At 70.6% G+C, this 55,740-nt stretch carries 52 protein-coding genes, 1 other RNA gene and 1 riboswitch (2 of these 54 cut by a window edge); of the genes, 20 read left to right on the top strand and 33 right to left on the bottom strand.

Annotation, left to right across the window (positions count from 1 at the left end; translation table 11 throughout):
* Positions 1 to 309: the 5' portion of a recombination mediator RecR gene (gene recR / locus CIW48_RS17590; protein ID WP_091778736.1), read on the bottom strand. 297 nt of this gene lie to the left of the window's left edge; the window shows 309 of its 606 coding nt (coding positions 1–309); the start codon lies at positions 307 to 309; the stop codon falls past the left edge of the window.
* A 416-nt stretch (positions 310 to 725) separates the two neighbouring features.
* Here recR and CIW48_RS17585 point away from each other — a divergent pair, with 416 nt between their 5' ends.
* Positions 726 to 2,345, top strand: a complete 1,620-nt coding sequence (locus tag CIW48_RS17585) for a phosphoenolpyruvate carboxykinase (RefSeq protein ID WP_149311925.1) — start codon at positions 726 to 728, stop codon at positions 2,343 to 2,345.
* Between the two features lie 213 nt (positions 2,346 to 2,558).
* Here CIW48_RS17585 and CIW48_RS17580 read toward each other — a convergent pair whose 3' ends face one another.
* The 4 genes from CIW48_RS17580 to CIW48_RS17565 all read right to left on the bottom strand — a co-directional run bounded on the left by CIW48_RS17580 (position 2,559) and on the right by CIW48_RS17565 (position 5,268).
* Positions 2,559 to 2,882, bottom strand: coding sequence for a YbaB/EbfC family nucleoid-associated protein (locus tag CIW48_RS17580; RefSeq protein ID WP_012320090.1), 324 nt, complete (start codon positions 2,880 to 2,882; stop codon positions 2,559 to 2,561).
* A 73-nt stretch (positions 2,883 to 2,955) separates the two neighbouring features.
* Complete coding sequence (locus CIW48_RS17575) at positions 2,956 to 4,830, bottom strand: DNA polymerase III subunit gamma/tau (RefSeq protein WP_149311924.1); 1,875 nt, start codon at positions 4,828 to 4,830, stop codon at positions 2,956 to 2,958.
* A gap of 37 nt (positions 4,831 to 4,867) precedes the next feature.
* An RNA gene (gene ffs, locus CIW48_RS17570) (signal recognition particle sRNA small type) lies at positions 4,868 to 4,966 on the bottom strand.
* 41 nt (positions 4,967 to 5,007) lie between these two features.
* On the bottom strand, positions 5,008 to 5,268 hold the full coding sequence (locus CIW48_RS17565) for a PepSY domain-containing protein (RefSeq protein ID WP_149311923.1): 261 nt from the start codon (positions 5,266 to 5,268) through the stop codon (positions 5,008 to 5,010).
* Between the two features lie 143 nt (positions 5,269 to 5,411).
* On the opposite strand from CIW48_RS17565, the gene CIW48_RS17560 reads away from it, so the two are divergent.
* Positions 5,412 to 6,950 (top strand): YifB family Mg chelatase-like AAA ATPase, encoded by a 1,539-nt coding sequence (locus CIW48_RS17560; protein ID WP_149311922.1) that lies wholly within the window; start codon positions 5,412 to 5,414, stop codon positions 6,948 to 6,950.
* On the top strand, positions 6,947 to 8,704 hold the full coding sequence (locus tag CIW48_RS17555) for a bifunctional protein-serine/threonine kinase/phosphatase (protein WP_149311921.1): 1,758 nt from the start codon (positions 6,947 to 6,949) through the stop codon (positions 8,702 to 8,704). The genes CIW48_RS17560 and CIW48_RS17555 overlap by 4 nt, the downstream gene beginning before the upstream one ends.
* 15 nt (positions 8,705 to 8,719) lie before the next feature.
* On the opposite strand, the gene CIW48_RS17550 is transcribed toward CIW48_RS17555, so the two are convergent.
* The 5 genes from CIW48_RS17550 to CIW48_RS17530 form a co-directional block, all read right to left on the bottom strand.
* Positions 8,720 to 9,439 (bottom strand): glutathione S-transferase, encoded by a 720-nt coding sequence (locus CIW48_RS17550; protein WP_149311920.1) that lies wholly within the window; start codon positions 9,437 to 9,439, stop codon positions 8,720 to 8,722.
* Positions 9,440 to 9,487: 48 nt separating this feature from the next.
* A complete protein-coding gene (locus CIW48_RS17545) occupies positions 9,488 to 9,937 on the bottom strand; it encodes a hypothetical protein (protein ID WP_149311919.1) in 450 nt (149 codons plus the stop codon).
* A 135-nt stretch (positions 9,938 to 10,072) separates the two neighbouring features.
* The gene (locus CIW48_RS17540) at positions 10,073 to 10,447 is read right to left on the bottom strand and encodes a hypothetical protein (RefSeq protein ID WP_149311918.1); all 375 of its coding nucleotides are present in this window, start codon (positions 10,445 to 10,447) and stop codon (positions 10,073 to 10,075) included.
* 40 nt (positions 10,448 to 10,487) lie between these two features.
* The gene (locus CIW48_RS17535; protein WP_149311917.1) at positions 10,488 to 12,368 is read right to left on the bottom strand and encodes a methylmalonyl-CoA mutase subunit beta; all 1,881 of its coding nucleotides are present in this window, start codon (positions 12,366 to 12,368) and stop codon (positions 10,488 to 10,490) included.
* Positions 12,369 to 12,633: 265 nt separating this feature from the next.
* Entirely contained in the window at positions 12,634 to 13,437 is an 804-nt protein-coding gene (locus tag CIW48_RS17530) for an undecaprenyl-diphosphate phosphatase (protein WP_149311916.1), read from the bottom strand.
* Between the two features lie 253 nt (positions 13,438 to 13,690).
* Here CIW48_RS17530 and CIW48_RS17525 point away from each other — a divergent pair, with 253 nt between their 5' ends.
* From CIW48_RS17525 to CIW48_RS17515, 3 genes are read left to right on the top strand one after another with little or no spacing between them, the layout of a single operon-like run.
* Positions 13,691 to 14,383, top strand: a complete 693-nt coding sequence (locus CIW48_RS17525) for a glutathione S-transferase family protein (RefSeq protein ID WP_091778758.1) — start codon at positions 13,691 to 13,693, stop codon at positions 14,381 to 14,383.
* Positions 14,384 to 14,412: 29 nt separating this feature from the next.
* A complete protein-coding gene (queG, locus tag CIW48_RS17520; RefSeq protein WP_149311915.1) occupies positions 14,413 to 15,558 on the top strand; it encodes a tRNA epoxyqueuosine(34) reductase QueG in 1,146 nt (381 codons plus the stop codon).
* Positions 15,555 to 16,418, top strand: a complete 864-nt coding sequence (locus CIW48_RS17515) for an SDR family oxidoreductase (protein ID WP_149311914.1) — start codon at positions 15,555 to 15,557, stop codon at positions 16,416 to 16,418. Before queG ends, CIW48_RS17515 begins: the two co-directional genes overlap by 4 nt.
* Here CIW48_RS17515 and CIW48_RS17510 read toward each other — a convergent pair whose 3' ends face one another.
* Complete coding sequence (locus CIW48_RS17510) at positions 16,419 to 17,243, bottom strand: metal ABC transporter permease (RefSeq protein WP_091778937.1); 825 nt, start codon at positions 17,241 to 17,243, stop codon at positions 16,419 to 16,421. It abuts the gene before it with no gap.
* 47 nt (positions 17,244 to 17,290) lie between these two features.
* A complete protein-coding gene (locus CIW48_RS17505) occupies positions 17,291 to 18,091 on the bottom strand; it encodes an ABC transporter ATP-binding protein (RefSeq protein WP_149311913.1) in 801 nt (266 codons plus the stop codon).
* 253 nt (positions 18,092 to 18,344) lie between these two features.
* On the opposite strand from CIW48_RS17505, the gene CIW48_RS17500 reads away from it, so the two are divergent.
* Positions 18,345 to 18,830, top strand: a complete 486-nt coding sequence (locus CIW48_RS17500) for a transcriptional repressor (RefSeq protein ID WP_149311912.1) — start codon at positions 18,345 to 18,347, stop codon at positions 18,828 to 18,830.
* Positions 18,831 to 18,882: 52 nt separating this feature from the next.
* Here the strand turns inward: CIW48_RS17500 and CIW48_RS17495 are convergent, their stop codons facing one another.
* Positions 18,883 to 20,388, bottom strand: coding sequence for an undecaprenyl-phosphate glucose phosphotransferase (locus CIW48_RS17495; protein WP_149311911.1), 1,506 nt, complete (start codon positions 20,386 to 20,388; stop codon positions 18,883 to 18,885).
* 334 nt (positions 20,389 to 20,722) lie between these two features.
* Positions 20,723 to 21,070, bottom strand: coding sequence for an antibiotic biosynthesis monooxygenase (locus CIW48_RS17490; protein ID WP_149311910.1), 348 nt, complete (start codon positions 21,068 to 21,070; stop codon positions 20,723 to 20,725).
* A gap of 354 nt (positions 21,071 to 21,424) precedes the next feature.
* On the opposite strand from CIW48_RS17490, the gene CIW48_RS17485 reads away from it, so the two are divergent.
* On the top strand, positions 21,425 to 21,859 hold the full coding sequence (locus tag CIW48_RS17485) for a helix-turn-helix transcriptional regulator (RefSeq protein WP_149311967.1): 435 nt from the start codon (positions 21,425 to 21,427) through the stop codon (positions 21,857 to 21,859).
* A 55-nt stretch (positions 21,860 to 21,914) separates the two neighbouring features.
* Here CIW48_RS17485 and CIW48_RS17480 read toward each other — a convergent pair whose 3' ends face one another.
* The 4 genes from CIW48_RS17480 to cbiE are packed head-to-tail and all read right to left on the bottom strand — an operon-like array spanning position 21,915 to position 25,625.
* Positions 21,915 to 23,237, bottom strand: a complete 1,323-nt coding sequence (locus CIW48_RS17480; RefSeq protein WP_149311909.1) for a cobyrinate a,c-diamide synthase — start codon at positions 23,235 to 23,237, stop codon at positions 21,915 to 21,917.
* On the bottom strand, positions 23,231 to 24,007 hold the full coding sequence (gene cobM, locus CIW48_RS17475) for a precorrin-4 C(11)-methyltransferase (protein WP_149311908.1): 777 nt from the start codon (positions 24,005 to 24,007) through the stop codon (positions 23,231 to 23,233). The genes CIW48_RS17480 and cobM overlap by 7 nt, the downstream gene beginning before the upstream one ends.
* The gene (locus CIW48_RS17470; protein WP_149311907.1) at positions 24,004 to 24,426 is read right to left on the bottom strand and encodes a cobalamin biosynthesis protein; all 423 of its coding nucleotides are present in this window, start codon (positions 24,424 to 24,426) and stop codon (positions 24,004 to 24,006) included. Before CIW48_RS17470 ends, cobM begins: the two co-directional genes overlap by 4 nt.
* Positions 24,405 to 25,625 carry a precorrin-6y C5,15-methyltransferase (decarboxylating) subunit CbiE gene (gene cbiE, locus CIW48_RS17465; RefSeq protein WP_149311906.1) on the bottom strand — a complete coding sequence of 407 codons (1,221 nt, stop codon included), beginning with the start codon at positions 25,623 to 25,625 and terminating at the stop codon, positions 24,405 to 24,407. The genes CIW48_RS17470 and cbiE overlap by 22 nt, the downstream gene beginning before the upstream one ends.
* 13 nt (positions 25,626 to 25,638) lie before the next feature.
* Between cbiE and CIW48_RS17460 the strand changes: the two genes are divergently transcribed.
* Positions 25,639 to 26,436, top strand: coding sequence for a cobalt-precorrin-6A reductase (locus tag CIW48_RS17460; protein ID WP_246695291.1), 798 nt, complete (start codon positions 25,639 to 25,641; stop codon positions 26,434 to 26,436).
* On the opposite strand, the gene cobJ is transcribed toward CIW48_RS17460, so the two are convergent.
* The 9 genes from cobJ to CIW48_RS17415 are packed head-to-tail and all read right to left on the bottom strand — an operon-like array spanning position 26,403 to position 35,722.
* Entirely contained in the window at positions 26,403 to 27,164 is a 762-nt protein-coding gene (cobJ, locus tag CIW48_RS17455; protein ID WP_149311904.1) for a precorrin-3B C(17)-methyltransferase, read from the bottom strand. The genes CIW48_RS17460 and cobJ overlap by 34 nt on opposite strands.
* Complete coding sequence (locus tag CIW48_RS17450) at positions 27,161 to 27,940, bottom strand: precorrin-2 C(20)-methyltransferase (RefSeq protein ID WP_149311903.1); 780 nt, start codon at positions 27,938 to 27,940, stop codon at positions 27,161 to 27,163. The genes cobJ and CIW48_RS17450 overlap by 4 nt, the downstream gene beginning before the upstream one ends.
* Positions 27,940 to 28,632 carry a precorrin-8X methylmutase gene (locus CIW48_RS17445; protein WP_281407357.1) on the bottom strand — a complete coding sequence of 231 codons (693 nt, stop codon included), beginning with the start codon at positions 28,630 to 28,632 and terminating at the stop codon, positions 27,940 to 27,942. Before CIW48_RS17445 ends, CIW48_RS17450 begins: the two co-directional genes overlap by 1 nt.
* Positions 28,629 to 29,957 carry a precorrin-3B synthase gene (gene cobG, locus CIW48_RS17440; RefSeq protein WP_149311902.1) on the bottom strand — a complete coding sequence of 443 codons (1,329 nt, stop codon included), beginning with the start codon at positions 29,955 to 29,957 and terminating at the stop codon, positions 28,629 to 28,631. The genes CIW48_RS17445 and cobG overlap by 4 nt, the downstream gene beginning before the upstream one ends.
* On the bottom strand, positions 29,954 to 33,313 hold the full coding sequence (cobN, locus tag CIW48_RS17435) for a cobaltochelatase subunit CobN (protein ID WP_149311901.1): 3,360 nt from the start codon (positions 33,311 to 33,313) through the stop codon (positions 29,954 to 29,956). Before cobN ends, cobG begins: the two co-directional genes overlap by 4 nt.
* Before the next feature lie 47 nt (positions 33,314 to 33,360).
* Positions 33,361 to 34,395, bottom strand: a complete 1,035-nt coding sequence (cobW, locus tag CIW48_RS17430; protein ID WP_149311900.1) for a cobalamin biosynthesis protein CobW — start codon at positions 34,393 to 34,395, stop codon at positions 33,361 to 33,363.
* On the bottom strand, positions 34,392 to 34,793 hold the full coding sequence (locus tag CIW48_RS17425; protein ID WP_149311899.1) for a DUF1636 domain-containing protein: 402 nt from the start codon (positions 34,791 to 34,793) through the stop codon (positions 34,392 to 34,394). The genes cobW and CIW48_RS17425 overlap by 4 nt, the downstream gene beginning before the upstream one ends.
* Positions 34,786 to 35,523 (bottom strand): CbtA family protein, encoded by a 738-nt coding sequence (locus CIW48_RS17420; protein ID WP_149311898.1) that lies wholly within the window; start codon positions 35,521 to 35,523, stop codon positions 34,786 to 34,788. Before CIW48_RS17420 ends, CIW48_RS17425 begins: the two co-directional genes overlap by 8 nt.
* A 16-nt stretch (positions 35,524 to 35,539) precedes the next feature.
* Positions 35,540 to 35,722 (bottom strand): CbtB domain-containing protein, encoded by a 183-nt coding sequence (locus CIW48_RS17415; RefSeq protein ID WP_173009296.1) that lies wholly within the window; start codon positions 35,720 to 35,722, stop codon positions 35,540 to 35,542.
* A gap of 34 nt (positions 35,723 to 35,756) precedes the next feature.
* Positions 35,757 to 35,951, bottom strand: a riboswitch (cobalamin riboswitch).
* Between the two features lie 164 nt (positions 35,952 to 36,115).
* Here CIW48_RS17415 and CIW48_RS17410 point away from each other — a divergent pair.
* Positions 36,116 to 37,480, top strand: a complete 1,365-nt coding sequence (locus tag CIW48_RS17410; protein WP_149311896.1) for a discoidin domain-containing protein — start codon at positions 36,116 to 36,118, stop codon at positions 37,478 to 37,480.
* Between the two features lie 66 nt (positions 37,481 to 37,546).
* On the opposite strand, the gene CIW48_RS17405 is transcribed toward CIW48_RS17410, so the two are convergent.
* From CIW48_RS17405 to secG, 4 genes are all read right to left on the bottom strand, one after another.
* Entirely contained in the window at positions 37,547 to 39,142 is a 1,596-nt protein-coding gene (locus CIW48_RS17405) for a peptidase S10 (protein WP_149311965.1), read from the bottom strand.
* Complete coding sequence (locus CIW48_RS17400; protein ID WP_091778806.1) at positions 39,142 to 39,594, bottom strand: DNA polymerase III subunit chi; 453 nt, start codon at positions 39,592 to 39,594, stop codon at positions 39,142 to 39,144. Before CIW48_RS17400 ends, CIW48_RS17405 begins: the two co-directional genes overlap by 1 nt.
* A 57-nt stretch (positions 39,595 to 39,651) precedes the next feature.
* On the bottom strand, positions 39,652 to 41,280 hold the full coding sequence (locus tag CIW48_RS17395) for a CTP synthase (RefSeq protein WP_149311895.1): 1,629 nt from the start codon (positions 41,278 to 41,280) through the stop codon (positions 39,652 to 39,654).
* A 156-nt stretch (positions 41,281 to 41,436) separates the two neighbouring features.
* The gene (secG, locus tag CIW48_RS17390) at positions 41,437 to 41,853 is read right to left on the bottom strand and encodes a preprotein translocase subunit SecG (protein WP_149311894.1); all 417 of its coding nucleotides are present in this window, start codon (positions 41,851 to 41,853) and stop codon (positions 41,437 to 41,439) included.
* Positions 41,854 to 42,161: 308 nt separating this feature from the next.
* Here secG and CIW48_RS17385 point away from each other — a divergent pair, with 308 nt between their 5' ends.
* Positions 42,162 to 42,617, top strand: a complete 456-nt coding sequence (locus CIW48_RS17385; RefSeq protein ID WP_149311893.1) for a nuclear transport factor 2 family protein — start codon at positions 42,162 to 42,164, stop codon at positions 42,615 to 42,617.
* Positions 42,618 to 42,701: 84 nt separating this feature from the next.
* Here CIW48_RS17385 and tpiA read toward each other — a convergent pair whose 3' ends face one another.
* A complete protein-coding gene (gene tpiA, locus CIW48_RS17380) occupies positions 42,702 to 43,463 on the bottom strand; it encodes a triose-phosphate isomerase (RefSeq protein ID WP_149311892.1) in 762 nt (253 codons plus the stop codon).
* 187 nt (positions 43,464 to 43,650) lie between these two features.
* On the opposite strand from tpiA, the gene CIW48_RS17375 reads away from it, so the two are divergent.
* The 7 genes from CIW48_RS17375 (at position 43,651) to glp (ending at position 51,473) form a co-directional block, all read left to right on the top strand.
* Positions 43,651 to 45,552, top strand: coding sequence for a peptidylprolyl isomerase (locus CIW48_RS17375; RefSeq protein WP_149311891.1), 1,902 nt, complete (start codon positions 43,651 to 43,653; stop codon positions 45,550 to 45,552).
* 3 nt (positions 45,553 to 45,555) lie between these two features.
* Positions 45,556 to 47,076 carry an anthranilate synthase component I gene (gene trpE, locus CIW48_RS17370; RefSeq protein WP_149311890.1) on the top strand — a complete coding sequence of 507 codons (1,521 nt, stop codon included), beginning with the start codon at positions 45,556 to 45,558 and terminating at the stop codon, positions 47,074 to 47,076.
* 104 nt (positions 47,077 to 47,180) lie between these two features.
* The gene (locus tag CIW48_RS17365; RefSeq protein WP_149311964.1) at positions 47,181 to 47,795 is read left to right on the top strand and encodes an aminodeoxychorismate/anthranilate synthase component II; all 615 of its coding nucleotides are present in this window, start codon (positions 47,181 to 47,183) and stop codon (positions 47,793 to 47,795) included.
* Between the two features lie 35 nt (positions 47,796 to 47,830).
* Entirely contained in the window at positions 47,831 to 48,868 is a 1,038-nt protein-coding gene (gene trpD / locus CIW48_RS17360; RefSeq protein ID WP_149311889.1) for an anthranilate phosphoribosyltransferase, read from the top strand.
* A complete protein-coding gene (gene trpC, locus CIW48_RS17355) occupies positions 48,865 to 49,752 on the top strand; it encodes an indole-3-glycerol phosphate synthase TrpC (RefSeq protein WP_149311888.1) in 888 nt (295 codons plus the stop codon). The genes trpD and trpC overlap by 4 nt, the downstream gene beginning before the upstream one ends.
* Positions 49,753 to 49,755: 3 nt before the next feature.
* The gene (moaC, locus tag CIW48_RS17350) at positions 49,756 to 50,247 is read left to right on the top strand and encodes a cyclic pyranopterin monophosphate synthase MoaC (RefSeq protein WP_149311887.1); all 492 of its coding nucleotides are present in this window, start codon (positions 49,756 to 49,758) and stop codon (positions 50,245 to 50,247) included.
* On the top strand, positions 50,244 to 51,473 hold the full coding sequence (gene glp, locus CIW48_RS17345) for a gephyrin-like molybdotransferase Glp (protein WP_149311886.1): 1,230 nt from the start codon (positions 50,244 to 50,246) through the stop codon (positions 51,471 to 51,473). Before moaC ends, glp begins: the two co-directional genes overlap by 4 nt.
* 3 nt (positions 51,474 to 51,476) lie before the next feature.
* On the opposite strand, the gene CIW48_RS17340 is transcribed toward glp, so the two are convergent.
* Entirely contained in the window at positions 51,477 to 53,264 is a 1,788-nt protein-coding gene (locus CIW48_RS17340) for a hypothetical protein (RefSeq protein ID WP_149311885.1), read from the bottom strand.
* 230 nt (positions 53,265 to 53,494) lie between these two features.
* On the opposite strand from CIW48_RS17340, the gene CIW48_RS17335 reads away from it, so the two are divergent.
* Together CIW48_RS17335 and CIW48_RS17330 are read left to right on the top strand one after the other, a co-directional pair.
* Entirely contained in the window at positions 53,495 to 54,997 is a 1,503-nt protein-coding gene (locus CIW48_RS17335) for an NAD(P)/FAD-dependent oxidoreductase (protein WP_149311884.1), read from the top strand.
* A 113-nt stretch (positions 54,998 to 55,110) separates the two neighbouring features.
* Positions 55,111 to 55,740, top strand: the start of a protein-coding gene (locus tag CIW48_RS17330) for a PQQ-dependent sugar dehydrogenase (protein ID WP_149311883.1). It continues 654 nt past the right edge of the window; 630 of the gene's 1,284 nt are visible here — the first part of the coding sequence; its start codon is at positions 55,111 to 55,113; the stop codon falls past the right edge of the window.

Here is a 55,740-nt window from a genome sequence, read left to right as displayed (position 1 = left end):
CACGGCCCCTGAGCGTTCCAGCGCCCAGAGATCGGACACGTCCTCCACCACCACGAGCGTCGTCGGGTCGCGCTCGGCGTCCCGGCAGATCGTGCAGGGGTCGGAGGTGTCGACGTTGCCACAGCGCGTGCACACGATGATGCGGTCGGCCGCCACCCGCATCGCGTCGGCGAGCGGCCCGAGCAGCGTGTCGCGCTTCTTGATGAGCTGAAGGGCGGCCCGCCGCGCCGAGCGCGGTCCAAGGCCCGGCATGCGGGCGAGGAGCTGGATCAAACGCTCGATCTCGGGGCCGGCGACGGCTTGGGGCATCGTGCCTCTTGGGCGAGGAAAGGGCTGAGGGTCCGGCAAGGGCATAGACGCCGCCGGGCGGCGCGCAAGGGTGCATTCGCCAGTGCCTGCGCGCGTGCGTGGTATATGGGTATTCCAGAACTGCTTCGCCCGTACCGTTCTGCTGTGCGGCGAACGAAACTGCTTACAGACTTGGGTTCCTGAGTCCACGACTGTGGTCTAACCTGTTTGTCCACGTTGCGGGCTCATGGCGGAGCCCATTATGACAGCGAAGCTTCGCCGCCTACTCGAAAGTGGGACGGGAAGCGGCCGGGAACGGAGATCCTGCGCGCGGCGGACCTGTACGACCGCGCGGACGTCTCCCGAGCAAACCCGGACGGCGGTGCCGTCCGGCTCAGTCGCGTCGACGGTCGAACAGGGGCCCGGGAGATACGATCTTGACCAACATCGGTGATCACAACGCGGCCCACGGCGCCGAGGCGGCCGGTTTCCGCGACCTCAAGGCCGTCCACTGGAATTTCGAGGCCCCGCGCCTCTACGAGGAGGCTTTGTCCCGCAAGGAGGCTCAGCTCGCCCGCGGCGGTGCGCTGGTCGCCACCACCGGCAGCCACACCGGCCGCTCGCCCAAGGACAAGTTCGTGGTCCGCGACGCCGGCACCGAGAACGAGGTCTGGTGGGACAACAACGGCGCGATCACGCCCGACCAGTTCGAGACGCTCCGCCAGGACTTCCTGAAGCACGCCGAGGGGAAGGAGCTGTTCGCCCAGGACCTCTACGGAGGCGCCGATCCGGCTTACCGGGTCAAGGCGCGGGTCTTCACCGAGTTCGCGTGGCACTCGCTGTTCATCCGCAACCTTCTGATCCGGCCGGATCGCTCGGAGCTCGCGGCCTACGTGCCCGATATGACGATCATCGACCTGCCGAGCTTCCAGGCGGATCCGGCCCGGCACGGTTGCCGGTCCAAGACCGTGATCGCCATCGACTTCGCGAAGAAGCTCGTGCTGATCGGCGGCTCGGCCTATGCGGGCGAGATGAAGAAGTCGGTCTTCACATACCTCAACTACATCCTGCCCGGTCAGGGCGTGATGCCGATGCATTGTTCGGCCAACGCAGCTCTCGACGCCGAGGGCGGATCGGCGATCTTCTTCGGCCTCTCGGGCACCGGCAAGACGACGCTGTCGAACGATTCCTCCCGTCAGCTTCTGGGCGATGACGAGCACGGCTGGTCCAACGAGGGCATCTTCAACTTCGAGGGCGGCTGCTACGCCAAGACGATCCGCCTCTCGCGCAATGCCGAGCCGGAGATCTACGCCACCACCGAGCGCTTCGGCACGGTGATGGAGAACGTGGTGATCGATCCCGTCACCCGGGTGCCGGATTTCGACGATTCGTCGCTCACCGAGAACACCCGCTGCGCCTACCCGCTGGACTTCATCGCCAACGCCAGCGCCACCGGCCGCGCCGGGCACCCGAAGAACATCGTCATGCTGACCTGCGACGCCTTCGGCGTGATGCCGCCGATCGCCAAGCTCACGGGCGCCGAGGCGATGTACCACTTCCTCTCGGGCTACACCGCCAAGGTGGCCGGCACGGAGCGCGGTCTGACCGGGCCCGAGGCGACCTTCTCGACCTGCTTCGGCGCGCCGTTCATGCCGCGGCACCCGAGCACCTACGGCAACCTGCTGCGCGACCTGATCGCCAAGCACAGCGTCGATTGCTGGCTGGTCAATACCGGCTGGACCGGCGGCGGCGTCGGCACCGGCCGGCGCATGCCGATCCGCGTCACCCGCCGCCTGCTGAGCGCGGCGCTGGACGGTTCCCTGGCACAGGCCGAGTTCCGCCGCGACCCGTATTTCGGCTTCGCGGTTCCGGTCTCGGTCCCGGGCGTCGAGCCGCACATCCTGACCCCGGTGAAGACCTGGGCCAACAAGGGTGCCTTCGTGGAGACGGCGGCACGGCTGGTGAAGATGTTCGACGACAACTTCAAGCGGTTCGAGGCCCATGTCGACGCCGACGTGCGCGCCGCCGGGCCGACCGCGCAGGCGATCGCCGCCTGAGAACGAGAGCGGGCGGCCCGATGGGCCGCCCGTTTCGCTTCGTCGTCGGGACCGCTTCTCCAAACCGCGTCCTCATCCTGAGGTGCCGGAGCGAAGCGCAGGCCTCGAAGGAGAGGTCCAGCCGGCCGCGCGATCCCTGGAGCCATCCTTCGAGGCGGCTCCTTCAGCCCTCAGGATGAGGATCGTGGACCGGATGAACGGCGACGCGCCAACCTAGAACGGCAGCTTCATCCCGGGCGGCAGGGGCAGGCCCTTGGTCAACTCGGCCATGCGCTCCTGCATGGTCGCCTCGGCCTTGCCGCGGGCGTCGTTGCAAGCCGCCACGATCAGATCCTCAAGGATCTCGCGCTCGTCCGCCACCATCAGGGACGGGTCGATGCTGACGCCCTTCATCTGGCCCTTGGCGGTCATCGTCACCCGCACCGAGCCGCCGCCCGAGGCACCCGACACCTCGATCTCGTCCATCTCGGATTGCAGGTTGGCCATCTTCTCCTGCATGGCCTGAGCCTGCTTCATGATGCCCATCAGGTCGCGCATGCCGCTCTCTTTCCGTTTCCTCGTCTGATCTGGGTATGGCGTCGCCCCGGCGCCACCATGCTTCGGGCGCGCGTCAGGCGTCGTCCTCGATCTCGTCGATATGCGCCGCATCGCCGTCCCCGAGGATCTCCTGCTCGGCGGAGGGCACGGCCTCGGGGGCGGTCTCGCGCACGTCGACGATCTCGGCGCCGGGGAAGCGCGTCAGCACCTCGCGGACGAACGGATCCGCGGCGGCGTTCTCCCGCCGGGTCTCGGTGGCGGCCCGGGCGGCCGCGTCGAGGGTCGGAGCCCCCTCGTCCTTCGACAGGGCCACCACCCAGCGCCGCCCGATCCAGCGTTCGATGGCGGCGGCGATGTCGTTGGCGAGGCTCGGCCGTCCGCCCGGGGCGAGGCGGAACTCGATCCGGCCCTCCTCGAAGCGCACCAGATGGACGTCGCGCTCCAGCGCGGTGCGCAGCAGGATGTCCCGATTGGCGTCGGCCAGCGCGATCAGGTCCTCGAACCGGCCGAGGCGCGGCATCGGGGGAGCGGCGGGCGCCGGTCTCGGAGCCGGGGCGGTCGCGGGCGCACTCATGGCGGTGGGCGCCGCCACGGCAGCGGGCTCCGCCGGGGCCGTGCGGGGTGCGGCGGCCAAAGCCGCGGAGCCGCCGCCGCGCAGATCGGGGATCGGCGGCAGCGGCGGCCGGGCCGGAACGGCCGGGTTTTCGTCGGCAGGCGCGGCGGCCGCCTCGGCCTTGAGCTGGCGCAGCGCCTCATCGGGTGTCGGCAGGTCGGCCGCGTAGGCGAGGCGCACGATCGCCATTTCGGCCGCTGCGAGAGGCCGGGGCGCGGCCTGAACCTCGGGAATCGCCTTCAGCAGGATCTGCCATGCCCTCGACAGCGCGCGGATCGAGAGCTTGTCGGCGAATTCAGCCCCCCGGACTCGCTCGGTCTCGCTGAGCGTCGGGTCTGCGGCGGTCTCCGGCACCACCTTGAGCCGGGTGACGAGATGCGTGAAGGCCGCGAGGTCCGAGAGCACAACCGACGGATCCGCGCCGGAATCGTACTGCGCCCGCAATTCCGCGAAAGCGGCCGGCACCGAACCGCGCATCACCGCCTCGAACAAGTCGAGGATCCGGGCCCGGTCGGCCAGACCCAGCATGTCGCGCACGCTCTGGCCGGTGATCGTGCCGGCGCCGTGGGCGATCGCCTGGTCGAGCAGCGAGAGGGCGTCGCGAACGGATCCTTCCGCGGCGCGGACGATGGCGCCCAGCGCCTCGTCCTCGACGGTGACGCCCTCGGCCGCGCAGACCTTCGCGAGATGCGCGTGCAGGGTCGGCGCCTCGACCCGGCGCAGGTCGAATCGCTGGCAGCGGGACAGGATCGTCACCGGGACCTTGCGGATCTCCGTGGTGGCGAACACGAACTTGGCGTGCGGCGGCGGCTCCTCCAGCGTCTTCAGGAAGGCGTTGAACGCCTTCTCGGAGAGCATGTGGACCTCGTCGACGATGTAGACCTTGTAGCGTGCAGAAACCGGCCCGTAGCGGATGCCGTCGATGATCGCGCGCACGTCGTCGATGCCGGTATGCGAGGCGGCATCCATCTCCAGCACGTCCATGTGCCGGGATTCCATGATCGCCGCGCAATGGAGGCCGAGTTCCGGCATCGACACGGTCGGCCCTGTATCGGGCTGACCGGCGCGGGCGTAGTTGAGGCCGCGGGCGAGGATCCGCGCCGTCGTGGTCTTACCGACGCCGCGGACGCCGGTGAGCATCCAGGCCTGCGGGATCCGGTTGGCCGCGAACCCATTGGCGAGGGTGCGCACCATCGCGTCCTGGCCGATCAGGTCGCCGAAATTTGTGGGGCGGTATTTTCGCGCGAGCACCCGGTAGGGCGTCGCCGCGGCAGGAGGCGCTGGAAACCCGGGCAGGCCCGGCTCGTCGTCAGGCGTGCCGGTCGTAGCGTCCATGCCGAATCTGGATCTGGCTGCCGCGCGCCGAGGAATGAGGTGGGAGGCTGGACGAAGACCCGCTCGGTCTCGTTAGGGCTGCTTCCTTCCGGACCTGACCCGGTTGGCGAGTGAAACGTCCCTCGCCAACCCCCCGCCGGCTATATGGCCGGGCCTTGGCCCGAACGCAAGCGCCGCCTAATCCGCCTTGCGCTTCACGATGGCCAGGGTCTTGGGATCGAGCTTCAGGTCGAACTGCTTGCCGCTCGCGTCGACCGCGTCGTCGACCTCGATCATGCCGTCGTCCAGTTCGATCTCTTTCCACTTGGTGAAGCCCTCCTGCTTGAGCAGGGCCTCGACCTTGGCCTGCTGCTCGGGCGGAAGCTTCTCGTCGGCGCGGGCGGAGAGACCGGTACCGGCGACCAAGGTCAGGGCGAGCAGGGATGTGGTCAGGCGCATGGCTGTCTCCGGTCTGGCCATTGTTTCCGGCTGTGAACAGGCCGGCAGCACCGTGGTTCCATCGGAGCGATGCCCTTGAGCCTCCCTCGAATCTGCCGCACATCTTGGCCGTACCGGAACGCGCCGGCGAGGACACTGCACCGATGGTCACCCGCGTCGCTACCGTGGCCTTCGAGGGCATCGAGGCGCGGGCGGTGGACGTGCAGGTCCAGATCATTCCCGGCTCGGTGGTGTTCACCGTGGTGGGCCTGCCCGACAAGGCGGTGGCGGAATCCCGCGAGCGAGTCCGCGGCGCGCTGATCGCCTCCGGGCTGGCCCTCCCCGCCAAGCGCATCACCGTGAACCTCGCCCCCGCCGATCTTCCCAAGGAAGGCTCGCATTTCGACCTTCCGATCGCGCTCGGCGTCATGGCGGCGATCGGCGCGATCCCGCCCGACGCGCTGGCCGGCTATTGCGTGCTCGGGGAACTCGCCCTCGACGGCGGCATCACGGCAGTCAGCGGCGTGCTGCCGGCCGCCATGGCCGCCGGTGCCCGGGGTCTCGGGCTCATCTGCCCGGCCGCCACAGGTCCGGAGGCGGCCTGGGCCGGGGGCGACCTCGACGTGCTCGCGCCGCGCTCGCTGATCCAACTCGCCAACCACTTCAAGGGCAGCCAGGTTATGGCCCGGCCGGAGCCCGCCGTGGCCGCATCGGTCGGGCCGCTGCCTGACCTTTCCGACATCAAGGGCCAGGAAGGCGCCAAGCGCGCCCTGGAGATCGCGGCGGCCGGCGGCCACAACCTCCTGATGAACGGGCCGCCGGGCTCCGGCAAATCGATGCTCGCGGCGCGGCTGCCCTCGATCCTGCCGCCGCTGACGCCGCGCGAATTGCTCGACATTTCCATGATCCAGTCGGTGGCCGGCGAGCTGAAGGACGGCGCTCTCTCGAACCGTCGGCCGTTCCGGCAGCCGCACCATTCCGCCTCGATGGCGGCTCTGGTCGGCGGCGGCCTTGGGGCGCGACCCGGCGAGGCTTTCCTCGCCCATGGCGGGGTGCTGTTCCTGGACGAGCTGCCGGAATTCGCCCCCCAGGTGCTCGACAGCCTGCGCCAGCCGATGGAATCGGGCGCGGTGATGATCGCCCGCGCCAACCACCGGATCACCTACCCGGCGCGCTTCCAGCTGGTGGCGGCGATGAATCCCTGCCGCTGCGGCCAGGGTCTCGAGCCGGGCTATGCCTGCCGGCGCGGCCCGAACGCCCGCTGCATGGCGCAATATCAGGCCCGTATCTCGGGCCCGATGCTCGACCGCATCGACCTGCGCCTTGAGGTGCCGGCGGTCACCGCCGCCGACCTGATCCTGCCGGCGCCCGCGGAGGGTTCCCGCGAGGCGGCCGCCCGGGTCGAAGCGGCACGGTCGCTTCAGGGGGCTCGGTACGCCGCGCGCGGGCTGCCGGATTCCACCACCAACGCCACCTGTCCGGCCACGCTGATCTCGGATGTCGCGAGCCCCGATGCCGACGGCACGGCGCTGATCCGGCAGGCGGCCGAGAGCATGCGCCTGTCCGCCCGCGGCTTTCACCGGACGCTGCGCGTCGCCCGGACCCTGGCCGATCTCGACGGCGAGGCGCAGGTGCGCCGGTTCCACCTCGCCGAGGCCCTGTCGTACCGGGGACGGGGCGACAGCCCGGCGGCCGCCGCTTGAGCGCCGGAGCGCAGGGCCTGGGCGACCTCACCGTCACGATCGGCCAGCACAGCAGCGCGGGTCGCAAGGCGGCCAACCAGGATTTCAACGGCACGCTGGTCCCCGTCCAGCCGGCCCTGGGCCTGAAGGGGATCGCGGTGGCGCTCGCCGACGGGATCAGCAGCAGCGCGGCGGGCGCGGCCGCGAGCGAGACCGCGGTCAAGAGCTTCCTCAGCGACTACTACGCCACGCCGGACACGTGGTCGGTGAAGACCTCGGCGCAGCGCGTGATCGCGGCGGCGAATTCCTGGCTCTACGCCCAGACCCGGCGCGGCGCGGATCCGAACGACGCCGACCGCGGCTACGTCACCACCTTCGACGCCCTCGTGCTGAAATCGCGCGTGGCCCACCTCTTCCACGTCGGCGATGCCCGGATCTGGCGGGTATCCGGGCGGTCCCTCGAACAGCTCACCGAGGACCATCGTGTGGTGGTCTCCACGGTCGAATCCTATCTCGGCCGCGCCCTCGGGGCGCAGTCCCGCGTGGAGATCGATTATCACGCCGTCGGCATCGAGGCCGGCGACACCTTCGTGCTGGCGACCGACGGCGTGCACGAGCATGTCCGGCCCCGCGACATGGTGACGGTGATCGCACAGGCCGAGACCCTCGACGCGGCCGCGCGGGCGATCGTCGAGGTGGCCCTGGCGGCCGGGAGTCCGGACAACCTGACGATCCAGATCGTGCGGGTCGAGACCGTGCCGGCAGGCGAGCCGGCGGACCTCCTCGGCGAGGCCGATGGGCTGGACCCCGCGCCGCTCCTCGACCCGCCGGCCGAGCTCGACGGGTTCCGGCTGCTGCGGATCCTGCATTCCGGTCCGCGCAGCCGCGTCTACCTGGCGGTCGAGGCGGAGACCGGCGCCCAGGTCGCCCTGAAGGTGCTGTCCCTGGACCTGCGGGACGATCCGGCCCAGCGGAAGCGCTTCGTGATGGAGGAGTGGATCGCGCGCCGGATCGACAATCCCCACGTGCTCAAGGCCCATCCCCAGGTCGGCCGCCGCAGCCACCTCTACACGGTCATGCGCTACGTCGAGGGCCAGACCCTGACCCAATGGATGCGCGACCATGCGGCGCCGGAACTGGAGACGGTGCGGGGCCTCGTCGAGCAGCTCGCCCGCGGCGTGCAGGCGTTCCACCGGCGGGAGATGGTTCACCAGGATCTACGGCCCGACAATGTCCTGATCGACACGGCCGGGACCGTTCAGATCATCGATTTCGGCGCCACCCAGGTCGCTGGCGTGATCGAGGGCGATGCGCGGATCGACCCGGCGGAGATCCTCGGCACGGTGCAGTACACGGCGCCCGAGTGTTTCCTCGGCGCCCCGGCCACCGCCAGGTCCGACATCTTCGCGGTCGGCGTGATGACCTACCAGATTCTGACCGGACGGCTGCCCTACGGCGATGCCGTGCCCCGGGCACGCACGCGCGCGGCGCAGCGGCGGCTGCGCTACGCGTCGGCCCTCACGGTGCGTCCGCTTTTGCCGGTCTGGGTCGATGGGGCGCTTCGCAAGGCCGTCCATCCCGATCCGACGCGGCGCTACGCGGCACTGTCCGCCTTCGTCCACGATCTGCGCCATCCCAATCCGGCTTTCACGGACGGGCGGCGGGCCTCGCTGCTGGAGCGCGATCCGCTGCTGTTCTGGCGCCTGCTGTCGCTGGCGCTGGGGATCGTCGCGCTGGTGCTCGCGGCGATCCTGATCGCCGGGCCGCGGCGGTGAGGCCCGGGCCGCGGCTCAGGGATCGAGTTCCGGATAGTGCCGGAAGATGCCGTCCTCGTTGAACGGGATCCGGCGGTCGCTGGCGAGATAGGCGGCAAGGCGCGGGCGCTGCGCGACCGTCTCGTGGAGCCGCGCCACCTGCGGGTTTCTCCGCAGGACCGCGACAGTGGTCTTGGGGAAGGCGTAAAGCAGGCCGTCGACGAGCTGGAACAGCGACAGGTCGGCGTAGGACAGATCCGCACCGACGAGGCGGCGGCCGCCATTGGCTGCCAGCACGCGCTCGAAATAGCCGAGGAACCTGGGGATGCGCTCGGTCCGGAACTCCGCCGCGCGGCGCAGCGCCTCGGGCTTCTGGTCCGCGTAATACTGGCCAACGCCGATCGGATGGTGCGTGTCGTGCGCCTCGTCGACCGCGTCCGCTACGGTGAGCTGAAGCTGGTGGGTCCAGATCCGGTCGCGCTCCGATGCGCCGACGAGGCCAAGTCGCGGCCCGAGATAGAGCAGGATCGCGGCGCTCTGCCCGACGACAAGATCGCCATCGCGCAGGAAGGGCGGTGCCAGCGAGGGCCGCGGATCGGCCGGATCGGACAGGCGCTCGAGCATCGGTCCGATGCCGCCGGCGTCGTCATCCTGGCGGGCGACGTCGATGTAGTCGGCGCCGGCTTCCTCAAGGGCGAGGCGGACGAACTCGCCGCGCCCCTGTATCATCGGCCAGTAATGGAGTTCGTAGGGCATCGCCGTCGCCGCGTCGGGAAGGGCGCTGCCGGCCCGGACGATTTCCGTTCAGTTGCCTTCGGCCGAATCCTCCGCGGAGGCCTTCTCGACCGGCGGCTCGGCGCTGGCGACGGCCTTGCGGGCGAACATCGGCTGCAGCCGCTCGGCGAGCTGCTGGTCGAGATGCTGGACGTAGGCGCCCTTGAAATAGCGCTCGCCCGTCTTCGCCCCGAAGAGGCGGTCATGGGTCTGGATCATTGCGGCGACCTCCGGGCGGCACAGGAAGCCGGTGATGCCGACGGCCTCGTACCAGTGGCCGGCGCGCGCCTCGGCGGTGGCCTTCGGGTTCGACAGCACCGTGTCGGCGAAACACGCGGTTGCAGCCTGCCGCAGCGGCGCCAGTACCTTCTCGGCCTCCGCCGCATTCACCTTCGGGGCAGCCGGAAGCCGGTGAGGGCGCGCCTGAGCAGCCGAGACGAGAGCGAGGACGGTGAAGGTGGCGAGGATCGAAGTCTTCATACGGGCGGCCTCGTCGGGTGTCCGAACCGCGTTCAGGTCTCGCTCATGATTGCGTCGGGATCGGGGCTGGCGGCACGGTTCACGTGCCCGATTCAGGGCGAGATCCGGACCGTTTCGCGACGGCCACACGCCGCCTCAGCCGCGCCGCTCGGCGTTCCAATATCCCCGGCAGGCGAGGGCGCCGGACGCGACCCAGGTTCCGGCTCCGAACCCGTCCGAACCCAGGCGCCCGCGCACGTCGGCGGTGGTGGCACCGTTCGAGATGGAGCCCCGGATCGCGCCGTTCCGCGCCACGCCGCCCTCGACCACGAAGGCGGTCCCGACGAAGCGCGCCCGCCCGTGCTCGATCCGCACGGGGTAACGATAGGCGCGGTCGCAGCCTCCCGTCTCGGTGATGATCTCGACGCTCCAGGTGCCGTCGAACCGGTCGGGCAGGGTGGAGGGGCGCGGTGCGGCGGCGGCCGGGATCGTGCCTATGAGGAACAGGGCGAGACCGAGGCGAGACATCATGCGGGTACTGGCTGCGGCGTATTCGCGAAGATAGGCCCCTTCAGCGCGACGTCGGCGTCCGAATGGCCGCGCGCAATGCCGCGTTGAGCAGGGCAAGCAGGTCGCAGCCGACATGCAGGAAGGCGACCACTCCCGCCTGTTTCAGCGGCTCGGAGAGGTCCGCAGGCTTGCCGGCGAGGTAGATCGGTCCGGCGCCGGCCTTCGCCAAGGCTTCCGCCGTCGCAACGGCGCGCTCGGCGTAGATCGCATCGGTCGAGCAGATGCAGGCCAGGCTGGCGCCGGATTCCCGGAAGGCTGCGGCCGCGGCCTCGGCATCGGCAAAGCCGTCGTTCGACAGCGCTTCGAGGCCACCCGCCGCGAAGGCATTGGCCGCGAAGGTCGCCCGGGCGTTGAAGGCTGCCACCGGGCCGAGATTGGCCAGGAACACTGCCGGCCGGCGGCCGGTCTTGGCGAGGCAGGAATCCGAGGCGTCCCGCAGGGCCTCGTAGGGCTCGGCCAAACGCTGGGACGGCAGCGCGTCGCAGGCGACGGCCGAACCCGCACCGAAATTGGACCCGTGCGGCCCAGCCATGGGCGGAACGTCGAGGACGGTGACGGGCTTCTCGGATAGGTTCGGAAACTCGCTCGCACCCGTGAGCGGTTCGCGGCGGGTCGCCACGGCCTTGATCCGGGCCTCGCGGGTCAGCTCGATCCGCCGCTGCAGCTTGCCGACGCTGAGCGAGGCGACGATGCCGCCCTCGGCCTCGATCGCCTGGAACGCCGCCCAGCCGGCCTCGGCGAGTTCGGCGGTGAGGGCCTCGAAGCCGCCGGCGCCGGCCGCGGGGTCGCTGACGCGCGCCAGGTGCGATTCCTCGACGAGCACGATCTGGCTGTTGCGCGCAACCCGCCGGGCAAAGGCGTCGGGCAGTCCGAGGGCCTGCGTGTAGGGCAGAACCGCGACGCTATCGGCACCGCCCATGCCGGCCGAGGCCGCCGCCATGCCGGTGCGGAGGATGTTCACGAACGGGTCGCGCTTGGTCATCATCCGCCACGCCGTCTCGGCGTGGAGACGCAGCGGCTTCGGATCGAGCCCGCAGACCTGCTCGACCCGGGCCCAGAGCCGCCGCATCGCGCGGAACTTGGCGAGCGTGACGAACTCATCGGCATCGGCAGCCAGCAGCACCGCGACGCGGTCACGGGCATCCGACAGGTCGTGACCGGCCTCCTCCAGGGCACGCAGATAGGCGACCGCGGTGGCGAGCACTGCCCCGAGTTCCGCCGCCTCCCCGGCACCACCCTCATGATAGGGCCGCCCGTCGGCCAGGAACGCCCGACCGCGGAAGCCCGCAGCCTCCAGCTCCGAAACGGTCCCGGCGAGCCGCGGGGCGACCTCCTTCCAGACCGCGCCGAGGCTGCCGGTCGCCGCCAGAACGCCGACCGGGTCGAGGCCGAGATCGAGATCGTAGGCCGAGAGATCCTCGCCCCGGCGCTCCGCCAGCGCCCTCATCAGCCGGGCCGCCTCCAGGCCCCGGCCGCCGGCGTCGATCCGCAGGGCGATCAGCGGCAGCATCACGCCCTTCAGCACCGCGTCGAGATCCTCGACGCTCGCGGCGGTCAGGCCGAAGCCGCGGGCCCCCGGCGCGCCCGCGAAAGCCAGCACCAGGGCGTCGGCCCCGCCTTCGAGATCGGTGAGCGCCTGGGCATTGGCGACGGCGAGGTCGGGATGGTCGACCCGCTGTGCGATCCGCCAGGGGCCCGGCGCGCGTACGGGCTGGGCGACCGGTTCGGCCGGTCCGTAGAGGGGTTCGATCCGCAGGCCGTCGGCCGTACGCGACACCAGCCGCTTCTCGAAATCGGCACCCTTCAGGACGCCTTCGACGAGGCCGAGCCAGCGCGCCCGGTCGGCAGGCTCGAAGAGGTCGGCGAGCGGTGTGTCTTCCATCGGAACGTCCCAGACGCGGCGTCTGCTGCACCGCTTTCGTGCATTTGCCTCGCACGCCGCTCCGCCGCTGGCAATTCCCCGATGGTTGAGGAAAGCTGAAGCCGCCCATCACCGATTTTTAACGGTTGCGGCCGAGGCGAAGCGAGGGACACCTGTCAATTCGGGTCGCCATTCCGGGCTCGCCTGCGGTGGCCCGGAACGACGGCGTGGATGGATCAAGGCGGCGGCGCAAAGTCGTCCGCGCGTTCGGGCGAGGATCCCCGCCTCAGCCCAGGATGATCAGTCCGGCGAAGCCCAGAGCGCCGACGATGATCCGCCACCACGCGAACAGCCAGAAGCCGTGGCGGGAGACGTAGTCGAGGAGAACCCGCACCACGAACAGCGCCGAGACGAACGACACGATGAAGCCGATCACGATCAGGCCGACATCGTTGCTCGAAAGGTACTTGTAGTTGTCGAGCAAATCCTTGGCGAAGGCGCCCGCCATGGTCGGCATCGCGAGGTAGAACGAGAACTCGGTGGCCGAGCGCTTGTCGGCGCCCATCAGCATCGCACCCACGATCGTGGCGCCCGAGCGCGAGACGCCGGGGATCATCGCCAGGCACTGGAAGATGCCGATCTTCAGGTCCATCGGCAGCGAGAAGTCGTAGACGTCGGTCTTCCTCACCTCGAGGTCGGTGTCGTCGATGACGAGGAGCACCAAGCCGCCGGCCACCAGGGTCGCGCAGACGATCCACGGGTTGAACAGGTAGGCCTTGATCAGCTTGGAGAAGAGGCCGCCGATGATCGCCGCCGGCAGGAACGCCACCAGGATGCCGAGCACGAACCGGCGCGCCTTCGGATCGGACGGCACCGCCGTGGCAATGCCGAGCAGGCGGCGGAAATACACCAGCAGGATCGCCAGGATCGCGCCGAGCTGGATCAACACCTCGAAGGTGTTGTTGGGCGAGTGGAAGCCGATGAAGTGGCCGACCAGCAACTGGTGGCCGGTCGACGAGACCGGGATGAACTCGGTCGCCCCCTCCACCAGGGCGAGCAGCACTGCCTTGCCGATGCTTGCCGGATCCATCGTGACGCCTTGTGGCGCGGGCGCGGCGGCCCCCGTCGAGCCGCCACCTGCCACGCGATATGGTTGTACCCGAGACTTCGCCGATCAGGGTTGACGGGCGGTTACCGGGCCGGGCCGCGCGTGTTAAGGGCTCGGCAACGGTCCGGCAATAACGCTCGGTCCTAAGTCCTGCGCGCCGGAAATCTGCGCTTCAGGGCCCACGACGAGCGCGGGACCGGCCGCGCTGGCAGACCGAACGTCCCACACGGCCTCGATGGCAACCCTCTACCATTTCCCCTTCTGCGCGAATTCCCGGTTCATCCGTCTCGTGCTCGCCGAGATGGGCATGGAGCCGACGCTGTTCGAGGAACGGCCCTGGGAACGACGCGACGACTTCCTGCTGATCAATCCGGCGGGCATCACGCCCGTGCTGCTGGAGCAGAACGGCCTCGTGGTCCCCGGCGCCGGCGTCATCGCCGAGTATCTCGACGAGACCCGCGGCCTCGGGCTCTCGGGGCGGCGGATGCTGCCGGAGGACACCGTCGAGCGCGTCGAGGTGCGGCGCCTGCTCGACTGGTTCCTGGTCAAGTTCGAGTCCGAGGTGACCGCCTACCTGGTCAACGAGAAGATCTCGAAGCGCTTCATGGCGGCCCATGAGGGCGGCGGCCCCCCCGACATGAACGCGATCCGCGCCGCGCGCTCCAACGTGCGCTACCATCTGAAATACATCGGCTACCTGATCGCGCGGCGGCGCTGGATCGCCGGCGACAACCTGACCTATGCCGATCTGGCGGCGGCCGCCCATCTTTCCTGCGTCGACTATCTGGGCGACGTCCCCTGGGACGAGGACGAGATGGCGCGGAACTGGTACGCACGGGTCAAGTCGCGGCCCTCGTTCCGCGGCCTCCTCGCCGACCGGGTGCCCGGCATGGCGCCGGCCGCCCATTACGCGGATCTGGATTTCTGAACGCGCGACGGACCTATCATGGCGCCGACCTGCGGCGCCTCGTCGAGACCCGGGCCCGGGCCCTCGGATTCTGCGGCCTGCGCGTCACCCGCCCCGACCGGCTTCCGGACTTGCCGGGCCGCCTGTCTGCCTGGCTCGCCGAGGGCGCGCACGGCACCATGGAGTGGATGGCGGACCGGGCCGACCAGCGGGCGAGCCCGGTGGGGTTGTGGCCCGGCCTGCGCAGCATCCTGGTCGTGGCGATGAGCTACCGGCCCGACCACGATCCCCTCGACCTCCTGTCGCAGCGCGATCGCGGAGCCGTCGCCGCCTACGCGCAGAGGCGGGATTATCACGAAGTTTTGAAGGGCCGGCTGAAGGAATTGGGCGGCTACCTGTCCGCCAAGGGCGACGTGCGCGTGAAGGTCTTCTGCGACACTGCCCCCGTCATGGAGAAGACCCTCGCCGAGGCGGCCGGCCTCGGCTGGCAGGGCAAGCACACGGTGCTGATTTCCCGCGGGCACGGCAACTGGCTGCTCCTCGGGGCGATCTACACCAGCGCGGAGTTCGAGCCCGACGCGCCGGAGCGCGACCATTGCGGCTCCTGCCGCGCCTGCCTGGACATCTGCCCGACCGACGCCTTCCCGGCGCCCTACCGGCTCGATGCCCGCCGCTGTATCTCCTATCTCACGATCGAGCATGCCGGCCCGATCCCCGCGGCGTTCCGGCCGGCGATCGGCAACCGGGTCTTCGGCTGCGACGATTGCCTCGCCGTCTGTCCCTGGAACAAGTTCGCCGGCACGGCGGCCGAGAGCCGGCTTGCCGCACGGGCTGATCTGGCAGCCCCGGCGCTGGCGGATTTGGCGGCCCTCGACGATGCCGCGTTCCGGTCCTTCTTCGCCGGCACGCCGGTGAAGCGCACCGGGCGCGACCGGTTCCTGCGCAACGTCATGATCGCAATCGGCAATTCCGGCGATCTTGATCTGGCGGGCGCGGCCGTTGCGGGGCTCACCGACACGTCCCCGCTGGTGCGCGGCATGGCGGTCTGGGCCTGCGCCCGGCTCCTCGCGCCGGATGCCGTGCGCGCACTCCGGAGGCGGCACGGCGACGGCGAAACCGATGCCCATGTCCGCGACGAGTGGCAAGCCGCCGCCGGCTTGACGGAATCGCCGGCGGGCGAGACATCCGCCGCATGAATCTCTTCGTCTTCGGGCTCGGTTTCACCGGCCGCCGTTTCGCCGAGCGGGCACGGGCGCGTTTCGACACCGTCTGCGCCACCGTCACGGATGCCGCGGCCGCCGACCGGATCGCGGCGGAGACCGGGTTCGCCATGCGGGCCTTCGGCCCCGGGGCCGACGATTCCCGGATCGCGGCGGATCTCGCCCGCACCGATGTGCTCCTCGTCTCGGCGCCTCCCGGCGAGGCCGGCGACCCGGTTCTGGCCCGCTACGCGGACGCCGTCGCGGCGAGCCGGATCGGCTGGATCGGCTACCTCTCGACCATCGGCGTCTACGGCGACCAGGGCGGCGCCTGGATCGACGAGGCGACGCCGGCGAACCCGCGCAGCGCCCGGTCCAAGGTGCGCCTCGACGCCGAGGCGGCGTGGCTGGCGCTCGGCGCGCGGACGGGCAAAGCCGTGCAGGTCTTCCGGCTGTCGGGCATCTACGGGCCCGGGCGCAACCCGATCGTGAAGCTGCGCGAGGGCCGCTCGCAGCGCATCGTGAAGGCCGGTCAGGTCTTCAACCGCATCCATGTCGACGACATCGCCACGACGCTGCTGGCCTCCGTCGACCGGCCGCGGCCGGGGGCGATCTACAACGTCACCGACGACGAGCCGACCGCGCCCCAGACCGTGACGGAGCACGCCGCTTGGCTCACCGGCCTGCCGCTGCCGCCCGCGATCGATTTCGAGACCGCCGACCTGTCGCCGATGGCGCGCAGCTTCTACGGCGAGAACAAGCGCGTGCAGAACCGGCTGATCCGCGATGAACTCGGCGTGGCGCTCGCCTATCCGAGCTATCGCGAGGGTCTCGCGGCCCTGAAGGACCAGCCCTGATCAGGCTTCGAGGTGGCGCGGCCGCACGAGGCGGCGCAGCAGCCCGCCGCGCGGGCCGACCATCATCGAGGCGACGTAGAGCGCCCCCGCCGCCAGCACGATGGCCGGGCCGCTCGGCAGGTCGTACTGGTACGACAGGCTGAGCCCCGAGACGCTCGCGATGGCGGCGATCAGCATCGAGACCGGGATCAGCCCGGCCAGGTCCCGGGCCCAGAACCGGGCCGCCACCGCGGGCAGGAGCATCAGCCCCACCGCCAGCAGCGTGCCGAGGGCCTGGAACCCGCCCACGAGATTGACCACCACGAGCGCCAGGAAGGCGAGGTGGACCGGTCCGCCGCTGCGGCTGACGCTCCGCAGGAACAGCGGGTCGACGCATTCCATCACCAGCGGCCGGTAGATCACGGCGAGCGCCAGGAGGGTCAGCGTACTGATGCCGCCGAGCAGCCAGAGGGCGGAATCGTCGAGCGCCAGGACCGAGCCGAACAGGAAGTGCATCAGGTCGATCTGCGATCCGCGCAGGGAGACCAACAGCACGCCGGCGGCGAGCGAGATGAGGTAGAAGGCCGCGAGGTTGGCGTCCTCCCGGATCGTGGTCGCCCGGGTGACCGCGCCGGCGAGCAGGGCCACCGCGAGGCCGGCGACCAGGCCGCCCAGCGTCATCGCCGGCAGGGACAGGCCGGCGACCAGGAAGCCGACCGCGGCTCCCGGCAGGATCGCGTGGCTCATCGCGTCGCTCATCAGGCTCATGCGGCGCAAAGTCAGGAAGACGCCGATGGGCGGCGCCGACACCGACAGCGCGAGGCAGCCCGCCAGCGCCCGGCGCATGAAGCCGAATTCGACGAACGGCGCGAGGAAGGATCCGAACGGATCGGTCACGCGGCGTCCTCGTGGTGGTGATGCGCGGCGGCGCCGTGATCATGCGCCACGGCCGGGTGCTCGCGCGGTCCGGTGCAGATTGCCGCGCCCTCGTCCCAGGCCTCGGACAGGTTGCGGGCGCGGGCGAGATTCTCGGCGGTGAGAACCCGCGCGGTCGGCCCCCAGGCCACGGGCTCCCGGGCGAGCAGGAGCGTCGACGGGAAGTGCGCGCGGACCTGCGCGAGGTCGTGCAGGGCGGCCACGATCGTGCGTCCCTCGTCGTGCCAGGTCCGGATCAGGGTGAGCAGATCCTCCACCGTCCGCGCGTCGATGCCGGTGAACGGCTCGTCGAGGAGCACGACGGGGCAATCCTGCAGGATCAGCCGCGCGAACAGGGCCCGCCTGAACTGGCCGCCCGACAGGGTGCCGATCGGCCGCGCCGCGAAGCCCTCGAGACCGACCGCCGCCAGCGCGGCCTCGGCCGCCGGGCGCCGCCGGACGAGGCTGCGCCACGCCCCCGCCTTCCGCCAGAGACCCATCCCGGCGAGATCCATGACGGTGAGCGGAAAGCTTCGGTCGATCTCGTCCACCTGCGGCATGTAGGCGATGGCGCCCGCGCGCTCGATTCGGCCGTCGAGGCAGCGGATCTCTCCGGCCATGCCCTTGAGAAGCGTCGACTTGCCGGCCCCGTTCGGTCCGACCAAAGCGAGCAGATCGCCGGCCCGCACGGAGCCGTCGAGATGGTGGACCGCCGGATGCCGGTCGTAACCGAGAGTGAGGCCGACGAGGCGGATCGGATCCGGATTCCGGCCGCTCATGCCGAAAGCGCCCAGGCAATGGTCAGCCAGACCAGCGTCGCGAGCGTCGCGGCGAGGGCCAGCCGCAGGCCGATCCCGCTCTGGAACAGCGAATGCCGGGCCACGTGTCTCGGGCTGGGAAGGGTCGGCAAGGGATCCTCGTCGCGCACTGAACCGGCGCGGGCACCACCGGGGCTACTGGTGCGGTCCTGGGCGGCGGTGATACACTGTAACAAACCCGCGGGACAACCTGCTGATCATGTCTGGAGCAATCATGCACCGTCACGAGGGTCACGACGCGTGCCACGTCGGCACCGGTGACATGCTCGCGCGGGCCGAGGCCCTCTGTCGCGAGCGCGGTCTGCAATTCACGCCGCTGCGCCGGGATGTGCTGGAGGCCGTGGCCGAGGCCGGGAAAGCCCAGGGCGCCTACGACATCGCCGAGCGGTTGAGCGTGCCGGGCAAGCGCGTGGCACCGGTCTCCGTCTACCGGGCCCTCGATTTCCTGATGGAGCAGGGGCTTGTCCACCGGATCGCGAGCCGGAACGCCTTCATCCCCTGCACGCACGGCCACGCGCCCGGCGAGGGGGTGATCTTCCTGATCTGCCGCACCTGCGGCGGGGTCGACGAGGCCTCGTCGGAGGAGGTCGAGGGCAGCCTTGGACGCACCCTGGAGCGGGCCAGCTTCACGCCGACCCACAGCATCCTGGAGGTCGAGGGCGATTGCGGCGCGTGCCGCGATCGGAAGCCGGCACCCTGAGGCGCTGCCGCGCCGGCCAGGATGGGGACGGCGGCGAGTCCCCGGCAGCCCGCTAGAACGCGTTCTGGTAGGCTCGGCGCGAGACGATCGTCTGGATCATGATCTGAATGTCGAACCAGATCGACCAATTGTCGATGTAGTACAGGTCGCAGGCGATGCGCTGCTCCATCGCAAGGTCGGTCTGCGTCTCGCCGCGGTAACCGTTGACCTGGGCCCAGCCGGTGATCCCCGGCTTCACGTTGTGGCGGCGGGCGTAGAGGGCGATCCGCCGCTCGAAGCTCCGGTCATGCGCCATCGCGTGCGGACGGGGACCGACCAGCGACATCTCTCCGCGCAGGACGTTGATCAGCTGGGGCAGCTCGTCGAGATTCGTGCGACGGAGGATCGCGCCGAACCGGGTGATCCGGCTGTCGTTGCGCGTCGCCTGACGGAAGGCGGTGTTCGAGTCCGCCCGCATCGACCGGAACTTGAAGACCCCGAACGGCTGCTGATTGAAGCCGTAGCGCTTCTGGCGGAAGAAGACCGGGCCGGGGCTGTCGAGCTTGATGGCCACGGCGATCGCCACCAGCAAGGGCGACAGCGACACGAGGGCGATGGCCGCCACGACCAGGTCGAAGGCCCGCTTCAGCACGACCTCGCCGAGGTTCAGCGGCCGACGGCCGATATTGATCCCCGAGACCCCGCCGACCCGGGCGACCTGCAGGTCGGGGAAGCGGTCGAGGACCGCGCCGGGACGCAGGTGCAGGGCCGAGGGGACCCGGAGGAACGCGTCGATGCAGCGCTCGACCTCCGCGGTGTCGGCCCAGGGGACGAGGACGAAGACGTCGTCCGGCCGGAGGAAGCGCACCACCGAGACGGCGAGGTCGAGATCCTCCTGCAACTGGTCGTACCGTGTGGCCACGTCTGCGCCGGGATCCACGCGCCGCAGATAGCTCGTCCCGATGATTCGCGAGCCAAGATGATCGACTTCCTTGCCGGCGTAGAAGCGCGCGATGTCCTCCTCGTAGCCCACGAGGTGGATCCGGCTCGCCGTGGTCGATCCGGCACTGAGCCGCTGCGACACCAGGCGTCGCACCGCCGTGCGGGCTCCGATCAGAACCGGCAGGCCGAGGGCGAAGATCCCGAACGAGACGAGGCGCGAATAATCGTTGGTCGTCTTGGTCATGAAGCTGACCACGAGCACGGCCGCCCAGGCGACCAGCCAGAGGGAGGCCCCCCGCTGGATGCCCGGCTTTTGCGCCATGACGGTCTCGAGGCTGTATTCCTCGCGCAGGACGTTCGTGGCGATGATCACCAGGCCGAGCAGCGCCGCCAGCCGCAGGCCGCGGAGAGCACCCGCCCAGGCCGTGCTGTCCTGCGTTGCGACGTGGTAGGCGAATTCGAGGCCCAGGGTCACCGCCACGATCGCCGCGAGGTCGGTGGCGGCGAGCGCCGTCGAGAGGGCGATGCGCGCCAGCACGCGACCGCGGCGCGGCAGCAGTGCCGACCAAACATTGCGGCGGCGCTCTGCCGAAGTCGGCAGCGCCTGAAACGTCTCCGGAAGCCGATCGTGAAACATCTGACCCGCAACGTCCCGTCTTAGTCGGACTCTGTACCAGTCTGAGACACGAAAGGTTTCGGCGCCGCCTGGTGACGGTACCGGAGCAATCCGCGGGCCTCGCGGGTTCACGATCGCAATCACGGAGGGACGGTGCGACCTAGGGCGCGCCCTCGGTCGATGCAATACATGATTAATGCTGAGTGGCTGTTCGGCGCATCGGACGGCCGCAAGATTTCGTGTCGAACCGTTTCCGCCGGTACCATTTCAATTCAGGCGGGTATCTTACCCGGCTGTTTCAACCTACCGGGTGTGCGTGATGACCCCAGCCCTCCGGGCCGGGGTCGGGGTTCCGTCAGACGGATTCGGCGCCCTGGTGGGCTTCGGCTGTCCCGCCGACGGTCTGGATGGTCTCGAAACCTTCGAACTGGGGATGGCCGAGATACAGAGGCTTGGTCGAGGGAACGCGACCATGGGCCTTGCGGAACTGCTCGGACCGCGTCCAGGCCTCGAACTCCGCCCGCGACCGCCAGATCGTGTGCGAGGCGTACAGGACGTGATCCTCGTACTCGGGTCCGCGCAGCAGGTGGAACTCGACGAAGCCAGGCATCTCCCCGAGGTGGCTGTCGCGCCCGAGCCAGACGGCCTCGAAATCCGCCGTGGCGTCCTTAACGACCTTGAATCGATTCATTGCGATGAACATGCGTGTCTCCTGCGCAGTACCAACCCTACAAGCTTCCGTGTTCCTAAGGGGAACGGACGCGCGGCGACAAGGCGCACCACAAAAGCAGCCCAGTCCTCGGCGCCGACATTTCAGCAACAATGTTGCCAAGATATGTGAAGTTAAACTAGAAGCTGTAAGCTTCGACTTGCGAAGCTTGACAACTTGGTGTCCTACTGCGGCGCGGTTCACTTGTGCCGGTATGAAGGCTATAGCCGGATGCGGCACGGAGTACCGGCAACCTGGCGTGCACGAGATGCGACTTAGGGGCGGACGGTGAAGCGGCGCGACAGCGAGGCGAAGACACCCCGTCCGCAGGAGGATGCAACCCACGCCATGGAAAAGGATTCCTCCGGGCCGACGATGCCGAAGCAGACGACGGATGTCGATCGTCTGGTCGGCATCCGCATCACGGCCCTGCGCAAGGCCCGCGGCCTGAGCCAGACCGCACTCGGCAACGCGGTCGGTGTGACCTTCCAGCAGGTACAGAAATACGAGAAGGGTCAGAATCGGGTCGGCGCAGGTCGGTTGCGTGAGATCGCGCGCCTTCTCGAGGTTCCGGTCTCCGCATTCTTCGAGGAAGGCGAGCCCCGGGAGAACGCCCAGGAAGACGTGTTCGGCTTCCTCAGTGCCCATGGTGCCATCGAGCTTCTGCGTGCCTACGCGCAGATCGAGGACGATCAGATGCGCCGCGATGTGCTGGCTCTGGTCCGCAGCGCCGCGCGTGTCGCGCAGAATCGCAAGGCCGAAGCGACGCCCGATCCGGCCTGACGGTCGGACCGGTCATCATCCTGCCGCCCGGGAAGCACCCCCGTCGGGATCCGCCTCACGGAAGGTCCGCCGCGATCAGGTGGAAGAAGCTGCCGGTTACGGGTCCGACCCGATGACCGGCGAATCCGAGATCCACGCCCTCCGCGTCCGAAACGCGGGCAAGGGCCGTTGCCTCGGGGGCGCTGGGCGAGAGTTCGCTGGCATAATGGAACTCGTGCCCGATGAGCCGCGAGCCGCCCGGTCCGAGCATGCTGGACTCGCAGAGCCGGGCGACGCGATAGCCGAGATGCAGTTTGCGCTGATGATAGGATGTCGCCACCGGCAGGAGTCCCGCCATGGCATGGGTGACGCCGTCCGCGTCCTGCAGCGTCTGTCCGAGGACCATGTACCCGCCGCACTCCCCATGGACGGGGCGTGTCCGGGCGAAGTTGCGCAGACCCTCCAGGAATAAGGAGGCACCGGCGATCCGGCCCGCGTGCAGTTCGGGATAACCGCCGGGCAGCCAGCAGACGTCGCAATCCTCCGGCGGCCCCTGGTCGGCGAGCGGCGAGAAGGGGACGAGTTCGGCGCCGGCCATCCGCCAGCCGGTCTCCAGATGCGGATAGAGGAAGCTGAACGCCGCATCCCGGGCGACCGCTACGCGCTGACCAGGCGGCTGCGGCGGTCGGCCACCGGAGACCGGCACGGCCCCCCCCGCGCAGGCCCTGACCGCGTCGAGATCGATCCCCGCTTCCGCGAGATCGGCGAGGCGGTCGAGACGTGCGGCGAGATCGGCAGTCTCGCCGGCCTGGACGAGACCCAGGTGACGTTCGGGCAGGACCAGCTGCGCGTCGCGCATCAGCGCGCCGAGCACCGGCAGCCCGGCGCGCTCCATCCCGGCCTCCACGAGGCGCCGATGGCGGGCGCTCGCCACCTTGTTGAGGATGACCCCGGCGATCTGCACCCGGGGATCGTAGAGCTTGCAGCCCAGCGCCACGGCGGCGGCCGATTGCGCCGCGCCCGACACGTCCACCACGAGCACGACCGGCCAGCCGTAGCGCGCCGCGATATCGGCATTCGCCCCAGTCCGGTTCTCGGCGGCGCGGACGCCGTCGAACAGGCCCATGGAGCCCTCGGCGATCACGAGATCGGCGCTCGCCGCCGTCTCGCCGGCGAGCGCATCGAGGAACGGCGTCGCCATGGCGAAGCTGTCGAGGTTGAAGCTCGGATGACCGGTCGCGGCCTGGTGGAAGGCCGGGTCGATGTAGTCCGGGCCGCATTTCGCGCCCCGCACCCGCAGGCCGCGCCGGGTGAGGGCGCGCAACAGGGCGAGGGTGACGGTCGTCTTGCCGGAGCTGGAGCGCGGCGCCGCGACGAGGAGGCCGGGGGCGCTCACGATCGTTGCCCCACCGTGCCGCCGGGCCGGTAGCGCCGGTCGTAGTCGGGCGCGTAGAGCGCGCTCTCGCGGAACTCCGCGGCGCCCAGCGCCGGTCCGACCAGGATCAGGGCGGTACGCTCAAGGCCGGCCTCCGCGACGAGGCCGGGCAGCGTGGCGAGATCGCCGACGAGGGCCCGCTCGTCCGGCCAGGAGGCCCGGAACACGGCCGCGGCCGGGCATGTCGGCCCGTAGAAGGGGATCAGTTCCGCGGCGACCGCCTCGACCACGTGGATCGACAGGTGGATCGCCAGGGTCGCGCCGGTGGCCGCGTAGGCCGCCAGGGTCTCCCGCTCGGGCATCGCGCTCGCGCGCCCCGACGTGCGGGTCAGGATCACGCTCTGCGCCACGCCCGGCACCGTCAATTCGCGGCGCAGAAGGGCGGCCGCAGCGGCGAAGGCCGGGACGCCCGGCGTCACCGTGTAGGGAATGGCCAGCGCGTCGAGCCGGCGCATCTGCTCGGCCAGCGCGCTCCAGATCGACAGGTCGCCGGAATGCAGGCGCGCCACGTCCTGCCCGGCCGCATGCGCCGTCCGGATCTCCGCCACGATGGCGTCGAGGTCAAGGGGGGCTGTATCGACGATCCGGGCGCCAGGCGGGCACCAGCCCAGGATCTCGGGAGCGACGAGCGAGCCCGCATAGAGGCAGACGGGGCTGGCGGCGATGCGGTCGCGCCCGCGCACAGTGATCAGGTCGGCCGCGCCGGGGCCGGCGCCGATGAAGTGAACGGTCATGATTCCCGTGTCGTGTCGTATCGGACCGCCAGGGCGCAAGTGGCGCCGCCGCTCGCGATCCGAGGCAAAGCGAGGCGGCTCCGGGGTCCCGCGCCGGCGAGGGCCGCCGCCTCGGCCAGCGAGCCGACCCCGCGCAGGCGCTCGATCCGCGCGGAGCGGGTGACGATCTCAACGTCGCGCGCCTCCAGTGCCTCGGGGGAGACCGGGTGAGGTGACAGGCCGAACCGCGCCGTCGCGGCGCGGATCGCCGGCTCCGAGGCTCGGTCGGCCGCCGTCGCCACGGCCGTCAGGTGCGATCGCTCTGCGCCGAGTGTCGCAAGCGCCCGCTCGATCAGCGCCGCGATCTCGTCGGGGTCGGTCCCACGGCGGAAACCGATCCCTGCGACCAGCGGCCCGGTCACGGCTTGGTCCAGGCCCATTGGGTCACCGCCATGGCGGGGCGCCAGCCATTCATCGCGCCGACCGGACTTGCCCGCTCGACACCGTAGCGGCGCAGGCTGCCGCCCTGCGTCGCGAAGGCCGCCAGCAGCGCGGCCTCGCCTTCCAGGGTGACGGCGTTGGCGACGCAGCGCCCGCCACTCCGGAGGGCCGCGAGCACCGCCGACAGAACCCCCGGCTCCGAGACGCCGCCACCGATGAACACCGCGTCCGGCGCCGGCAGTCCGTCGAGCGCCCCAGGGGCCGCGCCGATGACGACGGCGAGATCCGGCGTCCCCAGGGTCTCGGCGTTGCGGCGGATACGCTCGGCCCGGTCCGGACGGCCCTCGACCGCCGTGGCGCGCAGACTCGGATGGCGCAGCATCCACTCGATCGCGATCGAACCTGCGCCTGCACCGACATCCCAGAGATGCAGGCCCGGATGCGGACGAAGCGCGGAGAGCGTCAGAGCCCGGATCTCGGCTTTGGTGAGCTGTCCGTCGCTCTCGAACAGGTTGTCGTCGAGGCCCGGCGCGAGGGGCAGGGCGCGGCCGGCACCCGCCACCGCGATCGCCACCGTGTTCAGCGGATCGATGGCGGCATCGTCGAACGCGTCGGCAAGGCCCGTGCGGACGCGCTCGCGCGGGCCGCCCATCGCCTCCAGCACCGTCAGCGTCGACGCGCCGAAGCCCCGCTCTCGCAGCAGGGCGGCGAGCACGCCGGGCGTCGTGCCGTCCCAGGACAAAACGAGCAGCCGCGCCCCCGGCTGGAGATGCGGGACGATCCGGGTCAGCGCGCGCCCATGGAGCGTGACCAGCGCGCACTCCGCGAGCGGCCAGCCGAGCCGCGCGCAGGCGAGGCTGAAGGCCGAGGGCTGCGGAAAGGCGCGGATCTCGCCCGCCGGCACTATCCGGGCGATTTCGGCGCCGATGCCGTAATGGAACGGATCGCCGGTGGCGAGGATGCAGGTTGGCTCGCCGCGCCGCGCGAGGATCTCGGGATAGGCCTCGTGGATCGGGCTCGGCCAGGATCGCGTCTCTGCGCCGAGCGGCCCCGCGAGGGCGAGGTGGCGCCGGCCCCCGTAGACCACACGGGCGTCGTCGAGCGCGGCGGCGGCGGCCGGCGTCAACCCGGCCCGGCCGTCTTCGCCGATCCCGACGATCGACAGCCAGGGAGTGCTCGACAGAGGCTCAGCGCTCATGGACAAGGCGCCCATGACCTCGGCGCCCCCGACCAGCGACACGATGCGGATCCTGATCCTCGGCGGGACCGGCGAGGCGAGCACCCTGTCCCGGTCGCTCGCCGGTCGTGCGGACCTCTCCGTGATGCTCTCGCTGGCCGGACGGACTTCGTCGCCGAAACCCGAGCCGGTGCCGACGCGAAGCGGCGGGTTCGGCGGCGTCGAAGGCCTCGCAAGCTACCTGCGCGCCGAGGCGATCACCCACCTGATTGACGCGACTCATCCATTCGCCGCGACGATATCGGGCCACGCAGAGCGCGCGGCGGCATCGGCGGAGGTGCAGCTCCTCGCAATCCGCAGACCGGCCTGGAGCCGCGAGCCCGGCGACGTGTGGATCGAGGTCGACCGGATGGAGGAAGCGGTGGCCGCGCTCGGAGCGAAGCCCCGGCGCGTGTTCCTGACGGTCGGACGGCAGGAAGCCGGCGTCTTCGCGGCGGCGCCCCAGCATGCCTACCTGGCGCGAACGGTGGAGCCTCTGGGCGGGATCCTGCCGGTGCCGGATCTCACGGCTCTGGAGGCACGCGGGCCCTTCGATATCGCGTCCGAGGTCGCGCTGATGTGCGCCAGCGGAACGGAGGTCTTGGTCAGCAAGAATGCCGGCGGGGCAGCGACCTACGGTAAGATCGCCGCGGCGCGCAGCCTCGGCATTCCCGTGGTGATGGTGCGTCGGCCGGGCAAGCCGGACGTACCGAGCGTCCCGGACGCCGCGGCCGCCCTCCGCTGGCTGGACAGGGGCGCTCACGCTGGTCCCGCGACCTTGCGGGCGGTGTAGACGAAGGGCGTCCGGCCCGCGCGCGGGATCAGCCGCGTGGTCGAGGCGCCCAGGATCACCATCGTGGCCATGTCGGCCGGCACGGCGCGCGCCTCCGCGAGGGGCGCGACCCGGATCGCCTCGTCGGGCCGGCTGATGGCGCGCGCGAACATCACCGGGGTGTCGGGCGCGCGGATCCCGGCCGCGATCTCCAGCGCCGCACCGAGTTGCCAGGGCCGGGCGGTGGAGATCGGATTGTAGAGGGCGATCACCAGATCGGCCCGCAGCACGGCCTCCAGCCGCGCGGTCACGACCGGCCAGGGCTTCAGGTTGTCCGAGAGGGACAGTGCGCAGAAGTCTCCGCCGAGCGGCGCGCCGAGTCGGGCCGCGGCTGCCAGCATCGCTGTGATGCCCGGCTCCACAATGATCGCGAGGTCGCGCCAGTCCGGCTCGCCGTGCTCCACCGCCTCGAACACCGCGGCCGCCATGGCGAAGACCCCGGGATCGCCGCCCGAAACGACGGCGACCCGGCGGCCGGAGGCGGCAAGCTGCAGCGCGTGACGAGCCCGGTCGACCTCGACGCGGTTGTCACTCGCGTGCCGGACCAGCCCAGGACGCTCGGGCACGCGGGCGACATAGGGGAAGTAGCCGACGACGTCCTCTGCCGCGTCCAAAGCCCGGCGGGCGGACTCGGTCAGCAGCGTCGCGTCGCCCGGGCCGAGGCCGACGACGGTGAGGCTGCCGCTCAAGGCCGCCGTCCCTCACCGGGCAGCAGCACCATCGAGAAGTAGGGCGCGTCGTCGTCGGCCTTGTCGGCCAACATCACGACCCGCTCGCCCGCCATCGTCCCGCGCTCCACGTAGACCGCGCGCGCGAGCAGCCCGGCGGCCGACAAGGCGGTGCGCACCTTCGGGAGATGGCGCCCCAGCTTCATCACCACCGCGGCGTCGGTGCCGCGCAGGCGCTCGGTCAGCGCGTCGAGCGACAGGGTCGCCGGTAAAACGGTGAGGACGTCGTCGCCCCAGGTGATCGGCGTTCCGGCTCGGGTCCAGCAGCCCGACATGCCGGTCACGCCGGGAATCACCTCAACGGGGAAGCGGTCCTTCAGGCGCCGCCACAGGTGCATGAACGAGCCGTAGAAGAACGGGTCGCCCTCGGACAGGATCGCGACGTCGCGCCCGGCGCCGAGATGATCGGCGAGTTGCCCGGCCGCGTCGTCGTAGAAGCCGGCAAGGGCCGCGACGTAATCCGGGTGCTCGGGGTGAATCTCGGTCGTGTAGGGATAGGCGAGGGCCATCTCGCGGGCCGGGTCGCGGACGATCGCGTCCGCGATGGCGCGGGCATTGCCCCGCCGGCCGCGCTTGCAGAAATGCACCAGCACCGGCGCGCGCGTCAGGATGCGCTGCGCCTTCACGGTCAGCAGTTCCGGATCGCCCGGGCCCATCCCGACGCCGTAGAGCGTGCCCGTCACCACGGCCGCGGGTACTTCCTCGGCCAGGCCGTCGAGGCGTTCGAACCCGTCCATCACTCGACCCCGCTGGCGAGCGCGTTGACCGCCGCGGCTGTCATGGCGCTGCCGCCGCGCCGGCCGTGCACGACCACGAACGGCACGCGGCCGTCCCGGGCCAGTGCCTCCTTCGATTCCGCCGCGCCGACGAATCCAACCGGGATGCCGATCACCGCGGCGGGAGGCGCCACGCCGGCATCGAGCAGCTCCAGAAGGCGGAACAGGGCGGTCGGGGCGTTGCCCACCGCCACGACGCTGCCCGGGAGGTACTCGCGCCAGAGTTCCATGGCCGCGGCCGACCGGGTCGTGCCGAGGCTCTTGGCGAGATCCGGGACGCGCGGGTCGCCGAGGGTGCAGATCACCTTGTTGTCGGCGGGCAGCCGCGTGCGGGTGACGCCGTCGGCGACCATGCGGACGTCGCAGAGGATGGGGGCGCCGGCCTGAAGGGCCGCGACACCGGCGTCGGCGAAACCAGGCGCCATTTCCACGTCGGCCGGCAGATCGGTCATGCCGCAGGCATGAATCATGCGCACGACGACGCGCTCGGCGGCGCCCGACCAGCGCCCGAGATCGGCCTCGGCGCGGATCATCGCGAATGAGCGCGCGTAGATCGCGCCGCCGTCGCGGATGTAGTCGTAGCGGGACGTGGATTCGAGGGCCGCGGCCGGCTCCGATCCTGTCTGGCGCAGGGCGTTCTGGCTCGCGCTCATGCCGGTCTCCTGGTCCTCCCGCACACCGTTCGAGTCGTCTCCGGCGCGAAGGCAGCGGAAAGCCCGATGGTCTTGGCCCTTCCTAGACGCTCCAGCACGGCCTCGATAGGGAGATCCATGGCCGGCTCATCGCCGGGGGCGCCGCCGATCACCACGCCGTAGAGGCCATTCCGGCCGACAAGGGTCAGGTCGGCCGGACCCGGATTGGCGCAGCCCTTGGCGCAGCCGGAGACATGCGCGGCGCGTCCCAGCGCCGCAAGGGCGGCGAAGGTCTCCGCGAGGCGCGCGGCATCCGCGAGGGTGGGGGTCGATCCGGAGGCGCAGCCCGGGGCACCGGTGCAGGCATCGATCGCTCGTCGCGGGTCGCCGGGTGCGACGATGAAGACTTCCGACAGGGCCGCCGTCGTTGCCGCCGTCGGCGTGTCGGGCGGTGCCAGCAGAACGAAACCCCGTGTCGTCGAGAGCCGGATCTCACGCGCCTTGAGCGCGAGAGCGGCGGCAGCGACTCGGTCGAGGGCGTCGGCCGTGCAGCGCCCGAAAGGCGCGTCGATGATCAGGGTCCGAAGGCTTTGCCCGGCTGCCGCGTCGAGCGGACCGCCGTGCTCTCCGGGCCGATCGGAAGCGCCGTATGGCGAGTTGTCGGAGCGGAGTGGCTCGGTCAGCGCCGTAAGCTCATCTCGCGACAGGTCGCGCATGCGGCGTCGGCGGGTCCGCGCGAAAGCGGTCAGCAGCGCCGTCACGAGGCGGGCCGCCTCGCCGGCCCGGCAGGTCAGGAGCTCCTGAAGCCCGTCATCACAGGCAGCCGCTATCACCACAATGCCTGCGCCCCGAGCGATCACAGCGCAATCGGCCTCCGGTATCGCCCAATCACCGCGCCCGTCGACGACCACCAGTGTCTTGGCCGGCAGGCCGGGGATGCTCAGCCCCGCGGCCTCGATCGCAGCGGCCAAAGCCGGCACGTCGATGATCTCCTCGGGATCGCGGCCCGCCAGAGGGCTCGTGAGCGTCAGGCGCTGGGGGCCGCCATCGGCGCGCACGTCGCCGAGCCCCTCGGCTGTAAGCCATGCGGCGAGGGGCGCCCGCGTCGCTTCGGACACCCCACGGATCTGGAGATTGGCCCTGGCCGTGAGATCCAGATGGCCGTTCCCGAAGCGCCGCGCGCCCTCGGCAACGGCGCGAGCCTGGTCGAGCGTCAGAATGCCGAGCGGCGGATGCACCCGTGCCAGGAGCCCGTCGCCGGTGGGCATGGGACGGGCCAGGCCGGGGCACCAACCTCGGCGGGCGGGCGCCTCCGGAAGGGCGCGCCGATAAGGGGCCGCGCTCATTCCGCCGCCTCGCGCAGAAGGGCGTCAGTCGGGAGGGCGTTCCGCCGGCTGTGCCAGAGGCCGCGGTCCCGGGCCTCATCGAAGCGCTCCAGGATCGCCCGGGTGGCCGCCGGGTTGGCGGCGCGCAGGCGCTCGAACACCTCGGCATCGGCGATCCATGCGGTGTACAGCGCCTCGAAATCGCCGTCGGACACCGCATCGCTGGCGGCGGCCAGGACGAAGACGGCGTCGAGCCCCTGGGCGAATTCCTGCGCGCCGCGGTAGCCGTGGCGGAGTTGGGCCGCGATCCAGCGGGGATCGGCGAGACGCCCGCGGATCAGGCGAGCCGCGTCCTCCCGGGCGGTTCGCGCCTTCGGCCGTTCCGGCACCGAGACGTCGAGGCTGTAGAGTGCGGGACTGGCCCCCGCCAGGGCTGCGGCGGCCGCGAAGCCGCCCATGGCATCGACCGCGGCATCGCCGTCGAACAGATCCCGCTCGGCCACGTCGAAAGCGTGGAGATAGGCGTCGGCTGCCGTCACCCGGGCGGCGAAATCCGCGTCCGGCCCCTCGCGATCTCCGTAGGCGTGGCCGCTGGCAGCGAGATAGGCAATCCCGAGATCGGCGCGGCCATCCCAAGTGCCGTCCAGGGCGGTCGCGGCAGTGCCGGCGCCGTAGCGGCCCGGCGCCGCTCCGTAGACCCGCACGGACGTGTCGCCCCGTCGGCGAGCGGCCGCGAGCGGGTTCTCGTCATCGGCCTCGTCCCGCTCAGCAACGGCGCGGGCGGCTCGATCGAGCAACGCGAGTGTATCGGGGAACGTGTCGCGGAACGCGCCGGAGATCCGGACGGTGACGTCGATCCGCGGACGGTCCAGCATCGCGAGGGGCAGGATCTCGAAACCGGTGACCCGGGTGCTGGCATGGTCCCAGACCGGCCGGACACCCATCAGGGCGAGGGCATGGGCCACATCCTCCCCGCCGGTGCGCAGGGTCGGAGAGGCCCAGAGATCCATGACGATCCGGGCCGGATAGGAGCCCTCGTCTTGGAGAAAGCGGGTCACGACCGCGGCGGCGGCCCGCTCGCCGAGGAGCGCGGCGGCGCGGCTCGGGATGGCGCGCGGGTCGAGAGTCGCGAGGTTGCGCCCGGTCGGGAGTACGTCGGACCGGCCGCGGGACGGTGATCCGGATGGGCCGGGGGGAACGAAACGCCCGTCGAGGGCCGCCAGCAGCCCGTTCCGTTCGGCGGCCGCGCTCGCCGCCACAGGCTCGGACGCGCCGTCGGACGCACGCCCGAAAACGTGGAGGCCGTCGCGAAAGACGGTCTCGCCAAGATCGCAGAGATGGGCGTCGAGCCGTGTCAGCGCCTCGTCCATCGGCGTGTCCGCGCCGATCCCGGCACCGTCCAGCAATCCGGCCGCCTCCGCCTCCTCGAGGATGGCGCGGGCGACGAGGTCCGCGCGGCGGGGATCGAGCACGCTGGCGGCGGAATACTCCTCCACAAGCTCACGCAGCCGCGCAGCCTCGGGTGTGAGCGTGTGGACGGCGATGTTGGGTGTCAGATGACCGAGCGCCACCCCGCCGAGGCGGCGCTTGAGCGGCGCGGCCTCGCCCGGGTCGTCGACGATGAACGGGTAGATCACCGGCAGGCCGCCGACGCAGAGCGCCGGGAAGCAGGCGGGCGAGAGGGCCACGGCCTTGCCCGGCAGCCACTCGGTGGTGCCATGCGTGCCGAGCTGCACCAGAGCGTCGAAATGATGCCGCAGGCCGAGGTAAAAGGCCATGTAGGCGTGGGTCGGAGCGCGGTCGAGGTCGTGATACCCGGTCTTGCGATCGGGATCGCGCCCGCGGTCGGGCTGCAGGAAGACCGCGAGATTGCCGCGGTCCGGTATCGGGGCGGCCTCGGCGGCGCTCGTCACTATCCGGAACCGGAAGGCGCCGTCGATGCAGACCGGGTCCGCTTCGGCCTCGCCCCAGAGCGCGGTGATGGTGGTGCGTGCGTCTTCGGGAAGAGAACCCCACCACGCCTTGTAGGCCGCGAGCGGCACCTGGAACTCCGCCGGGCCCTCCGTGAGATCGGCCATCAGCGTTGCGGCCTTCGGAAGCGTGCCCGCCTCGTAGCCTTCAGCGGCGAGGTCGGCGGCGATCGCGCGGACGCTCTCGGGCGTGTCGAGGCCGACCGCGAAGCCGGCCCGGCCGCCGCGGGCCGGATAGTCGGACAAGACCAGGGCGACGCGCCGCGCCGCCCGGGGCAGGGCGCCCAGCCGCAGCCATCCCGCGGCCCGGTCGGCAAGCGCGGTAATGCCGGCGTCGTAGGGTACCGCCCGGCGCTGGGCGAAACCGGCGAGCTCCGGGCTCTCCTCCTTGAAGGAGATCGGGAAGCCCGAGAGCCGGCCGTCGAATTCCGTCAGCGCGACCTGCATGGCGAGGTCGGCCGCGCCGAGGCCCCGGGCCGAAGCTTCCCAGGCCGCGCGGGGCGAACCCACTGTGAAGGCCTGAAGCACCGGGCAATCGGCGCCGTCGAGGACGAAGTCGATGCCCTCCTCGCGGGCCGAGAAGGCGGTCGCGGCGACCACGAGATCGGGTCTGCGCGCCCGCACGGCCGCGGCGACGGCGGCGGCGGCCTCCGGCTCCTTCAGGCTGGACACCACCATCGGCAGCGTGCCGATCCCGCGAGCCCTCAAGGCCGCGGCGAGCGCGACGAACGGCTCGGTGTCGCCGCCGAGCACGGCCGAGCGGTAGATCAGCAGAAGAACGACGGGCGTGGCCGCGATCGGCGACCCGGTGAGCGGGATCGCCGTGCCGGCCGCGGCGATCGCCGCTTCCAGGGGAAGAACGCCGCAGCCCGGACACCAGGGAAAGCCGCGGGGCAGCGGCTGCGGGGGCTCGACCATGCCGGCGGCGCCCAGCCGGACCGCCAGCCTCCGCAGCATCCGCCGCAGGTTGTCGGGGCCGCCGGCACGGAAATAGGCGTCGAGCTGGCCGGCGAGGTCGGGATCGGTGGAGAACGACGCCAGGCGCGGATCGGGCCGGTCATCGCCCGGCAGGACGGCCAGCACGACGCCATGCGCCCGCGCGGCCTCGGCGCAGCGCTCGATGCCGTAGCGCCAGTAATCCAGGCCGCCGAGACAGCGGATCACCACGACCTTGGCGTGAGCCACCACGCGCTCGACGTAGAGATCGACGGACAGCGGATGCCGCAGCTTTGCGAGCTTCGCGAGCCGCAGGCTCGGCAGGCCGGCCTCCGCGGCGTGGGCCTGCCCGACCGCCGCGAGGTCGCTGTCGGTGAACGACAGCACCACGAGGTCGCCGGGCTCCTGCCCGAGATCCACGGCCGCCTCGCCCTCATCGAGGGAGACGGCATCGATGCGCACGAGATGCACCGCAGCGGCCCCTTAGACCGAGGCCGGGCGGGGGCGCGCCACGGTCCTCATCCCGCGAGGGCCGCCGCGACGGCGCCCTTGTCGAAACCCTTGAGACCGATCACGACCAGCGTCCCGTCGCGGGCCTCTCCGGCCCGCCAGGGCCGGTCGAAATGATGGGCTACGCGCCGGCCGACGCCCTGCACCACGAGGCGCATCGGCTTGCCCTCCACCTCGGCGAAGCCCTTGATGCGCAGGACACCGGCAGCCTCGGCCGCCTTCTCGACCCGGGCCGCGAGATCCCCGGCGGTCACCGCCGGGCGGATCGGCATCGCGACGGTCTCGAAATCGTCGTGGTCGTGATCCTCGCCCTCGCCGTGATGCGAGGGACGCGCATCGAGATCGTCCTCGGCGGCCGCCGCGAGGCCGAGCAGCACCCGCGGATCGATCGCGCCGTTCTCCGTCTCGACCACCTTCACGGCCCGGGGCAGATGCCCCTCGACCTCGGCGCGGACCCTGGTCCGGGTCGCGGCGTCGATGAGGTCGGCCTTGTTCAGCACCACGAGGTCGGCACAGAGGAGCTGATCCTCGAACACCTCCTCCAGCGGGTTGTCGTGGTCGACCGACTGATCGGCGGCCCGCTGGGCGGCCAGGGCCTCGGGATTCTCCGCGAAGGCGCCCGCGGCCACCGCCGGGCCGTCGACCACCGCGACGACGCCGTCGACGGTCACCCGCGAGCGGATCGCCGGCCATTGGAACGCCTGGACCAGCGGCTTCGGCAGCGCGAGGCCCGAGGTCTCGATCAGGATGTGCTCCGGCGGCTCCGCGCGGCCGAGCAGGGTCTCCAGCGCCGGCACGAAATCGTCTGCGACCGTGCAGCAGATGCAGCCGTTCGGCAGCTCGACGATCGCATCCTCGGTGCAGCCCTCGACCCCGCAGGCGGCCAGGAAGGACTTGTCGAAGCCGACGTCGCCGAACTCGTTCACCAGGATGGCGAGGCGGCGCCCTTTGGCGTTCTCGACGACGTGGCGGACCAGGGTGGTCTTGCCGGCCCCGAGGAAGCCCGTGACGATGGTGCAGGGGATCTTATTCACGAGGGTCATTCCGCGGCCTCCAGGGTGCCGGCGGGACGCGGGCGGGATTCGGGGAAAGGGGGGATACGGGCGATCACACCCTTGCGGAACGCCTCTGGGCGGGCGCGCCACGGCACGAGCCCGTCCGGCGTCTCTGCGTACGCGGCAAGCCCGGCGAGGATCGTCTCGGCCGAAGCGGCCGGGTCCATGTCGCCATAGACGTAGGTCCAGCGGTCCGCCGAGGCGACCGCCACGGTGCAGGGGCGCTTGCAGACGGACAGGCACTCCACCGCTTCGACCCGCAGGTCCGGTGCGCCCTCGCTTCGTGCCCGAAGCGCCTCCAGCAGGCGGGCCCCGGCACGGGGGCCGTCCAGATCATCGTCCGGGCGGCGACAGGTTGTGCAGACGTACAGGACGGTCTCAGGCACGGGCCGCTCCCGGTTCCATTCCACGCGCAAAGGCCTGCCACGCCCAGCCAAACCCGAGGCCGATCAGGATCCAGAACACGAAGCTGATCGCCAGCGAGCGGGCGGCGAATTGGGCGGCCAGCACCGCGGGAAGCTCGGACGCGGCCTCCGGTGCCTGGGGCGCGCCAACGACATGCGGGGCGATGATCAGGACGAGGCCGCCGAGGATCGTGATCAGCGCGCGGCGGATCGTGATCAGATAGAGCCCCATTCCGGTCGCCGCGGCGGTCATCACCCACCACGCCTGACGGGCGGCGAGGGGTGCGGCCGCGCTTCCGGGCAGTTCCGGCGGCAGGCCGAGACCCGGCGCCAGAGCGACGCTGGCAAAGCCTGCCACCGCGAAGGCGAGACCGACCTGCGGCGTCGGCTCGCGGCCGCAGGCGAGCATCACCGCGCCGAGCAGCAGCGCGTAGCCGACGCCGCCGACGAGGGTCGCGAGACCGGTGAACGCCATCCGTGGCAGGCCCGGGCCGGGCTGCCATGCGGGCGCCGCGTCGGGCGCAGCGTGGTCGTGCCCAGCATGAGCCAGCACGATCGGCAGCGCCCGCGCGGCCTGATGGGGCGAGTCCTGCTGCTCGTAGCGCTCGGCTGCGACGATCAGCGGCGAGGTCAGCGTAAGTTCGAGGCCCGTCACGACGGCAGCCGCGAAGAAGCCGGCGGCCAGGGCCGCCGACAGAAGCCGGATGATCATCCCTGCGCCAGAGACGTCAGTGGCAGGGAAAGTTCTGGGTATGGCGAAAATCGTGCGCCGCGTTGTGGAACGCGATCGCCGGCGAGAAGCCGGCCATGAACAGCAGGCCGAGGCCCAGCATGGCAGCAAGCGCGATGGCGACGGGGCGCTCAGACGAGCGCGTGCCGGCGGCGACGGGGGCGAGGGTCTGCGTGGTCATGTCAAACTTCTCCAGCCGCCCCACCGGCGGCAATGCGGAATCCTGTCGTGACGGCAGGTCTCCTGGCTCGCGGCTCGGCGCGCCTACCGCCTTCCCGGATCGCTCCGGTGGCGCTTGGCAGGCGCTCGCCGCTCACAGTTGCGGGGGCAGCCACGGAGTCGGGGCCTAGACCCCTCACCGCATTCCCTTTTCACCCCGTTTCCGGGGCACCGTCACGCCGCCGTTGTAGACGCATGACGGCCCGGACACAACGGAGCGGCGCCGGTTCGGATCCGATTCCCCTGCCTGTCCTCGGACAGCCGGGCTTGACGGCTTCGCCCCGATGCGGGCACCGCCGCACCTGACGCCCGGCCAGCCCGGCATGGGCGCGTCCGTGCAGCTCCCGGAGATCCGATGGCCCTGGCAGACGATCCGAAGCCGGTCCTCGTCGACCTCGCGGCCGGCCGCGATCCGCGGATCGTGTCGGAATCCGGAACCGTTACGGCCTGGCTTGAGGTCGACCTCGGCGGCCGCTTCCCGATCCACTCCGTCGTCTTGCACCCCCGGAAGGGGACCGTTCCTCCGGAACCCGGCGAGGTCACGGTGGCGGTCTCGCAGGACGGCATGACGTGGACCACGCCGGACACCGCCGGCTGGACCGCGACCCCGGACGCCCTCGTGGCTGTGATCGTCTCCGATGAGCAGGCCTGGGCGCGCGCGATGAGGATCGCCGTGCCGGATCCGACCCGCATCGCAAACGTGATTGTCCGGGCCGATGAGGCCGCCGTCGATCTCATCGCCCTGCGGGCCATGCTCGGCCTCGACGTGACGCTCCTGAACGAGAAGCCCGGCGCCAACGTCTACGTAACCTACAACCTCCGGTCTGCGCCCGGCCGCACGAGCCATGCCCTGGTGGGCCTGTCGCTCTTCGAGAACGGCGCCTTCGGCAACTGCCTCGTGCAATACATTATCGCGGTCTCGATCGCGAAGGCGCTCAACCTGAAATACATAAAGGTCCCGAAAGTCGACCGCAGCAAGGTAATCTTCCTGACCGAGCGGCTGACCTGTGACGGCATCACCTTCATCCCCCCGGACGAGCCGCTGCCGCCGGACGGCTACTTCCTGTCCGGTCTCTACTTCGATCCGACGCAGTTCGAGCGCGTGACTGGTTTGCAGGAGCCGACCGATTCCCGCGCGATCGTGCAGAATGTGATCCGGCCCCTGTTCAACGGTTTGCCCAAGACCTTCCCGCCGAAGCCCGACGACCAGCTCCTGATTCACATCCGGTCGGGCGACATTTTCAGCACCTGGGTCGATCCGCACTACCCGCAACCGCCCTTCGCCTTCTACCGGATGGTCATCGACAGGCTGCTGGCCGAGGGCCGGATCCGTTCCGTGAAACTCGTCTTCGAGAACAGGCTGAACCCGGTCATTGCCGAGGTGGAGACCTACGCGGAACGGTGCGGCCTTGCGGTGGAGATCCAGAGCGAGTCGCTGATCTCCGACGTCGCCGCGCTCGTGGACGGCCGCTACCTCGTCTTCGGGCTGGGAACCTTCGGGCCGGCGATCTGCCACCTCTCGGAGCGCGTCGAGCAGGTGTTCTACTTCGCGTCCAATTGGCCGCAGGGCTTTCAGTCGATTCCGACCATCGGGAAGGTGGTCGAGGTCCGCGATCTCGAGGGGCGCTACATGAAGGTCGGCGAGTGGCAGAACACCGACGCGCAGCGCCGGACGATGATCGATTACCCGGCCGAAGCCCTTGCCTTCGACGACGCTTGATCAGAGCCGCGGCCTGCCGATCCCGGACCAGAGAAAGCGCGCCAGCCTGCGCTCAGTCCGAAGTCATCACGGCGCGGTCCTGAGCCGCTCCGCGGGCGCGCGGGCCGGGCGCGCCGAGCCGCCATCGCGCGCCTTCAACGCCTCCGTGTACATCCGTTCGACATCGGCCTTGAATGCCGCACGCGAATCCGGACGCGTGTAGAACATGTGGCCTCCCGGATAGATCGCGAGGTTCAGGCGGCCGGCGCCGTAGGCGGGGACCTGCGCCAGAAGAAGCTTCGAGGCGAAGTACGGTGTCACGAGATCGGTGAAGCCGTGCGCCACCAGGACCTGCAGGTGCCCGTCGAGCGCCAGGGCGCCCTTGAGATTCGACAGAACCTCCGGCGCCTGCCGGCCTGAGCCCCAGCTCCAGCCGCGGTTTACGGCGTTGCTCAGCAGCTCGTAGCGCATGTTGGGCACGGGCCATTTGAGCGTCCGCGCGTAGAGGTCAAGCATCGCGCTGGTCAGCGGCGCCTGGAGCGCGGTGAGCTGCGGGTCCTCGAAGCTCGATTGCGCGGCGTCCGGGTTCGGGTCCCAGCCGGTGATGCCGGTGTCGTAGGCGCTCGCCACTCGGCCCTCGGCGCGATCGATCTCGCGCTGGATGCTCCGGGTGGAGAGGCGCGCGGCCTGGGCGCGCACCAGACCGGGATCGAGTCCGACGAGCGGAGCAACCTTCTCGGTCATCCGCGCGACAGCTGCCGAATCGCTCGGCCCCTTCAGGAGGTCGGCCAGGTACGGGCCCGAGGCGTAAGCCTCCGCGTCGCCCAGGAGGGCTGGCGTCGGAACCGTCCCGGCCCGCTCCAAGGCGCCGGCCGCGAGCGCCGGCAGCTTCAGCACGTAGCCCCACGGATTGGCCCGCGGCGTCTCCAGCCATCCGAAATCAAGCACCGGCGAGAGCAGCACCAGACCGGAGAGGCCGACACCGATCTCCTCCTGAAGCTTTTCGGCGATCAGCGGGCCACGGAAGCCGCCATAGCTCTCGCCGACGAAGAATTTCGGGCTCGCCATGCGGTCGTTGACGCGCAGGTAGCGGGCGATCACCGCAGCCAGGGTCGACGCATCGGAATCGATCGACCAAAAGGCTTTGCCGTTGCCGTCCGCGGCCCGGCTGTAGCCGGTGCCAACGGGATCGATGAAGACGAGATCGGTGAAGCCCAGCCACGTCCCGTCATTGGGCGTGAGCGCCACCGGCTGCGACGGGCTGATGCTGTCCCCGCCGACAGGCAGCCGCCAGGGGCCGATCGCCCCGATGTTCAGATAGGCCGACGCGGCACCCGGCCCGCCATTCACCGCGAAGGTCACCGGGCGCTCGCGGCCGGCCTCCGGCGCCATCGTGTAGGCGACGTAGGCGATCTCGGCCTGCAACTTCCCCGCCTCGTCGACGAGCGGCAGGCTTCCGGCCGTGGCCGTGAAATCGAGGGTCCTGCCATCCGGGAGGGTGACGCTCTGTTTCGTGGTCGAATCCGGCGGCAGCCGTCGCCCCTCCGGCCCGCGCGGCGCCGGCTTGGTCTCCGTAGAAGGATGACCGTGCGGCAGCTCCTGGGCCAGAACGCCCGAGGGCGCGCCGATGGCCAGCGTGAAGGCGAGCGCAGCGCGCGTGAGACGTCTGTTGTGGGGCACCATCACGCCTTCTTGTTCCACCGTCCGGACTCGTCCTGCTGCCAGTAGGCGACCGCGTGGCCCGCCTCCTTGGCCTGCTTCCATTGCTCGCGGGCGCGCAGGAGCGCATCCTGATCGGTCCCGTCGAATAGGATGCAGATCCGCTCATACGCGCCGGCATCGGGCGGCAGGTCGGCGCCCTCGACCAGGAAGCGGATCGAGGCCGCGTTGGGGTTCACGTCCCGAAGCGTCAGCACCACCGGCTGGCTCGCCGCATCGGGCTCGCGGTCGGTGCCATGCGGCAGGAAGCTCTCGTCGGAATAGGTCCACAGGTGGTCGTCCAGCGCCTGCAGACGCTCCTCGCTCGCCGCCTGGATCGCGGCCTGCCAGCCGCGGTCCAGCGAGCGCTCGACCAGATTCGGCAGCACCCGTTCCAGGGGCTGCCGCTGCATGTGGTAGAAGAGGATCTCGGTCACGACGCTGACGATATAGGGCTCCGGACCGCCGCGCGAGCAGCGGCGCGGAGCCGCGGCTCAGACCAGCCGGCTCTGTTCGATCGCGGCGCCGATGAAGCCCTTGAACAGCGGGTGCGGCTCGAAGGGGCGGGATTTCAGCTCCGGGTGGAACTGCACACCGATGAACCACGGGTGCCCGACATGCTCCACCGTCTCGGGCAGGAGGCCGTCGGGGGACACGCCCGAGAAGCGCAGGCCCTTCGCCTCCAGCCGCTCGCGATAGGCCATGTTGACCTCGTAGCGATGGCGATGGCGCTCGGAGATCTGCTCGGACCCGTAGATCTGCGCGATCTTCGACTCGGGATCGAGCTTCGCCTCGTAGGCGCCGAGCCGCATCGTACCGCCGAGATCGCCGGCCGCGGCCCGCCGCTCCAGCTCGTTGCCGCGCAGCCACTCGGTGAGCAGGCCGACCACCGGCTCTGAGGTGTCGCCGAATTCGGTGGAATTAGCCTCCGGCATGCCGGCCAGCGAGCGGGCGGCCTCGATCACCGCCATCTGCATGCCGAAGCAGATGCCGAGATAGGGAATGCGCTTCTCGCGGGCGTAGCGGGCCGCGCGGATCTTGCCCTCGGCGCCGCGCTGGCCGAACCCGCCCGGCACGAGGATCCCGTTGAGATTCTCCAGGAACGGTGCAGGGTCCTCGCGCTCGAACACCTCGGCCTCGATCCACTCGAGATTGACCTTCACCCGATGGCTGATGCCGCCATGGGTCAGCGCCTCGGTGAGCGACTTGTAGGCGTCCTTCAGCCCCGTGTACTTGCCCACGATGGCGATCGAGACCTCGCCCTCGGGGTTGCGCACCCGCTCGGCAATCGTGCGCCACCGGCCGAGATCCGGCTCCTCGCCGTGCTCCAGCCCGAAATGGCCGAGCACCTCCCGATCGAGGCCGGCCTTCCGGTAGGAGAGCGGCACCTCGTAGATCGACGCCACGTCCCGCGCCTCGATCACCGCGGTCTCGCGGACATTGCAGAACAGCGCCAGCTTGCGCCGCTCGTCGACCGGGATGTCACGGTCGCAGCGGCAGAGCAGGATGTCGGGCTGGATGCCGATGGAGCGCAATTCCTTCACGGAGTGCTGCGTCGGCTTGGTCTTCAGCTCGCCCGCGGACGGGATGTAGGGCAGGAGCGTCAGGTGGACGTAGCAGCAGGTGCCCCGGGGCAGCTCCTGCCCGAGCTGGCGGATCGCCTCGAAGAACGGCAAGCCCTCAATGTCGCCCACCGTGCCGCCGATCTCGACCAGCACGAAGTCGAACGCGTCGTTGCCGTCGAGGACGAAATCCTTGATCGCGTTGGTGACGTGCGGGATCACCTGGATCGTGGCACCGAGATAGTCGCCGCGCCGCTCCTTGGCGATGATCTCCTGGTAGATCCGACCCGTGGTGATGTTGTCGGCCCGGCTCGCCGGCACGCCGGTGAAGCGCTCGTAATGGCCGAGGTCGAGATCGGTCTCGGCGCCGTCGTCGGTGACGAACACCTCGCCGTGCTGCGTCGGGCTCATCGTGCCCGGATCGACGTTCAGATAGGGGTCGAGCTTGCGCATCCGGACCCGGTAGCCGCGGGCCTGAAGCACCGCCGCCAGGGCCGCCGACGCGAGCCCCTTGCCGAGAGAGGAAACCACGCCGCCGGTGATGAAAACGTACCGCGTCATGAGCCTCGGTCCATAAAGAAGGTGCTGACGTTTGCCAAACGGCGAATGCCCCGGCCGTTGCATGGGCTGGGGATCACGGAACGCATGACACGGGCCGGTCGAGCACCGGCCCGTCGGAGACGGGGTGAGACGCGGCGCCGCTTCGGGCGCGGCGCGTCAGCGCGACTGCGGCGCTTCCGGAACCGCCGGCTGGGCGGGCGCGGCCGGCTGTGCGGGTGCGGTCGCGGGCACCCGGTCCTGCTGCTGGCGCAGCGTGTCGAGCAGATTGTCGGCGCCGGTCGGCTGCTTGGCGGGCTGGCCCGAGGTCTGCGGCGCGCCGGTGTCGAGGATCGATTTCGGCGCCGCGGAGCGGTGGGACAGGATGGCCAGGACCAAGCTGGTGGTGAAGAACAGGGCCGCCAGGATCGCGGTGGCCCGGGTCAGGGCATTGGCCTGGCCGCGGCCGGTCATGAAGCCGGCGACCCCGCCGCCTCCGCCGCCCAGGCCGAGCCCGCCCTCGGAGCGCTGAAGCAGCACGACGCCGATCAGCGCGAGCACGATGATGAGGTGGACGACGATCAGGACGGTCTGCATCGGTGTTCCGGGATCTTCTTCAGCGCCGCGCGCCGGCAGCGGGCACCGGGAGACGAACGCACGATGGCCGGCGCCCGCGATCGTTTCCGGTGCTCCTCGGCACGCATGCGTGCGACGGGAAGCTCGTGGGCGACTTCGCGGGCGGACCGGCCGGAATTCGGCGACGGCATACACCACCGGCAGCCCGTCGCCAACCTGACGGGCGCGGCCCGTTGTCCGCATCGGCTCTCGCCTTCGGCCGCGCCGCGTGCTCTCTCCCCGGGCGAGGGCCGCCGAGCGAACGTGCAGCCCCGTCCGGGAGGCAAACCATGTCCGTGTCACGCCGAGCGGCGCTTGCCGCCGCCATCGCCGCGCCCGTTCTGATCCGGTCGGTCCCCGGGATTGCGGCCGGAACCGACGCCGGCGACGCCGCCGCCGTGGAGCAGGCCGTCGATGCCTTGACCAAGGCGCTGTTGGCCGCGGACGGACCCGCCCTCGACGCCCTGGTTCTCGACGGGCTGAGCTATGGCCATTCCAGCGGCTTGGTGCAGGACAAGGCGGCGTTCGTCGAGACGCTCACCAGCAAGCGCTCGGCTTTCCCGAGCATCACCCTGTCGGACCGCTCCGTCTCGGTGGTCGGCGAAGATGCCGTCGCCCGACATGTCTTCACCGGCGAGGTCGTCGCAGGCGGCAAGACGGCGCCGGTGCATATCGGCGTGATGCAGGTCTGGCACCGCGACGGCGGACGCTGGCGGCTGCTCGCCCGTCAGGCGTTCAAGATCTGATGTTACGCCCGCGCGATCGCCCCGCACCGTCTTTTCGAGCGAAGCGATCCGGTTGCGCGGTGCCTTCGGACCGCCGATGCGCCGTCAGGCGTAGGCGGCGCAGATCCCCAGGAAATCTTCGGCCACGAGGCTCGCGCCGCCGACCAGGGCGCCGTCGACGTTGTCGACGGACAGAAGCTCACGGGCGTTCCCCGGCTTCACCGAGCCGCCGTAGAGGATGCGGATCTTGTGCGCCTCGTCGCCCACGAGCTTGTCGAGCATCTCGCGCAGGGAGGCGTGGACTTCCGCGATGTCGCGGGGCGTCGGCGTCCGCCCCGAGCCGATCGCCCAGACCGGCTCGTAGGCGATCACCGTGTCGGCCGCCGTGGCACCCTTCGGCAGGCCGATGGCGAGCTGCGCGCGGACGATGTCGAGGGCGCGGCCCTGCTCGCGCTCCTCAATGGTCTCGCCGACGCAGATGATGCCGCACAGACCCGCGCGCCGGGCACCCAGCGCCTTGGCGTGGACGCCGTCGTCGGTCTCGTGGTGGTAGGCCCGGCGCTCGGAATGGCCGACGATCACGTATTTGGCGCCGAGATCGGCGAGCATCTCGGCCGAGATCGAACCGGTGAAGGCGCCGCTCGGGCGGGCATGGAGGTTCTGGCCACCGATGGCGATCGGCGAGCCGGCGGCGGCCGCTACGCAGGAGCTGATCAAGGTCGCCGGCGGGCAGATCAGCACGTCGATCCGCGACGCGAGGTCCGGCGACAGCCCATCGCGAATCGCCTCGACCACCTGGATGGATGCCCGGGTCCCGTTCATCTTCCAGTTGCCGGCGACAAGCGGCCTGCGCCCCGACTGCGTCATTCCTGCCCTCGCTCCGCCGCGGCCTTTCCCGATGTCGCCGGGGCCTACCAGAGCGAGCTTGGGCGTGCAAACCGCCGGGAGCGCCCGAGCCTTTGCCTGTGGACGCGAATGGTCTATCGCGGTCGGCTCTCAGGGACAGCGCCGGCCCGGCGACGGGCTGGCTGCCGAAGGTACTCGATCACAGACCATGCTTCAGGGCATCCGCAACGCCAGCCAGCACTGGCTCGGCAAGATCGTCTTGACGATCATCTTCACGCTGCTGATCGCCGGCGTCGGGATCTTCGGCGTCGAGGAGTTCTTCCGCGGCGGCGCGAGCAACACGGTGGCGACCGTCGGCAGCACGCCGATCACCGCCGAGCAGGTGCGCCAAGCCTATCAGAACCAGCTGCAGCGCTATCAGACGCAGCTCAAGCGTCCGCTCACGCCCGATCAGGCGCGGATGCTCGGTCTCGACCGGCAGGTGATGTCCCAGCTGATCACCGAGGCCGCCCTCGATCAGAAAACCCACGATCTCGGCCTCGTCGTGCCGGATAGCGCGGTGATCAAGGCGATCCACGAGGAGAAGAGCTTCCAGAACCAGCAGGGCCAGTTCGAGCCGCAGCTCTTCTACCAGACCCTGCAGCGCGCGGGCCTCAACGAAGGCATGTTCGTACGCGAGCAGCGCTCCGTCATCGCGCGCCTGCAACTCGCCGAGGCGGTGTCGTCGGACCTGCATGTGCCGGTCGCCATGCGCGAGGCTGTCCACCGCTACACCACCGAGCGCCGCGCCGCCGCCTACCTGATGCTGACGCCCTCGGTGGCGGGCCAGATTCCCGAGCCGACCGACGACGAGCTGAAGACCTGGTACGAGGCCAACAAAGCCGGATTCCGGGCGCCGGAGTTCCGGGCGGCCAGCCTCCTCGTGGTCGAGCCGGAGGCGATGGCGAAGCCGGACGCGATCACGGAGGCCGATGCGCGCGCCGCCTACGCGCTCAACAAGGATCGCTACGGCGCGCCCGAGAAGCGCACCATCCAGCAGATCGTCTTCCCCGACACGGCCGCGGCCGAGGCGGCCCGCAAGGCGATCACGGATGGCTCCAAGACGTTCGAGGCGGTGGCGACCGAGCGCGGCACCGACGACAAGGATCTGACGCTGGGCACGCTGACCAGGAGCGAGCTGTTCGACAAGGCGGTGGCCGACGCCGCCTTCGCGCTGCCGGAGGGCGGTGTGAGCCAGCCGGTCCAGGGCCGCTTCGGCACGGTGCTGCTGCGGGTGACCAAGGTCGACCCCGGGACGGTGAAGCCCTTCGAGGCCGTCGAGGGCGAGATCCGCAAGGCCCTCGCTCTGGCCCGCGCCCGCGACGCGATGGAGACGACACGCGACGCGATTGAGGATCAGCGCGCCGGCGCCAAGCCGCTGGCCGACATCGCGGCGGAGCGCGCGCTCAAGCTGGTCGCCGTCAAGGCCGTCGACGCCAACGGCAAGGGGCCGGACGGGCAGCGTGTCGCCGATATCCCCGATCCGGACACCACGCTGCCGGCCCTGTTCCGCGCCGAGATCGGCGGCGACAACGAGCCCCTGCGCACCAAGACCGGCGGCTATGTCTGGTACGACGTCACCGGGATCGACGCGGCTCACGACAAGCCCCTCGATCAGGTCAAGGACGGCGTGAAGGCCGGCTGGACCGCGACCGAGATCGCGAAGCGCCTTCAGGCCAAGGGGCGCGAGCTGGTCGAGAAGATCAACAAGGGCGAGACGATGGAAGCGGCCGCCCAGGAGGTCGGCGTCAACCTGCAGGAGGCGCAGGATCTCGCGCGCAACCAGGCCAAGGACATGCTCAAGCCGGACGACGTGAACCTGATCTTCGCGACGCCGGTGGGCAAGGCCGGCACGGCGGCGGCCGGGGATTCGCGGGCGGTCTTCAAGGTCACGGCGGCGACGGTTCCGGCCTTCGTGGCCGACAGCCCCAGCGACAAGCAGATCACGCAGAGCTTCCAGGCCGCCCTCGCGGACGACGTGTTGTCCCAGTATATCAGCGAGGTCCAGAAGAACGCGGGCGTCAAGGTCGATGCGCCGGCCCTGCGCCGCGCCATCGGCGGCGAGTATTGAGGCATGGCCGACGCGCCCGATTATGCGGCCTTTGCGACGCGCTACACGGCCGGACAGCCGAGCCTCGTCGCGATCAGCCTCGTGGCGGATCTGGAGACGCCGGTCGCGGCGTTCCTCAAGCTGCGCGCCGGCCATTCCGGGCCGGCCTTCCTCCTCGAATCGGTCGAGGGCGGGGCCGTCCGCGGCCGGTACTCCATGATCGGCCTCGATCCGGACCTGATCTGGCGCTGCCGGGACGGCACGCCCGCGGTCGCGCAAGGCGTTGATCTCACGCGGTTCGAGCCGGACGGCCGGGCGCCGCTGGCGAGCCTGCGGGCGCTGATTGCCGAGAGCGCGATCGGCGAGGCGGACGGCCAGGATCTGCCCCCGATGGCGGCCGGCCTGTTCGGCTATCTCGGCTACGATATGGTCCGCGCCATGGAGCGGCTGCCGGAGCCCAACCCGGATCCGCTCGGCGTGCCCGATGCGATCCTGATGCGTCCCCGCGTGATGGTCGTCTTCGACTCCATCCGCGACCTGATCACCGTCGTGTCGCCGGTCCGGCCTGTGGACGGCGTCGCGGCCCGCGCCGCCTATGAGGACGCGCTCCAGCGCCTCGACCGCGTGGCCGCTGCCCTGGAGGGGCCCCTGCCGATCGAGGCGCGGGTGGATCTGTCCGCCGTCGCCCATCCCGAACCGGTCTCGAACACGCCGCCCGATGCGTTCTTCGGCATGGTGGCGCGCGCCAAGGAGTACATCGTCGCGGGCGACGTGTTCCAGGTGGTGCTGTCCCAGCGCTTCTCGGCGCCGTTCACCCTGCCGGCCTTCAGCCTGTATCGCTCCCTCCGGCGCACGAACCCGGCGCCGTTCCTGTGCTACCTCGATTTCGAGACCTTTCAGATCGTCTGCTCCTCGCCGGAGATCCTCGTGCGGGTGCGCGAGGGCACCGTCACGGTCCGCCCGATCGCCGGTACCCGCCGCCGCGGCGCCACCCCGGCCGAGGATGCCGCTCTCGCCGAGGAACTCCTCGCCGACCCGAAGGAGCGGGCCGAGCACCTGATGCTGCTCGATCTCGGCCGCAACGATGCCGGCCGGGTCTCTCGGATCGGCAGCGTCCGCGTGACCGACTCGTTCTTCATCGAGCGCTACAGCCAGGTCATGCACATCGTGTCGAATGTCGAGGGCGACCTCGACCCGCGCCACGACCCGCTCGACGCCCTGGCGGCCGGCTTCCCGGCCGGGACGGTCTCCGGCGCGCCGAAGGTGCGGGCCATGGAGATCATCGACGAGTTGGAGCGCGAGAAGCGCGGCCCCTATGCCGGCTGCATCGGCTATTTCGGTGCCCGGGGCGAGATGGACACCTGCATCGTCCTGCGCACCGCCGTGGTCAAGGACGGCCAGATGCATGTCCAGGCCGGAGCCGGGATCGTCTACGATTCGGATCCCGCCTCCGAGCAACAGGAATGCGTCAACAAGGCCAAGGCGCTGTTCCGGGCCGCCGAGGAGGCGGTGCGCTTCGCCGCACAGGCGAAACGCGGGCAGTAGCCGAGCCGCGCGTCGGCTCCGATCCCGCCCACCGGCCGACGCAGATGGTTGACCGCGCGGATGCGAGGGGTCACATCGCCTGCATGTCCGAGCGTGCCGCCGCGATGCCCAACGTCCTCGTCATCGACAACTACGATTCCTTCACGTGGAATCTCGTGCACCTGATCGGTCCGCTCTGCGGCACGGTCGATGTCGTGCGCAACGACGCGCTCACGATTGCCGACATCCGCGCCAAGGCTCCGGACGCGATCGTGCTGTCGCCCGGGCCGTGCACGCCCACTGAGGCGGGCATCTGCCTCGACGTCGTCCGCGACCTGTCCGAGGAGATCCCGATCTTCGGCGTGTGCCTGGGCCTTCAGGCGATCGGCCAGGCATTCGGCGGCGATGTCGTGCGGGCGCCCCTGCCGCTTCACGGAAAGGTCTCGACGATCCGGCACGGCGCGCGCGGCCTGTTCCGTGGCCTGAACGACAGCTTCGAGGCGACCCGCTATCACTCCCTCGTCGTCGATCGCGCGAGCTGCCCGTCGGCGCTGCGGGTCACCGCCGAGGCGGACGGCCTGATCATGGGTCTGGAACATGCCGAGCGCCCGCTCCACGGCGTCCAGTTCCATCCGGAGAGTATCCGGTCGCAGCACGGCACGGAGATCGTGAAGAACTTCCTGGATCTTGCCGCCGCCTGGAACACGGCGCGTGACAGGACGCGTGCCGACGTGCATTGACGCCGGGAGGCCGGGGCGGCCCTCCGTCAGAACCCATGGATCGTTTCAGACCCCATCTCGCGAAGGTCGCCGGGGGCCTCGCCCTCGACCGCGCCGAGTCCCGCGCCGCCTTCGACGACCTGTTGTCGGGCGAGGTGACGCCGGTCCAGGCCGGTGCCTTCCTCACGGCCCTCAAGGTGCGCGGCGAGACCGTCGAGGAGATCGTCGGCGCCGCAGAGGCCATGCGGGCGCGCATGACGCGCGTCTCGGCGCCGGCGAACGCCGTCGACGTCGTCGGCACCGGCGGCGACCATTCCGGCAGCGTCAACGTGTCGACGCTGGCCGCCATCCTGGTGGCCGCCTGTGGCGTGCCCGTGGCCAAGCACGGCAACCGCGCCGCGACCTCGCGCTCCGGTGCCGCCGACGTGCTCGCGGCTCTGGGTGTCAGGCTCGGTCTCGACCCCGCTGGGCAGGCGCGCTGTCTCGACGAGGCCGGGCTCTGCTTCCTCTTCGCCCAGGCCCATCATCCCGCGATGCGCCACGTCGCGGCGGTCCGCTCGGAACTGCCGGTGCGGACGATCTTCAACCTGCTGGGGCCGCTGAGCAATCCGGCCGGCGTCGGCTATCAGCTCTTCGGCGTCGCCCAGGAGGCACTGGCCGAGCCGCTGACGCGGGTCCTGGCCGAACTCGGCAGCCGCCGGGTCTGGACCGTCCACGGTTCCGACGGGCTCGACGAGATCACCGTCACGGGTCCGACGCGGGTGGTCGTCCTCGATGACGGCAGGCTGTCCCGCTTCACCATCGATCCGCAGGAATTCGGGCTGACGCTGCGCGCGCCCGAGGAACTGCGCGGGGGCGATCCCGCCGACAATGCACGGGCGCTCGAGGCCGTACTGGCGGGCGCCCGCAACGCCTATCGGGACATCGCGGTTCTCAATGCGGGGGCTGCACTCGTCGTCGCGGGAGCCGCACAGGCTCTGGCGGACGGGGTCGCGCAGGCGCAGGATGCGGTGGATTCCGGGGCTGCCCGGGCGACGCTCGCCCGCCTTGTCCGGGCTTCGAACGACCACTCCAACGGGCAGGAGGGCCGATGAGCTCGCTGACGCATGAGGCGACCCAGGAGACCGGCGCCGAAACGCCGCCCGAGCGGCCGAACGTCCTCGCCCGGATCGAGGCCTACAAGCGCCGCGAGATCGCCGAGGCGAAGCTGCGCGTGCCGCTCGCCAAGCTGGAGCGTCGGGTTGCGCAGGCGGAGCCGGTGCGCGGCTTCGCGGCGGCGATCCGCGCCCACCTCGCCGAGGACCGCCCGGCGCTGATCGCCGAGGTGAAGAAGGCCTCGCCCTCGAAGGGCCTGATCCGCGCCGACTTCGATCCGGCCACCCTGGCCGCCGCCTACGAGGCCGGAGGCGCAACATGCCTGTCGGTGCTCACCGACGAGCCCTCTTTCCAGGGTCGGCCCGAATACCTGACGGCGGCGCGCGGGGCCTGCGGGCTTCCGGTGCTGCGCAAGGATTTCCTGTTCGAGCCCTATCAGGTCTACGAGGCGCGGGCCTGGGGCGCCGACTGCATCCTCGTCATCATGGCCTGCCTCGACGACGACGAGGCCGTGGCCCTAGTGGAGACGGCGCATCTCCTCGGGATGGACGTTCTGGTCGAAGTGCATGATGCGGCCGAACTGACCCGAGCGATCCCGCTCGGTACGGCGCTGATCGGCATCAACAACCGCAACCTCAAGACCTTCGAGGTCTCGTTCGAGACCGCGATCCGGCTCGCACCGGGCATTCCGGCGGACCGCATTGCCGTGGCCGAGAGCGGGATCGGCGACCATGCCGACGTGGTACGTCTCCGGGACAACGGCCTCGGCGTGGTGCTCGTCGGCGAGAGCCTGATGCGGCAGCCTGACGTCACGAAGGCGGCCCGCACCTTGCTGTTCGGGGATGCGGAGGCCAAGGGCGGCAAGCCGCGGAAGAAGGCATAAGCGATGCGGCCGGGTTCGACGCTGACCCATCTCGACACCAGCGGCGCGGCCAACATGGTCGACGTCACCGACAAGCCCGCCACCGACCGGACCGCCCGGGCGGAAGGCCAGATCGTGATGAAGCCCGAGACCCTGGCGCTGATCCGCGAGGGCGACGCCAAGAAGGGCGACGTGATCGGCACTGCGCGGCTCGCCGGGATCATGGCGGCCAAGCGCACCCATGAGCTGATCCCCCTCTGCCATCCGCTGCTTCTGTCGAAGGTCCGGGTCGAGTGCGAGCCCGACGATACGCTGCCCGGCCTGCGCATCGCCGCCGAGGTCCGGGTTCAGGGCCCGACCGGCGTCGAGATGGAGGCCCTGACCGCTGTCTCGGTGGCCTGCCTGACGGTCTACGATATGGTGAAGGCCGTTGATCGCGGCATGCGGATCGAGGGCATCCGCCTGACCGCCAAGGATGGCGGCCGCTCGGGCACGTACCGGGCCCCGACGGAATGAGTGGCCTGATCCCGGTCGCCGAGGCGCTGGCGCGCGTGCTCGCGAGCGTCGCCGCGCCGGTGGAGCCCGAGACCGTCCCTCTGGCACAGGCCGCCGGCCGGACGCTCGCCGCGGACGTCGTCGCCTCGCGCATCCAGCCGCCGTTTCCGGCCTCGGCCATGGACGGCTACGCCGTACGCTGCGCCGACGCCGCGCGGGCCGGGGCGACCCTGCGGCTGATCGGCACCAGCGCGGCCGGCCACGGCTTCTCGGGCCGGATAGGCGCGGGCGAGACGGTGCGGATCTTCACCGGTGCACCGGTCCCGGAGGGCGCGGACGCGATCCTGATCCAGGAGAACGCGTCGACGGATGCAGAATTTGTACGTGTCCTGGAGCCGGTGGAGCCGACGCGGTTCATCCGCCGGGCCGGCCTCGATTTCGCCGCGGGCGAGACACTGATCCCGGCCGGCATGAGCCTCGACGCCCGCCGTCTGGCGTTGGCCGCGGCCGCCGGCCATCCGCGCCTCTCCGTCCGGCGCCGGCCGCGCGTCGCGATCCTTGCCACCGGTGACGAATTGGTAGAGCCCGGTGCGGCGCCCGCCTGGGACCAGATCGTCGCCTCGAACAGCCTCGCGCTCGGGGCCCTCGCCGCGGAGGCGGGCGCCGACATCATCGATCTCGGGATCGCCGCCGACGATCACGCCGCCCTGGCGGATGCGTTCCGTCGGGCCCGCGAGGCGCGGGCCGACCTGCTCATCACCCTTGGAGGCGCCTCCGTCGGCGACCACGATCTGGTTCAGGCCGCGCTCGCGAAGGAGGGACTGGAACTCGGCTTCTGGCGGGTCGCCCTCCGACCGGGCAAGCCTCTGATGCACGGCCGCCTCGGCGACATGCTGGTGATCGGATTGCCGGGCAATCCGGTCTCGTCGATCGTCTGCGGACTGCTCTTCGCCGTTCCGGCCATCCGCGCGCTCCAGGGCGATCCACAGGCGGGCGCCGACCGCAGTGAGCCGGCGACGCTCGGCCACGATCTCCCGGCCAATGACGGCCGCGCCGACTACATGCGGGCGAGCCTCGCCCTCGAGCCGGGCCGGCTGCCGGTCGCGACCGCCGAACAGCGCCAGGATTCCTCGATGCTCGCCGTGCTGGGGCGATCCGAGGCCCTCCTGATCCGCGCGCCGCACGCGCCGGCCGCGCGGACGGGCGAGCCCTGCCGGATCATGCGCCTCGATCGCCGATTGCTCTGACGCTCAGGGGACCACCCGCCACGCCTTGAGGGGCCCGGGCAGGTCCAGCGGGACCAAGCGATCGCTCCGGACGGCGCCGCGGGCGAGGCGCGTGGCGAACGCCGTCTCCGTCTGAAGGTCGTCCGCTGGCCGCGCCGGGCAGGCGACGAGGTAGCGGACGCGGTAATCCGTCAGCACCCGATCGAGATCAGCCTCGGTGCCACCAAGCCCTTCGACCGCTGCCGTGAGGCCGGGAATCGCCCGATGATACGGTGCGGCAACGATGCTGTGCGGCGTTCGCAGCAGGATCGACGGCCCCAGAACGATCGGCGCCAGCACGGTTCCCACCGGCAGGGAAGCGAGGGGGCGTATGGCGGCATCGCTGAGGCAGGCGGCGGTCTCGGCCGGATCGGGTGCGGTGCGCAGATCGGGTGCCAGCGTCTCGGCCAGGAGCGCCGGGATCATCCAGAGGCTGCTGATCATCCCGGCGCCGAGGAGTGCGCCGGGCCAGCGTCGAGCACCGGCCGCCGGGCCGGCGACGGACGCCAGAGCCCGATCCAGGACGACACCCGCCACCAGCGGCACGAAGCCGGAGACGATGTAGAGGCCGCGGAACTGGACGATGCCGAGGATCAGCCCCGGCCACAGGAAAAGCGCCACCACCGACCAGGCCCGACGCTCGGGCCCCCGCCACGCCATCGACGCGGCTGTGACGCTCGCGAGCATCACGACCGGGTAGAAAACCAGAGCCTCCCATTGGCCGCGCGCCACGAACTTCGCAAGCGGCGCCATCTCGTTGACCGTGAGCAGCCAATGGATCCGCACGAGCGGCGGCATGTCGGGGAAGGGGCCGCCGAGGCAGGCCGGGACGGTGGCGGCGAACCCGGCCAACAGAACGCCGCCCGCGACGCCGGTGAGCGCGACGCGCGCGCGGATTGTCGCGAGCCGGTCTCCCGCGGCGGCGGCTCCGGCGGCGAAGACCAGGCCGCCCAGGGTCAGCCAAAGCCAGGGTGGCGAGAGCGCATCGCAATGCGGGACACCCCAGAGGGCGGGTGCCGTCTGCAGGGCGAACAGGGCGGGCGCCACCGCCCCGAGCCCGAGAGCGAACCCTGCCAGCGTCAGGAGTGCGGGCCTTCCGCGCAGGCACCACTCGCCCGCGAGATACAGGGCGGCCAGCGCGACGAAGGGCAGGCCCTCGAGCCCGACCGCCAGCGAGGCGGCAGCCAGCACCCCGCCGATAACACCGCGGCGGAGTCCTCCGCCGATCATGCAGAATGCGAGACCGAGGATCGCGAGGATCTGCACATTGTGATGGTCGACCCGGCCGGGCTGGAACTGGATCGTGACGCCGTAGGTCTGGGTCGCGGCCACCAGGGCCAGGAGCGCGGCGCGCCCGCCGAAGCTATCCCGGACGCCGCGATACAGGATCGCGGCGTAGAGGCCGAACAGCAGCTGCGGCCAGAAGGCGGCCGTCAGGCCCTCGGCGAAGGCGCGGCCGGTCAGGGGCGCGAGCGCCAGGATCATCCCCGCGATGGGCGCATCCACGAGACGCGACCAGTGGCTGGGCACGCCTGCGGGCGCCAGGAAACGGTATTGGACATTGTCGTACCAGCCCTGTCCGGCCAGCAGGTCGCGCACCTCGACGAGGCGCATGGCGTCGTCGGTATCGGGGATACGCAGGTGCCGGATCGTCTCCCACACAGCGTGGGGGGCGTTCAGCGTCGCGAGGCACAGGGCGGCGAGCACCCACAGCAGCGTGCGGGTATCGATCCGCCCGTGCGTTCGGGAGAGCGGTAGCGCCGGAGCCGGCATGGTTGGATCACCCGGGGCGGGCGGTCGATGCCCTCGGCGCCATGCTCGCGCAGGTCGGATTAACGTGCGGTCAAGGCGCCGGCCGCGCATCCGAACGCGTCCGTTCGCGCCGGATGGCGAAGATCGCGGATCCGGTCACGGCACCAGCGATTCTTTAACCACAACGCCCCATCCTGCCGTCCGGTCGGCGCCCTGTCCGGCGCGCGCCGCACCAATCGCCGGAGCATGGGATGAGCCACCACACCGAGACGCTGGTGATCGGCGCGGGACCCGCGGGTCTGACCGCCGCCTACCTGCTGTCGAAGAAGGGGCGCTCCGTCACCGTCCTGGAACGGGATCCGGCACAGGTCGGCGGCATCTCGCGCACCGTCTCGCATAACGGCTACCTGTTCGATATCGGCGGCCACCGGTTCTTCTCGAAGTCCCAGGCCGTGGTCGATCTTTGGGACGAGATCTTGCCCAACGACTTCATCGAACGCCCGCGTCTGTCGCGGATCTACTATCGCGGCCGGTACTACGCCTACCCGCTCAAGGCCTTCGAGGCGCTGCGCAACCTCGGTATTTTCACCAGCGCCGCCTGCGTCGCCTCCTACCTCTATGCCCGCCTGCTCCCCATCGAGGAGCCGAAGACCTTCCACGCCTGGGTCCGCAACCAGTTCGGCGAGCGCCTGTTCTCGATCTTCTTCAAGACCTACACCGAGAAGGTGTGGGGCATGTCGTGCGACGCGATCTCGGCCGATTGGGCGGCCCAGCGCATCAAGGGGCTCGACCTGGGCGCGGCGATCCGCGACGGCATCAAGCGGTCGCTGGGCCTGCGCAAGCGGTCCCCGGCGGGTGGTCCGGTGATCAAGACGCTGATCGAGTCGTTCCGCTATCCGCGGCGCGGTCCCGGCATGATGTGGGAGGCAGCCGCCGCCAAGGTCCAGGCCCAGGGTGGGCAATTGAAGCTCGACCGCAGCGTCGATTCCCTCAGCTACGATGCCGCGACCGGGATCTGGACGGTGGCCGCCCGGCGCGCGGATGGCAGCCGTGAGACCTTCACGGCCCGCAACGTCATCTCCTCGGCGCCGGTGCGCGAACTGGTCGATGCGATCCGGCCGCGGCCGCTCAGCACCTTCAACGCCCGGGCGCTGAAGTACCGCGACTTCCTGACCGTGGCGCTCATCGCCAAGTCCGACAAGAACTTCCCGGACAACTGGATCTACATCCACGACCCGTCCGTGAAGGTCGGCCGCGTGCAGAACTTCCGCTCGTGGTCGCCCGAGATGGTGCCGGACGCGGACCACACCTGCCTCGGCCTTGAGTATTTCTGTTTCGAGGGCGACGGCCTCTGGAATGCCGACGATTCCGAGCTGATCGACCTCGCCAAGCGGGAGATCGGGCAGATCGGGCTGATCGACCCGGCCGACGTGGTCGATGCCTGCGTGGTCCGCCAGCCGAAGGCCTACCCGGTCTACGACGAGGAATATGCCGGCCACGTCGTGACCGTGCGGCGGGAGCTGGAGCGGGATTTCCCGACCCTGCATCTCGTCGGCCGCAACGGCATGCACAAGTACAACAACCAGGACCACGCGATGATGACCGCGATGCTGACCGTGGAGAACATCCTCTGCGGCCGGCGCCGGCACGATATCTGGCGGGTGAACGAGGACGCCGAGTACACCGAATCCGGCGTGTCGGGAGCCGACGCCGCCCTTGGCAGCGAGCGCCTCGTGCCGCGGAAGGTTGCCTGAGGCGCGACAGCGCCCCGGCCGCGTCACCGGCACCGCTTGCCGGTCTGTCCCGCGCCTCTATCGTTCCCTTCCGGCAACGCCCTGGTCCAAGGGCCGCCGGGAGGAAATTTTCGATGCGATCTCTGCTTCTCGCCGCGCTCTTCGCGGGCGTGGCCATGCCGGCGGCGGTTCTGCCCGCCCTGGCGCAGGGCGCCGCCCCTGCCGAGACCAAGGCCAAGACCGACGACCTCGAGAAGCTCGAGGGCTTCCACAGCACGGACACCCAGGCCGCCGCGGAGATCCCGCAGACCGGCCGCCGCGCCGACGCGATCCGCAAGAACCTGTCGAAGATCAAGCTGCCGGACGGCTTCAAGATCGACCTGTACGCCGTGGTGCCGGACGCCCGCGCCATCGCGGTCGGACCCAATGCCGGGGTGCTGTTCGTCGGCACGCGCAAGAGCAAGATCTACACGGTCACCGACCGCGACAAGGACCGGGTCGCCGACGAAGTCCGGCCCTTCGCGCCGGGCATCACGTTCAAGATCCCGAACGGCGTCTGCTTCTCGAAGGACGGCGTGCTCACCGTGGTCGAGCAGAACCGCGTCCTGGCCTTCCCGGCCGCCGAGTTCTTCTACGAGAACCCGGACGTCGCCGCCGGCGTGCTGGTCAAGCAGGGCGCGCTGATCCCGGCCTCCGAGGAGAGCTTCAACCACACCGCCCGGGTCTGCCGGGTCGGACCGGACGGCAAGACTTACATCGCGCTG

It is taken from the genome of Methylobacterium sp. P1-11 (assembly GCF_008329595.1).
In the GTDB taxonomy this organism is placed as follows: domain Bacteria; phylum Pseudomonadota; class Alphaproteobacteria; order Rhizobiales; family Beijerinckiaceae; genus Methylobacterium.
The sequence above is the reverse complement of the archived record's forward strand: the minus strand, read 5'-3'. Positions and strand labels throughout refer to the sequence as shown.

Coding starts and splice junctions, on each gene's coding strand:
- CIW48_RS17580 (WP_012320090.1), bottom strand. CDS start 2,882: ATGCGCGACCTGATGGGCATCATGAAGCAGGCTCAGGCCATGCAGGAG.
- CIW48_RS17575 (WP_149311924.1), bottom strand. CDS start 4,830: ATGGACGCTACGACCGGCACGCCTGACGACGAGCCGGGCCTGCCCGGG.
- CIW48_RS17565 (WP_149311923.1), bottom strand. CDS start 5,268: ATGCGCCTGACCACATCCCTGCTCGCCCTGACCTTGGTCGCCGGTACC.
- CIW48_RS17560 (WP_149311922.1), top strand. CDS start 5,412: ATGGTCACCCGCGTCGCTACCGTGGCCTTCGAGGGCATCGAGGCGCGG.
- CIW48_RS17550 (WP_149311920.1), bottom strand. CDS start 9,439: ATGCCCTACGAACTCCATTACTGGCCGATGATACAGGGGCGCGGCGAG.
- CIW48_RS17545 (WP_149311919.1), bottom strand. CDS start 9,937: ATGAAGACTTCGATCCTCGCCACCTTCACCGTCCTCGCTCTCGTCTCG.
- CIW48_RS17540 (WP_149311918.1), bottom strand. CDS start 10,447: ATGATGTCTCGCCTCGGTCTCGCCCTGTTCCTCATAGGCACGATCCCG.
- CIW48_RS17535 (WP_149311917.1), bottom strand. CDS start 12,368: ATGGAAGACACACCGCTCGCCGACCTCTTCGAGCCTGCCGACCGGGCG.
- CIW48_RS17530 (WP_149311916.1), bottom strand. CDS start 13,437: ATGGATCCGGCAAGCATCGGCAAGGCAGTGCTGCTCGCCCTGGTGGAG.
- CIW48_RS17525 (WP_091778758.1), top strand. CDS start 13,691: ATGGCAACCCTCTACCATTTCCCCTTCTGCGCGAATTCCCGGTTCATC.
- CIW48_RS17515 (WP_149311914.1), top strand. CDS start 15,555: ATGAATCTCTTCGTCTTCGGGCTCGGTTTCACCGGCCGCCGTTTCGCC.
- CIW48_RS17510 (WP_091778937.1), bottom strand. CDS start 17,243: ATGCGCCGGGCGCTGGCGGGCTGCCTCGCGCTGTCGGTGTCGGCGCCG.
- CIW48_RS17505 (WP_149311913.1), bottom strand. CDS start 18,091: ATGAGCGGCCGGAATCCGGATCCGATCCGCCTCGTCGGCCTCACTCTC.
- CIW48_RS17500 (WP_149311912.1), top strand. CDS start 18,345: ATGCACCGTCACGAGGGTCACGACGCGTGCCACGTCGGCACCGGTGAC.
- CIW48_RS17495 (WP_149311911.1), bottom strand. CDS start 20,388: ATGTTTCACGATCGGCTTCCGGAGACGTTTCAGGCGCTGCCGACTTCG.
- CIW48_RS17490 (WP_149311910.1), bottom strand. CDS start 21,070: ATGTTCATCGCAATGAATCGATTCAAGGTCGTTAAGGACGCCACGGCG.
- CIW48_RS17485 (WP_149311967.1), top strand. CDS start 21,425: ATGGAAAAGGATTCCTCCGGGCCGACGATGCCGAAGCAGACGACGGAT.
- cobM (WP_149311908.1), bottom strand. CDS start 24,007: ATGACCGTTCACTTCATCGGCGCCGGCCCCGGCGCGGCCGACCTGATC.
- CIW48_RS17470 (WP_149311907.1), bottom strand. CDS start 24,426: ATGGGCCTGGACCAAGCCGTGACCGGGCCGCTGGTCGCAGGGATCGGT.
- cbiE (WP_149311906.1), bottom strand. CDS start 25,625: ATGAGCGCTGAGCCTCTGTCGAGCACTCCCTGGCTGTCGATCGTCGGG.
- CIW48_RS17460 (WP_246695291.1), top strand. CDS start 25,639: ATGACCTCGGCGCCCCCGACCAGCGACACGATGCGGATCCTGATCCTC.
- CIW48_RS17450 (WP_149311903.1), bottom strand. CDS start 27,940: ATGGACGGGTTCGAACGCCTCGACGGCCTGGCCGAGGAAGTACCCGCG.
- CIW48_RS17445 (WP_281407357.1), bottom strand. CDS start 28,632: ATGAGCGCGAGCCAGAACGCCCTGCGCCAGACAGGATCGGAGCCGGCC.
- cobG (WP_149311902.1), bottom strand. CDS start 29,957: ATGAGCGCGGCCCCTTATCGGCGCGCCCTTCCGGAGGCGCCCGCCCGC.
- cobW (WP_149311900.1), bottom strand. CDS start 34,395: ATGACCCTCGTGAATAAGATCCCCTGCACCATCGTCACGGGCTTCCTC.
- CIW48_RS17420 (WP_149311898.1), bottom strand. CDS start 35,523: ATGATCATCCGGCTTCTGTCGGCGGCCCTGGCCGCCGGCTTCTTCGCG.
- CIW48_RS17415 (WP_173009296.1), bottom strand. CDS start 35,722: ATGACCACGCAGACCCTCGCCCCCGTCGCCGCCGGCACGCGCTCGTCT.
- CIW48_RS17410 (WP_149311896.1), top strand. CDS start 36,116: ATGGCCCTGGCAGACGATCCGAAGCCGGTCCTCGTCGACCTCGCGGCC.
- CIW48_RS17405 (WP_149311965.1), bottom strand. CDS start 39,142: ATGGTGCCCCACAACAGACGTCTCACGCGCGCTGCGCTCGCCTTCACG.
- CIW48_RS17395 (WP_149311895.1), bottom strand. CDS start 41,280: ATGACGCGGTACGTTTTCATCACCGGCGGCGTGGTTTCCTCTCTCGGC.
- secG (WP_149311894.1), bottom strand. CDS start 41,853: ATGCAGACCGTCCTGATCGTCGTCCACCTCATCATCGTGCTCGCGCTG.
- CIW48_RS17385 (WP_149311893.1), top strand. CDS start 42,162: ATGTCCGTGTCACGCCGAGCGGCGCTTGCCGCCGCCATCGCCGCGCCC.
- tpiA (WP_149311892.1), bottom strand. CDS start 43,463: ATGACGCAGTCGGGGCGCAGGCCGCTTGTCGCCGGCAACTGGAAGATG.
- CIW48_RS17375 (WP_149311891.1), top strand. CDS start 43,651: ATGCTTCAGGGCATCCGCAACGCCAGCCAGCACTGGCTCGGCAAGATC.
- trpE (WP_149311890.1), top strand. CDS start 45,556: ATGGCCGACGCGCCCGATTATGCGGCCTTTGCGACGCGCTACACGGCC.
- CIW48_RS17365 (WP_149311964.1), top strand. CDS start 47,181: ATGCCCAACGTCCTCGTCATCGACAACTACGATTCCTTCACGTGGAAT.
- trpD (WP_149311889.1), top strand. CDS start 47,831: ATGGATCGTTTCAGACCCCATCTCGCGAAGGTCGCCGGGGGCCTCGCC.
- trpC (WP_149311888.1), top strand. CDS start 48,865: ATGAGCTCGCTGACGCATGAGGCGACCCAGGAGACCGGCGCCGAAACG.
- moaC (WP_149311887.1), top strand. CDS start 49,756: ATGCGGCCGGGTTCGACGCTGACCCATCTCGACACCAGCGGCGCGGCC.
- glp (WP_149311886.1), top strand. CDS start 50,244: ATGAGTGGCCTGATCCCGGTCGCCGAGGCGCTGGCGCGCGTGCTCGCG.
- CIW48_RS17340 (WP_149311885.1), bottom strand. CDS start 53,264: ATGCCGGCTCCGGCGCTACCGCTCTCCCGAACGCACGGGCGGATCGAT.
- CIW48_RS17335 (WP_149311884.1), top strand. CDS start 53,495: ATGAGCCACCACACCGAGACGCTGGTGATCGGCGCGGGACCCGCGGGT.